Here is a 57,671-nt window from a genome sequence, read left to right on the forward strand (position 1 = left end):
TTCTGCAATGGCAGCAGCAATAGCAACGCTATCGTGACCATCAACGTCACTGATCACATGCCAACCGTAAGCTTCAAATCGTGCAGGAGTATCGTCAGTAAACCAACCTTCAACATGACCATCAATTGAAATACCGTTATCATCCCAAAAGGCGACAAGTTTTCCTAAACCTAAAGTACCTGCTAATGAACATACTTCATGCGAAATACCTTCCATTAAACAGCCATCACCTAAAAATACATAAGTATTATGGTCGACAATATTATGACCTTCACGGTTAAATTGTGCAGCCAATGTCTTTTCAGCAATCGCCATACCAACAGCATTCGACATACCCGCGCCTAATGGACCTGTTGTAGTTTCTACGCCCGGTGTGTAACCGTATTCAGGGTGACCAGGGGTTTTAGAGTGTAATTGGCGGAAATTTTTCAATTCGCTCATCGGCAAATCATAACCGGTCAGGTGCAACAATGAGTATATAAGCATTGAACCGTGGCCGTTAGATAAAACGAAGCGGTCACGATCAACCCATTGTGGATCGGTTGGATTATGTTTTAGAAAGTCACGCCATAAAACTTCAGCGATATCTGCCATCCCCATAGGGGCTCCAGGGTGTCCTGATTTAGCTTTTTGCACGGCATCCATGCTTAAAACTCGAATTGCATTGGCCAGTTGTTGACGCGACGGCATAATTGCTCCAATTATTGTAAAATTTGATGGGATATAAATTGCGCTTATTTTCACCTAGAGTACCCCCTGACTGCAAATTTTATTACCACTTTTCTGTTATTATTTTTAACTAAGTTATATTTATAGCTATTTAAGTGCAGGGTGAGCTGACTTCAGCCGCACTAAAATGGCTTGATATGATCACTTCTTGCTTGGTTTTTAATAAAATCAGTTGTTGGATCGCAATGAATATTCTCGCTTGAGATATTAATTTCAATTTTCTCATTCGCCTGTTAACAGTCTATATTTATGATCAAATAGGCCGCTGTTTCTTTAGATAACGCTTAGACGTTTAGCATAGGAATAGCTAAAACGCTTAATTATTGAGCTAATGGTTGAATGTTAAGAGAAGTTGCTTTAGTGTTAACTAGTTGTATTAATAATAATTAAAAAAAATACCACATAACACAGGATTAAAGAATGAACAGGTCGTCGTCACGCGGAATTAAGCTGACAACGGTAATATTAGCGGTATTAATATTAGCAGTTTCAGCGGTGTTGAGCAGTGGGTCAACATTAGACGACAAGGAAGTTACAATAGAGCAAACGAAATCTGAGCTGATCAATTAGCTCACTAAGTAATACTAGCCTCGCAGTTGCGGGGCTTTTTTATGTACAGGATGTACGGTATGCCGTGGTGACAGGACGTCAAAGAACGGCGGTACAGGATGTACGGTATGCCGTGGTAACGATAAATTAAAATATTTATCATGGATAAAGCTAGATGATTTGGCTATTAAAGCAATTACTGGCGTCCCCACCAGGACTCGAACCTGGAGCAGCGGCTTAGGAGGCCACAGTTTTATCCAGTTAAACTATGAGGACAAAGCGCAAGTAATTATATACCGGTTACTTCAGGATAAAATTATTATCGAGGAGTGAAACGGTGAGGTTATAGCCTGAGTATGCTACAACTATTTTATAAATTTGTATTCATAAAAATCAATATAATGAATGCTAACAGGGTTTTAATTAATAACCTGAGCATTCATTATGTTCTCTAACTTATGTTTTATAAATAAGCTCTTTAATATCTTACCGCTAAGTCATTTATTTGTATATTGTCTAATACATGCTGTTCTGCAGTAGTTGCATGGGCACTATCTTGGCTGACAGAAGTCACAATGACTTTATAAGGGCTAATGTTAAAACCTGCATAAGATCGTTTGTCATCACTGACAAAGTTATTGAAATGCAATAAAGAGAATTCATCACCTACTTGAACACCGTGCCTTTTACCTAAGTTAAAAGTAATTGTATTTCCTTGAACTTGCACAATTCTGCCTTGGGTCGGCTGGCACATCATGTTTTCGTCAATATCTCTGACCATATCGTCTAATGACAAATTAATCTTTTTGCCGTACTCACTTTGCCAAAAGTTATGGCTTGTTACGTCAATTTGTTTACGTTCATCGAACTCCCAAGGGGCAGAACTCTGATAGTGTTTATCTAAAATTCTTTCACCTGTAGTGCCGTCGTGAATATATAGTGAAATATTAAATTGTCGTTGGTAGATGTTTTTTTGCCAAAACTGCCAATCATTATTTTCATCATTAGCCATAGAAAGATCTTGAATTTCTGAAAATAAAACATATTGGCTGTCTGACATATTAGCTAATGACATAGCTAAGTTTTTTAGACTTTGTGTTTGTAAACTTTGGTTATATCGAGAGAATTCAGTCTTAGTTTGTAAGGCTAATTTAGTATCCAAATATATGCCTTGTTGCTGTATTTTATCAGCGAGTTTTTTGATCAATGTGCGATCAATGGCGTAGATGTTACCAATATTAGCTTGTTCGCGATGCAGTATATTACTACGTGTTAACAGCAGAGATTTTTTATAGTCAGCAGCGAAGCATTTTTTTTCTTGAGGGAAAATATCGGCACGAATGGTTACCGTAACAAAGTCGTCGTTGTAGTTTTCACTTATTAACTCTAATGAATTAACACTGCCACTTGCCCGAATACTAATTTCATCCTGGGTTAGTAAACCATTAACTACTTGTTGAATACTTGACACCGAGGCGCCGGCAACCAGTAAAGCTTTTTTCAATGCATTTTGCATCGCCTGAGCTTTGGCTGTTTTATTATCACCATTTATTATGCTTGCAACACCTTGCGATTCATACCATTGCCCAACACTAACGCTACTATATAAAGCAAAGCAAAGGCCAATTAAACTTAAGCGCATAAATATCTCTTTTAATATTAGGTCGATTTCTGTTTTTGAATATGCAGGTTTTATGCCTATTCATTTTTTCACATAATTAAATGATCATTTTCGCCGTTCAAAGCATCCAACTACTGTGTTATTTAATCATTATCGCTGCATGGATACAGATTTTAGATAATGTATAAGCATATTGTCTTGAACAACTATCGTTTATAATAAACGCTTTATATTTGACCGTTTTTCTTGCCTTTAAAGTAGGACACTTAGTTAGCCAAGCAGGTATTGCTAGTTGTTTGTTCGGTTTTAATCCTAAAATTCATTAAGCCGAGCTAAGGTGAAATGAAAATATTGGCGCGGATCATGCTTTATTATTTGTATTAATTTTATGATATTTGCATTAATTGAGGATAGCTCAATGAAAAATTGGCTTATAGCACTACTAATACCGGCACTTATGTCGTGTTCTGTTCAGACAAAGAATAATGACTTTTATGGTTCTTCTTACGTTGATAAACAAGAAATTGACAGCTTAGCGTTGCCTCGTCACGCGATAAACGACGTGGTTAAAGGCCTGGCATATCAAATGTTGGAAAGTAGTACGTTTGTTAATCCTAAAACACCCATCGCTGTGGCGTCATTTGTCGATTTAAAGAATTTAGAATCAACCAATTGGCTTGGTAATCAGCTTTCGGAGAGCTTTGTTCATGAAATGCAAAGACATGGCTTAGTCGTGATTGATTTTAAAACTACTGGACATATCCGTGTAACGGAAGATGGCGATTATGTTTTCAGTCGTGATTGGAAGGAATTGCCTGAACGTCAGATAATTGACTATGTAGTTACGGGCACTATGATGCAACAAGAGTCGGGTATTTTAGTTAATGCTCGAATGATTGGTATGCAATCACGAGTTGTCGTTGCTACAGCACAGTCATTTATTCCAGCTTGGGTTGTTGGCGATGACTTTAATAGCCATGAAAATGTTAAAATGAAAGATGGCATGATCTTGCGCGATAGCGCGATGTTAGTCGACGACGCACGTGCCATTGCAATACAGAAGTAATGAGTTTAAAAATATCGAAGGTGAATATGAATACTTTACGCAATAATATCGCAGTTTTTTTAAGTGCTATAGTTTTGAGCGCATGTTCTTCGGTGTTTGATAGACACGTTGAATGGCAAAATGTGAAGCCTGAACAATTTCCAGTATTAACAGCAATAGGTCAAGCACCTATAAGCTTGCAGAATTCAGCACATAAAACACAGCGTATGCTCATGGCGATAAAAGCTTCTAAAATTGCGGCTTATGCTGAGCTTGCTGAACAAGTATATGGTCAAAGTATTGATGGAAAAACCACAATGTCTAATTTAGTGGTCGATAACCAGCAGTTGAAGGCATCGGTACAGGGGATTATTCGTGGTGCAAAAGTGGTGAAAAGTTATCCGGTTGGTGACAGCTACACTACTGAGTTGAGTTTAGACTTTAAAGATGTTTATGAAATATATAACGCGGCTTCTAACCGCCAAGAAATAAAACATATCACGTATTATTAATCTTCTTTTTATGTACGGTATGCCGTGGTGACAGGACGTCAATGAGCGGCGGTACAGGATTAAGGTATGGTGCGATCACATGGATGTGAAGGAGCAGTGATAATAAAGTTAAAACAAAGGCTTAAGCTTTTATACCTAAACTACTGAGTCCGCCAGACGTTTTACCTTTACTATCATAGGTCATTGATGACCTGTTATGATTTTCTAATAACGAGGTTTTCATTCGCTCAACAGATAGCTGTGATTGATGAATGATCAGACCATTAATTTGGTTTTGTTTTTTACAGCGGATTAAACACGCTTCAATATCCGATAATTCTGTGCTGAAGTTACCGGCTAATTTTTCTTGTTTGAACTCAAAGCTTTGACCTATAGCATTGTCAATTTCTTGTATTGCTATAAGCAAATTATTTTTATCTGAGGTAATGCTAATAAGCGCAGCTGGATTTTGCTGCTGAAGTACTTCTTTCTCTGTGCCTAATAACGCTTCTAATTGCGTCAATTGTAATAACTGTTGAGAAATCAATTGTTGCGGTGTTATTTTTTCAGACACTTATATACTCCACTCTTACATTGAGTTGATTGAGTTAGTTAAGTTCAAATTCAAAATTAGCAATACTTGCGGCTAATTTTTCAGGATTGATTTTATAATCACCAGAGGCAATTGCACTTTTTAATTCAGCAATTTTTTTCTGGTTAAGCACTGGCGCATCTGCCGCCTTTTTCTGTAACTCGGTCATTTGTTTTGCTTGCGGGGTAATTGATACCGAATCACGAGGTGCTAATTTAGCTTGTTGCGAGGCATTTGCACTTTCGCTAACTTGCTGTTTGGTTTGAACTTGTTGTTCAACTTTTTGTTTTACTTGATTGGTATTATTCAAGTTATTGATATTAATAGCCATTATTGTATCCTACTTACAACAGTTATTGGTTTCTAACCTTTTATCGGCAAAACAGCAGAAAACTTAAGCAATTATTATAAATTAATTACCACTTGGTTAATAGCGTTAACTTGCCCTTGAATTACGCGGCCAGATTTCTTATTTCGAACTGATATTATTTCGCCTAAACTCCCGTCATCTAAAGCAATACCAAAAGATTTTATTTCAAAATTATCAGATTTAGCGATAATGTTTACGGGCTCACCTTTACAAACAAAACAGGTGTTTTTGTTGGTGATTGTACTGCCTTGAGATAAGTTTCTTTTTGTTCGAGCACCAGTCACTATGTTTGGGTCAGTAAGTACAGTCCCCCTTATTTGACTACTATCTTTAAATATAATTTCGATATTATCGTTATTGAGTAAGGTGCCTTTATTTATGCGCATTTGCGTTACTAAGACAGGAACAATTGTTTGAATTTTTACCGGAATAAATAACTGCCAAGATTCTTCGTCAGGACAAACAATTTTAACATTTACGTTTCTACCGTTATGGTTTTCAGGTATATTTGCCGTTAACGGTGATAGACAAGGATGTAATGTAATGCGAGGATCTATTTCCGCTACATCGACTTTTAACTTTCCCCGTTCAGGCAGACTGACGTTATTTTCGACATGGTTTTTGATGAAATTATAGAGATAATCACGATCAAATGTCATTGCAGAGCCATGATTAACTATGGCTAAGTAAATAAGGGTTATTCTTACTAATATCTTTAATTTTCTCATGATTTTTTATCTTACAGCTAGGGAAATAAAAATACTCGTCTAAACTTAATTCAGTTTAACTAAATACAATTTCACACGAATAACGTCAAAATATTTACGTTTTCGTTTAAATGATTGTCGTTTAAATAGGATACAATCAAGAATCGTGCCTTTGTTATATATATATTGGCATACCTAAGAGGTTTTTTATGACAGGTATATTAGACTCAGTGAATCAGCGCACCCAATTAGTTGGACAAAATAGATTGGAGTTGTTGTTGTTTAAACTTATTGGCAGGCAGCGCTTTGGTATTAACGTTTTTAAAGTACGTGAAGTGATGCCTTGTCCTAAGTTGACTGTATTACCCAAGCAAGATAAGTTCATTAAAGGTGTCGCTCATATTCGTGGCCAAACTATTTCTGTTATTGATTTAAGTAAAGCTACTGGTGGCCCTGATATTGTACAAACAGAAAGCAGCTTTGTCATCATTGCTGAGTATAATCGAAGCGTGCAGGGATTTCTTGTTGCCGGTGTTGAACGCATTGTAACACTGAGTTGGAAAGACATGATGCCACCACCAGAAGGTACTGGCAAATCAAGCTACCTCACAGCTGTTACAGAAATTGACAATGAAATGGTCTCAATTCTTGATGTTGAAAAAATTCTCAATGAAATTAGCCCAATTTCAACGGAATTAAGCGCAGGGATTGCCGACGCATCGGTTGGCGAAAAAATTGGCGAGCGAGTAATTATGATCGCGGATGACTCAACCGTAGCCCGCAATCAAGTTAAGCGTGCCCTTGAAGCCTTGGGTATAACTATGCTGTTGGCTAAAAACGGTCAAGATGCGCTTGACCAATTACAGACAATTGCTGACGGATGTCAACATAGTATTACCGAAAAGGTTGCATTGTTGATTTCTGATATTGAAATGCCAGAAATGGATGGCTATACGCTAACCGCAGAAATTAAGCACAATGAACGTATGAAGAATATGCCGGTTATTTTGCATACTTCACTCAGTGGTGTTTTCAATAATGCCATGGTAAAGAAAGTGGGAGCTGACGATTTTATTCCTAAATTTCATCCCGATGAGTTAGCTACTGCAGTCAAAAAGTGGTTGAAGCATGATGAAGTTTCTTAACTTTTTTTTGCAATATTTAAATAAGGTGGATTATAGCTAGTGTTAACTAAGCAACTCGATGATAAAAGTTATCATCAGTTTAGAATATTCCTAGAGCAGCAATGCGGTATTGTTTTAGGTGAAAGTAAACAGTATCTAGTGAAAAGTCGTTTGGCACCATTGATGGCGAAATTTGATATTGTGTCGTTGACTGATTTAATAACCCAAACGCTTAACCCCTTAAAGCGGCAACTGCGGGCGGCAGTTATTGACGCCATGACCACTAACGAAACGTTATGGTTTCGCGATGAATATCCCTTCGAGCTTTTGAAAAAACGTATACTGCCTGAATTTAAAGGCCAGCGAACACAGCTAAAAATTTGGTCAGCGGCAAGTTCATCCGGGCAAGAGCCTTATTCAATTGCCATGGCGATTTATGAATATCAACAAAGTAACCCAGGCGCATTTCCTGGGGGTGTTCAAATTATTGGCACTGATATCTCTAATACCATGTTAGAACATTGTAAAAACGCGCATTACGACAGTTTAGCATTATCAAGAGGCTTATCTCTCGAACGAAGAAAACAGTTCTTTGAAGTCAGTGATAACGGCATGCTAAAGGTGAAAGACTTTATTAAAAATATGGTCAGTTTTCGCCAACTTAACTTGTTAAATAGTTATAGTTTAATGGGAAGGTTTGATTTGGTTTTCTGTCGTAACGTATTGATTTACTTCTCTCCTGAGCTAAAATCAAAAATAATTTCTCAAATACACGGTACCCTAAATAAAGACCGTTATTTATTTCTTGGAGCCTCAGAATCACTTTCAGGTATCAGCCAAGATTTTAATATGATCCGTTGTAGTCCTGGTATTGTTTACCAAAAAAAATAGCCACTCTCTAAATCTCTGGCATAAATCTTGAATAAATACCTTCATTCATACGGAGGTATTTTTTTATGGCTATTAGTTTTGAAAAAGCATTTGGCATTTACCCACAAAGCCTACAGATTCGTGCACAACGTGCGGAGCTCATTGCCGGCAATATTGCCAATGCCGATACACCCGGCTACAAAGCCAAAGGAATGGACTTCAAAGCCGCATTAGAACAAGCATCCTCAAAGCAACAAACAGGAATGACTCGTACCAATGAAAAACATTTCGATGTTCGTATGGAGCTCAATAACGGCGTGGGTTTTCGCGTACCAGATCAAGCCGATACGGGTGACGGTAACAGTGTAGATGTACAAGTGGAACGAAACTTGTATCTAGAAAACTCTATGCAATATCAAGCAAGCCTACAATTTCTTAACGGAAGCATAAAAGGCTTGAGAAAAGCCATCACTGGAGGGCAATAAAAATGAGCCTATTTAATGTATTTTCTATATCTGGTTCGGGTATGAGCGCACAGTCTGTCCGCTTAAATACTACGGCTAGTAATATTGCAAACGCTGATAGTGTTAGCAGTAGTATCGATCAAACCTATCGTGCACGCCATCCAGTTTTTGCCGCTGAGATGCAAAAAGCTGCCGGTGGACAAAATGAGTCGGTTGGTGTTCAGGTACTGGGTGTTGTTGAAAGTAACAAACCGCTTAATATTGAATATGCCCCCGACCATCCAATGGCCGACGGTGAGGGCTATATTTACAAACCGAACGTAAATGTTATTGAAGAAATGACTAACATGATTTCTGCTTCTCGTTCATATCAAACCAATGTGCAAATAGCGGAGTCAGCAAAAAGTATGCTGACTAAAACGCTGACACTTGGTCAACGCTAAGGTTAAATAGGAATTAACATGGAAACTGTATCTGGCTCTAGCCCATTAGACAATATTCGCTGGCAACAGGAGAACAACACTCCTGAGGCTGAAGAGAATCGGGGAATGCTAACACAAGCAGATTTTTTCGCGTTGCTAACTCAAGAACTTTCGAATCAAGACCCGACTAAGCCGGTTGAAAACAATGAGATGATATCTCAAATGACCGCTTTCTCGACCACAGATGGCGTAACAAAGTTAAACGATCAATTTACCAGTTTTGCCGCTTCAATGTCGTCAAGTCAGGCCTTGCAAGCTTCATCACTTGTTGGTCGTAGTGTACTCGTTGAAGATAACGTTTTCGGTATGGAAGAAGGTCAATCGGTAAAAGGTAAGTTAGTGACTGACCAACCGGCAAGTAATGTCAATATTTACGTAGAAAACGTTGCCGGTGAAATTATTCAAACCGTACCAGTGGGTAATGTAGCCTCGGGTGAATTTACCTTCACTTGGGACGGACAAGGCTCCAATGGTGAACCAGCGCCTGAAGGTGCCTATCGTTTTCGTGTTGCCGGCTTAGTTGAAGGCAATGCATCAGAATTACAAGCGATGACTTATCGTAAAGTCGACAGCGTCACTTTGGCCGGTAGCGGTGGAAGTATTTTATTAAACCTTAATGGTGGCAGCACCATGAAACTTTCTGACGTAGTAGAAGTTTCTCAAGGTTAAGCAAACAGTTTTTTATATGAGGTGAAATTATGTCATTTAATGTAGCGTTGAGCGGATTAAACGCAGCTCAGAAAGATTTGGATGTAACATCCAACAACATAGCCAATGTCAACACCACCGGCTTTAAAGAATCACGTGCCGAATTCGTTGATGTTTATGCGGCTTCGCTTTTATCTTCCAGCAAAACTAAAGTCGGTGACGGTGTTTTGACGGCAGAAGTTGCACAACAATTTTCACAAGGTAGCATCAAGTTTACTAATAACTCGTTAGATTTGGCGATCACTGGCAATGGTTTTTTTGCCACGGTACCAGAGTTAAATAGCTTAGAAACCTCATATACCCGCGCCGGTCAGTTTAAACTGAACCAAGACAATTTTATTGTTAATTCTCAAGGTGGGCATTTGTTAGGTTTCCCCGTGAATGCCGACGGTACCTCAGCTTCAGTCAGTTTAAGTACGGCAGAGCCTATTCGTATACCAACGGCTTCAGGTGCTCCTCAAAAATCTTCAGAAGTTGATATAAGAATGAATTTACCCGCGGGTGATTCTTTTATATCTTCAGCGCCAGGTAATTTTGACCCTGAAGATCCATTAACATTTAATCATTCAACATCGGTAACCATATTTGATTCATTAGGCGATAGTCATATTATGACTTATTACTTCATTAAAGATGACCCGAGTGTTAACCCAAATGAGTGGATGCTTTTTGCCTCTGTTGATGGCAAGCCTATTGATCTTGAAGACCCGGCAGGTGGTGGAACTAACCCGGTTGGAGGTAATATCTCAGGTCCATTATCTACAGGCGGTGGTTTAACTGGTGCGAGATTAGTTTTCGACTCATCTGGTGACTTTCAATCTCAAATTCCGACGGCTGCTAATGGTGGCATTATTACTTCAGATTTTAGTAATCATTTACCTAATGGTGCAGATACTTCACAAACAATTCAAATTGATTTTAACTTAGATCCCTTAGGCCCGAATCCAAATGAGCCAACACAGTTTGCTTCTAACTTTGAAGTGACCTCTTTACAACAAGATGGTTTAGCTGTTGGTCGATTAACCGGTATCGATATTGGTACTGATGGTTTGGTAAGAGCCACATACAGTAATGGTACATCAGAACCATTATCTAGAATTGCTATGGTAAACTTTGCCAATGAACAAGGCTTAAAACAGGTGGGTAATACCGCTTGGAAAGAGAGTATAACTTCTGGTGAAGCGTTAGCAGGTGAGGGTGGCTCTGGTACTTTTGGTACGATCAACTCTTCAGCTTTAGAGCAATCTAACGTTAACTTAACGTCAGAGTTGATTGATTTAATCTCTGCTCAACGAAACTTCCAAGCGAACTCTCGTGCACTTGAAGTAGATAATCAGCTAAACCAAACTATTCTACAAATTCGTTAATTTAAATAGACGATAATTGTATAAAGTTTAAGGATTAATAAGTTAGTCCGAAAGTTTTAAAGCCAGATAATCAAATAGTGATATCTGGCTTTTTTATGTTCAGGAAGAACGGTATGCTGCGATCACATGGATGTGAAATAGCAGCGATGTTCAGGAAGAACGGTATGCTGCGATCACATGGATGTGAAATAGCAGCGATGTTCAGGAAGAACGGTATGCTGCGATCACATGGATGTGAAATAGCAGCGATGTTCAGGAAGAACGGTATGCTGCGATCACATGGCCGTTCCTAGCCATATTTAGGTTTCAAATTTTGTATCACATTTTAATATTTTTGACGGCATAAATGCCGACCTACAATGATCAATATCTAACCTTTATTTAGGTGTGTTATTTGTAGGTTGGGCTTTAGCCCATCATTCTCCAGCATTACTCTAATGACTGACATCCATGTATGTCGACGCTCCTAGCCATATTTAGGTTTCACATTTTAATATTTTTGACGGCATAAATGCCGACCTACAATGATCAATATCTAAGCTGTATTTAGGTGTGTTATTTGTAGGTTGGGCTTCAGGCCATCATTCTCCAGCATTACTCTAATGACTATCATCCATGTACGTCGAAGCTCCTAGCCATATTTAGGATTCACATTTTGTATCACATTTTAATATTTTTGACGGCATAAATGCCGACCTACAATGATCAATATCTAACCTTTATTTAGGTGTGTTATTTGTAGGTTGGGCTTTAGCCCATCATTCTCCAGCATTACTCTAATGACTGACATCCATGTATGTCGACGCTCCTAGCCATATTTAGGTTTCACATTTTAATATTTTTGACGGCATAAATGCCGACCTACAATGATCAATATCTAAGCTGTATTTAGGTGTGTTATTTGTAGGTTGGGCTTCAGGCCATCATTCTCCAGCATTACTCTAATGACTATCATCCATGTACGTCGAAGCTCCTAGCCATATTTAGGATTCACATTTTGTATCACATTTTAATATTTTTGACGGCATAAATGCCGACCTACAATGATCAATATCTAACCTTTATTTAGGTGTGTTATTTGTAGGTTGGGCTTTAGCCCATCATTCTCCAGCATTACTCTAATGACTGACATCCATGTATGTCGACGCTCCTAGCCATATTTAGGTTTCACATTTTTATACTTTTGACGGCATAAATGCCGACCTACAATGATCAGTATCTAACCTTTATTTAGGTGTGTTATTTGTAGGTTGGGCTCAGCCCATCATTCTCCAGCATCACTCTAATAACTGACATCCTGTACGTCGATGCTCCTAGCCATATTTAGGATTCAAATTTTGTATCACATTTTTATACTTTTGACGGCATAAATGCCGACCTACAATGATCAATATCTAACCTTTATTTAGGTGTGTTATTTGTAGGTTGGGCTTCAGCCCATCATTCTCCAGCATTACTCTAATGACTGACATCCATGTACGTCGACGCTCCTAGCCATATTTAGGTTTCAAATTTTGTATCACATTTTTATACATTTGACGGCATAAATGCCGACCTACAATGATCAATATCTAAGCTTTATTTAGGTGTGTTATTTGTAGGATGGGCTTCAGCCCATCATTCTCCAGCATCACTCTAATGACTGACACCCATGTACGTCGCCGCTCCTAGCCATATTTAGGTTTCAAATTTTGTATCACATTTTTATACATTTGACGGCATAAATGCCGACCTACAATGATCAATATCTAACCTGTATTTAGGTGTGTTATTTGTAGGTTGGGCTTTAGCCCATCATTCTGATTTAATAGTTTATTTATTCTTATAGCGTATTTTTTTGACTTAAATACGAGCAACAAAACCCCATTCAACTTATATGTAACATGCCCTTCTTAACTTTCTGGCACTTTATTTGCAACACATCAAATATGATTAATATTATGGGTGAATTTCATTATGGATAAGATGCTGTATATCGCCATGAGTGGCGCGAAGCAAAACATGCAAGCCTTATCAGTCACTGCTAATAACCTCGCTAACGCCAAAACTACAGGCTTTAAAGCTGATTTAGCCAATGCTAGAGCAATGCAAGCTTTCGGTGAAGGCTTACCGTCTCGGGTGTTTTCAATGACCGAACGTGCAGGCCAAAACTTTGACAGTGGTGCTTTATTAAGTACTGGACGTGATCTTGACCTCGCGATTCAAGGCGAAGGTTGGCTGACAGTGCAAACTGAAGATGGTAGTGAAGCTTATACCCGTAATGGTCAGTTGAAATTAAGCGATAATGGGGCACTTGAAACATCAAGAGGTGATCTCGTTATTGGCGACAGAGGACCCATTTTCTTACCATTACCCATTAGTAAACTTAATATTTCTGCTGACGGTACCATCATGGTTCAGCCTGAAGGTGCGCCGAGTAATGTTCAAGAAGAAGTGGGCAGAATTAAATTTGTTAACCCAGACAATCGCTTGCTAGAAAAAGGCAATGATGGCCTATTTCGTCGTAAAGACGGCAATAATGAGCCGGCTGATATTACGGTAAAAGTCGCGAGTGGCTCATTAGAATCAAGTAACGTAAACCCTATCAGTGAAATGACCGATATGATCGCGCTGCAGCGTCAATTTGAAATGCAGTTAAAAATGATGAAAACTGCCGAAGAAATTGATTCAAGTGCAGCTTCATTATTACGAGCGTTCTAAATAAATTTTTGAGGTGATGTATGAACCCAGCATTATGGATTAGTAAAACAGGCTTAGATGCGCAAACTAAAGAAATTGCGGTTATATCTAACAACTTGGCGAACGCCAGTACTATTGGTTTTAAAAAGAGCCGCGCGGTATTTGAAGACTTACTTTATCAAAATATTAACCAACCAGGTGGTCGTTCAGCGCAAGATACTGAAATGCCGTCAGGGTTAATGTTAGGTGCGGGTACCAAAGTGGTGGCAACACAAAAAATTCATACCCAAGGTGACATGCTTAATACTGATAATGCATTGGATCTGATGATTCAAGGCGAAGGTATGTTTGAAATTTTAATGCCTGACGGCTCGTCTGCTTATTCTCGCAACGGCCAATTTACCATGGACGAAGAAGGGAACGTAGTTACGCCGGGCGCAGGTTATTTATTACAACCGCAAGTCACCGTGCCTGAAGATGCATTAAGTATCATCGTTTCACAAGACGGTGAAGTTTCTGTCACTTTGCAAGGCCAAGCTGAACCAGCCGTGGTTGGACAAATTAATACCGTTAACTTTATTAACCCAACCGGTTTAGAGCCAATTGGGCAAAACTTATACGTTGAAACGTCAGTCAGTGGTGCGCCACAAGAAGGTGTTCCGGGTTTAGAAGGTTACGGCCTATTAGTGCAAGGTGCGCTAGAAACCTCCAATGTTAATACTACAGAAGAGTTAGTTAACCTGATTGAAAGTCAGCGAGTTTATGAAATGAACTCGAAAGTTATTTCAGCAGTTGACCAAATGCTTAGCTACATTAATCAGCAGCTATAGAATTGAGGAAAGGTTCATGAAAGGCAAAAAACAGTCATTTTTAAGCACCTTAGTTACGGTGAGCATAGTTACATTACTGTTTACTGGCTGTGCCAGTGTTGAACAGGCAAAAACAATGCCTAATGATCCTGACTTTGCACCTATTTTGCCGGAAATGGAAGATGTACCTTTAGTACCAACAGGCTCACTTTTTAACGTCAACTATGTCAATAACATCTATTCAGATTCTAAAGCGCATCGTGTTGGCGATATTATTTCAGTAATTTTAAGTGAAAGTACACAAGCCAATAAAAATGCAAAAACTGAGTTGAAGAAAGACAATGGCGCATCAATGAGTCCAATTACGGGTATTGGTGGCGCGGCGATAAACTTCAATAACAAGGCATTACAATTTGGTTATGACCAAACGTCAAATTTTAAAGGTGACTCAAAAGCGGATCAGAGCAATAGCTTAGCCGGCAATATTTCTGTTCATGTTTTAAGAGTGCTTCCCAATGGTAATTTGATGATCCGTGGCGAAAAGTGGATGTCATTAAATAATGGTGATGAATATATTCGCTTAACAGGCATAGTTCGCTCGCAAGACATCAGCTCAGATAACACGGTTACCTCCAGTAAAGTAGCTAACGCTCGTATTGAATATGCCGGAACGGGCACCTTCGCTGACGTGCAAGAGCAAGGCTGGTTGTCGAAGTTTTTCAATAGTTCATGGTGGCCTCTTTAGTAGGATAATATAATGAAAAAATATTTAGTTAGCTTCGCTTGTTTAATCTCCATGCTTTTTTTGCCAGAGGCGAGTGCCCAACGCATTAAAGATTTGGCTGACGTTGCTGGTGTGCGCAGTAACCAATTAATCGGTTATGGTTTGGTTGTAGGTTTGCCGGGTACAGGCGAGCAAAGCCCATTTACCGAGCAAAGCTTTAAAACCATGTTGAGTAACTTTGGTATTAAAATGCCAACGAACTTAAAGCCGAAAATCAAGAATGTTGCTGCCGTGGCTGTGCATGCTGAATTACCAGCATTTTCAAAACCAGGGCAAAAAATTGACGTCACGGTGTCATCAATGGGCAGTGCGCAAAGTTTACGTGGTGGTACGTTAATACAAACTATTTTAATGGGACTAGACGGCAATGCTTATGCGGTTGCACAAGGCAGTTTAATTGTCAGTGGCTTAGGTGCTGAAGGGTTAGATGGCTCAAAAGTTATTGCCAACACCCCAACGGTAGGTCGTATTGCCAATGGTGCCATGGTTGAGCGAGAAGTATTATCGCCTTTTACCTCTGGTGACCATATTACCTTCAATCTTCATAATGCTGACTTTACTACGGCCAAACGTCTTTCAGACACCATTAACAACTTGATTTCTGGTTCTGCACGCGCAATTGATGCCGCATCAGTGCAAGTTACAGCCCCTAGAGATGCCGCAGATCGTGTTAGCTTTTTGGCAACCTTAGAAAATTTAGAGTTTGAACCAGGCACACCATCAGCAAAAATCATTGTAAATTCGCGTACCGGTACCATCGTTATTGGTGCTGATGTTCGTCTGTTGCCAGCAGCGATAACGCATGGCGGTATCACTGTAACGATTAATGAAGTTGAAGCTGTTTCACAACCTAATGCATTCGCAGCGGGCGAAACGGTGGCGACGAATCAATCCATTATCGATGTGAACCAAGACGACTCACGTATGTTCGTATTTGACCCAGGCGTGACATTAGACGCCTTAGTGCGAGCTATCAACCAAGTTGGCGCAGGTCCTGGCGATGTTATGGCGATATTAGAAGCCTTAGATCAAGCGGGCGCATTACGTGGGAATTTGATCATTATTTAATGATCAATAGGGGCTAATACCGATGACAACTCGTATTGCAGATGCACAAAACTTTTTAGACGTTAATGGTTTAAACTCGATTCGCCAAGATGCGAAATCGGGTGATAAAGCAAGTAAAAAAGATGCCCTCGAACAAGCGGCTAAACAGTTTGAAGCTATTTTTATGCAAATGCTGATGAAAAGCATGCGTAAAGCGCAAGCCGTGTTAGAGGCAGACAGCCCGTTGAACTCTGAGTCAACCAAATTTTATCGTGACATGCATGATCAACAAATGTCGCTCGAGCTTTCTAATAATGGCGCTTTAGGTCTTGCACCGTTAATCGTTCGCCAACTTGGTGGCGACAGTGAAAACTTTACGCCTCATACAATATTACGCAGTGACGGTAACCTTGATAGCCGCGGCAGTGTACGTATTAGCGAACCTTCATTGGTAAACACGATAAGTTTAGTCAAAGACTCGTCAATGCAGCAGGATCCTAACAAAGATCGTCAAACAAATGGCTCAATTGCAGCCCAAGCGGCGAACATGCTGCAAACCCCTACATTTAAAGAACCCAAAGATTTTGTTAGTGCCTTAACCGCTGATGCTAAACGTGTACAAGAGAAAATTAATGTACCATTTGAAGTGGTTATAGCCCAAGCCGCACTAGAAACAGGCTGGGGGCAAAAAATAATTAAAACCGATTCAGGTGAAAGCTCGAATAATTTATTTAATATTAAAGCTGATAGCCGTTGGGCTGGCGAGAAAACACATAAAGAAACCTTAGAGTTTGAAGATGGCGCTATGGTGAAGAAACGTGAGCCTTTCAGGGTCTACGAGTCTATCGGTCAAAGTGTTAATGACTACGTGAATTTACTTACCCAAAGTGAGCGCTACCAAGGCGCATTAGAAAAATCTACAGATGTGGAGCAATTTTTGCATAACCTACAGAGTGCTGGTTATGCTACCGACCCAAATTACGCTAAAAAGATAATGGGGACACTTCGGACAGTAACTGGCTTATTAAATAAATAAGACTACCGATAATTTCGCTGTTGAAATTAAGGTTACTGTAGGAGTTTAGGTCATGTCGATTAATCTGTATCAAACTGGTGTAAGTGGTTTACTGTCCGCGCAGCAACAGTTAGCGACTACAGGACATAACATTGCTAACGTTAATACCGAAGGCTACACCCGTCAGCGTACAGAGCAGGGTTCAGCGGTTGGAAATTATAACGGTGGTAATTTTGTTGGCTCTGGTACTTATGTTCAAGACATAACACGCCTCTACGATCAATTTTCTTATAAAGAACAATTACTCAATAAAAGTAACTTGGGTAATGCTGATTCTATTAGTTTAGACCTTAACCAATTAAACGAAATAATGTCATTCTCCAGCGAAGCTATTGGTGGCGCTATTGATCGTTTTTATCAAGCAGTTAACGGCATAGCCGACAATCCAAATGACCTTGGCTTACGAAATATTGCCCTTAGCCAAGCTAACGTACTCGCAAAAGATTTTAACAGTTTAAATTATAATTTAGACCAACTTGAAAAGTCGACTAACGGTGAAATAGAGCAAATGGCGAGTAAAATTTCGCAAATCTCACTCGACTTAGCGAAAATCAATGAACAAATATTACAGAATAAAGATTTAAACCTCACCGGCCAACCGAATGATTTATTAGATAAACGTGATCAATTGGTTAATCAACTGGGTGAATATACCTCGGTTCATACCATTGAAGATACGCATGGCGTAATGACCGTGATGATCGGCAATGGCGCAACGCTGGTCGCCGGTATTACGCCTTTAACGGTGAGTGTGGAAGCGGGCGACCCTGATGCATTACAAACTAAATTACAGCTAAATAGCCGTAACGGTAAAGTCGCACTCGATGCATCTAAACTCGGCGGTGCTATTGCCGCTAAAATTGAATACCGTGATGAACATGTGGCAAAAGCGCGCAGCGAGCTTAATCTTTTAGCTATGGCCGTTTCAGAAACATTAAATCAATCACAAGCTAAAGGTTTGGATTTAAATGCTAAACAGGGTTTAGATATTTTTACTGATATCAATGCCACCAATCTACAAAATTCACGGGTTTTAGCATCGTCAAAAAATACAGGTACTGTGCAGGCTGGCATTAATATAACCGATGTTTCTTTAGTGCCAGCGAATGATTTTACCATTAAATATGATGGTACAGACTACATCATGACGAATGCTCAAAACGGTTCGACGACAACATTAGTTGCTTCGTCTCCTGGTGTTTATCCAACAGATTATGGTTTTGAGTTTAAGGTTAACTCAGGCACGCCAAGTACTGATGATCGCTTTACCCTGCGACCAACAGAAAATAGCGCAGCATTAATGAAGGTAACGCTAACTGATCCTAAATCGATAGCCGCTAGTTCGGCGATTGGGGTAGAAGCAGATGAAAATAATGTCAGTAATGGCTCTGTCAGTATTATAAATGTGGCTGATCCGGAAGTCGCTCGCTCATACACTGATGGCACCAATGCCAATATAGTTGTTGATGTTTATGAAACAGCACCGCCACCACTGCCTGCACCTCAAACACCGACAGGAATATTTGAATATCGAGTTTATGATGCTGCTAATCCACCACCTGCGCTAACTTTAGCCACTGGTACTTTCGCAGCAGGAGCCTCTGCGGTTATTGATATGCCGCCATCACCAGCTACGCCTGCATTTCAAATTGAAATAGCGGGTTTACCTGTTGGGCAAGGCACTTTAGCGCGCGAAAAATTTACTATCTCAGATGCTTTCGGCTCAGGTAACGCCACTAATGCCAATTTAATGGCCAGCACACAAGAGCAGCAAATTCTTGGCGGTGGTAAACAAACATTTAACCAAGCATTAGCTTCGGCAACAGCTGAAGTTGGCTCGAATGCAAGCACCGCTGAACTCGTTGCTGATACTGCGCAGGCATTATTTACTCAAGCCTATAACCGTAATCAATCTAATTCAGGGGTAAACCTTGATGAAGAAGCGGCGAACTTACTGAAATACCAGCAAGCTTACCAAGCGTCGTCACAGATAATTTCAGTGGCAAATACCATATTCGATACCTTATTAGCGGTCTCTAGATAGGAGTTATTATGCGCGTTTCAACAGCACAATTTTATATGCAAAGTAGCAAGCAGATGTCTAGCCAACAATCGAGTCTTAACGAGCAGGTTAGTCATATTTCCACAGGTAAACGCGTTGTTACCGCTAAAGATGATGCCGTAGCTTATGGCACACTAGCCGGTTATAAAAATGACCTGGCCAATATTGATAAATACCAACGTAATATTATCCAAGCAGAAAATCACAACAGTTTAATTGATACTTCGCTATCCAATGCTGAAGATATTATGAATGAATTAAGAGATTTAATGCTACAAGCCAACAATGGTGTGTATTCAGCAGATGACCTTGCATCAATCGGTCAGCAAGCGAGTCAGGCTTTACAACAAATCCTAGACATTGCTAACACTAAAGATGAATCAGGCAGTTATGCTTTTGCTGGTTATCAAATAGATGATGCACCATTTGTATTACAGGCTGATAATTCAGTGACCTATCGTGCCGATAATGGTGTTAGGGAGCTACAAATAGCAAAAAACGTTTCTATTGCGACTAATCAAAGTGGTGAAAAAGTTTTCGAAAAAGTGCCAAACGCTATTGGTGACTTTTCGGCTATTTATAATATCAATACCTCAGGTTTAGGTGTTGAAAGCGCCGTAGTCGCAGATCCAAGTAATTATGATAGATCAGCAAACCCTGCAGACTTTACGATTAACTTCACTACAGCCTCTGACTTAACGGTTACAGACGGTGCTGGCAATGTAACTAATATTACCGGCTACGCAGCAGGGCAAACCATTGCCTTTAATGGTATTGAGGTTAAATTAAGCGGCAATCCATTGCCGGGAGATAGCTTTACATTAACCCCGGAACAAAATATTGGTGTTTTTGACACGATAAAGTCAGCTATTGATTGGATTAATAACAAGGACAGTGGCGGTGATGACCCGCAAGTTCAGGTTGATTTTAATCAAATTCTTGAACAATTAAGCGATTCTATGAATCACCTCACGTCTCGCCGAGCAGAGTCAGGTATTAACTTACAGGTTATCGATCGTCAAAAAAGTAATCATTTAGATACTGAGTTGTATTTGGCGTCTGGACGTTCGTCAATTGAAGACCTTGATGTTGCAGCAGCTATATCGACCTTTGAACAATCTAAAGTAGCGCTACAAGCGGCGCAGCAGACCTTTACGCAAGTGCAGGGGTTGAATTTATTTAATTATATTAGATAACAGCAACAAGCTAATTACGTTTTATATTTAGTAATTTAAACAAATTGGTTAATTTTGGTACAGATGTTGCTTTTATCTAGTCAGGAAACAGAAAACTGGCGCTTTGAGGTGATAAACCTTTAATCGCACAAACTGGCTGTTAAGGCCAATGTAGCCCAATTGCATTGCATAAGTTGTTTTAGTAATGAATTCGCAAATATGAATACGGGCTGAAACAAATAGTGTTGGAAGTTTGAATACATAAAGCAAACCACCTAACGCATAACAATGTTAAATATAATTTAATTACTAGGAGTCTATCATGGCCTTATCAGTAGTAACTAACATGGCATCATTGAATGCTCAACGTAACTTGACTAAATCTGGTGAAGGGTTAGCAACTTCAATGCAACGTTTATCATCAGGTATGCGTATAAATAGTGCCAAAGATGACGCAGCAGGTTTGCAAATTTCAAATCGCTTAACCTCTCAAATTAATGGTTTAGGTGTCGCTCAACGTAATGCCAACGACGGTATTTCAATGGCGCAAACTGCCGAAGGCGCGATGCAAGAGTCTACAAATATATTGCAACGTATGCGTGACCTAGCATTGCAATCGGCTAACGGTTCTAATAGTGATGAAGACCGTGCTGCATTGCAAAAAGAAGTCGCCGCCTTACAAACAGAGCTAACGCGTATTTCTGAGACAACTTCTTTTGGTGGGCAAAAGCTACTAGATGGTAATTTTGGTACTAAAGCCTTCCAAGTAGGTGCAAATGCTAATGAAACTATCTCGCTTTCGCTAAATAATATATCTTCAGACGCTATTGGCGAACATGCGGTAAGTGGTGGTGGTAGCGTTTTTGATAATGTTGTAAATGCAGGATTAGCATTTTCAGCTTCAACAGCAGCCTCTAATGCGGTAGTTTTATCAGGACCACTAAGCAATAGCACGGTGGATCTATCGTTAAAAAATGCGCAAGAAACGGCTGAGTTAATCAATACCGCAGCTACAGGTATAAAAGCAGAAACCAGTGTTAGCGCAACAATAGCGTCGTTTAGCTCAGCAGATACGGGTACATTAACGGTTGGAACTAAGACTTTTGATTTAGCCCAATACAGTGGTAGTTCTTCTGAATTAGCTGCCGATTTAGGTAAGTCTGGTATTAATGCCACGTATAACTCAACGTCTAATTCAATTGTTATTAATGAAACAGGTGTAGCGGGGGTTATGATTGTTGGTGGTGGTACTAATACAGCCACATTAAATGGTGCGACTGCTCAGGGTGCTGGTGCTGTTGTAGATGCACAAATAAATCTAACCGCCAGTGACAGCTTTAGTGTTGGAGCATCTGGTGAAGTTGTCACAGCAGGTAACTCTACATTAGATAAAGTGTCGGATGTAAACTTAAAAACACAATCAGGGGCACAAGATTCCATTACTGTTATTGATGCCGCACTTGCCGCAATTGATGAAAGTCGCGCGGGTTTAGGTGCGATACAAAACCGCTTTAGTCATACCATTAGTAACTTAGCTAACATTCAGGAAAATGTATCAGCATCACGAAGTCGAATTCAAGACACAGATTTTGCTGTAGAAACTGCACACATGACGAAGAATCAAATATTGCAACAAGCAGGGACCTCAATTTTAGCCCAAGCTAACCAAGTGCCACAGGCAGCATTGAGCCTACTGGGTGGCTAGTAAAGCGAACTCGTATGTTTAGATATCAACCATCACTTGTAGTGATGGTTTTTTTTGTCTGCATTTTGAGAGCTTTTATATTTCCTCCTATCTCTACATCTATCTCTAAAGTAATCGTCTATTAATACCTAGTTATACCCAAAATATATTAATTATTTTAAATTAAACGTGTTTTTAAGCTTATAAAATCAAGTGGAAGGCGTTTATTTTTCTTAATTATTAGTGAGTTAGTTTTTTTATATAAAAACATTAAAGTTATCTTATGGGCTGCCGTTAAAGTAATTAGCACGGAGCCTAATCAATAAAATTAATGCTCCGAAGTTTAAAATTAACCACATATTATTTTGTACTTAGGAGTTTCATCATGGCTTTATCAGTAATAACAAATACATCATCATTAAATGCTCAACGTAACTTGAATAAATCAAGTGAAAATTTAGCTACTTCAATGCAACGTTTATCATCAGGTATGCGTATTAATAGCGCAAAAGATGATGCAGCGGGTCTACAAATTGCAAACCGTTTAACATCACAAATTAATGGTTTAGGTGTTGCACAACGTAATGCTAACGACGGCATTTCAATGGCACAAACTGCTGAAGGTGCAATGCAAGAATCAACCAACATACTACAACGTATGCGTGAATTAGCATTACAATCAGCTAACGGCTCTAACTCAAGTGAAGATAGAGGCGCGATACAAAAAGAAGTATCAGCTTTACAAGAAGAGCTAACTCGTATCGCCGATACTACGGCTTTTGGTGGTCAACAATTGCTTAATGGTGATTTCGGTACTCGTTCTTTCCAAGTAGGTTCAAATGCAAATGAAACTATTTCGCTTTCTCTTGGTGATATATCATCAGACGCTATTGGTCAAGATTCTTTAATTGATGCTGGTACAATATATGGCATTGGTGCAACAGCCGGAACAGGGTTTAATGGAGCTACAGGTGCTGGCGCTGTTAATATATCAGGTAATCTTGGTACCTCAGGTGCACAAGATCTTTCAGGCAGTGCAGATGCTCAAGCCCTAACTAACGCTATCAATGGTTTCACTACGGGCGTTAAGGCGGAAACAACAGTAACGGCAGCGCTAACCGCATTTACTTCAGCTGACACAGGTACCTTGACTGTCGGTACTGACACTTATGACTTAGCTGATTACAATGGTAGTTTAACTTCGTTGGCATCAGACTTAGGCAAGTCTGGCTATGATGCAACGGTTGATTCAGGTACTGGTACACTTACACTCAATGCATCAGGTGTTGCAGGTATTCATATTGTTGGTGGTGCTACTAACACTCTTGCGCTAGATGGCACCGCTGCACAAGCTGGTGGTATAGTTAAAGATTCATCAATAAACCTTACGTCTAGCGGTAGTTTTAGTGTTGCTGGTGGCGGAACTTTTTCTACAGCAACTAACTCGTCTTTAAGCAAGGTGTCAGATGTTGATTTGTCAACACAAGGCAGTTCACAAAGTGCGATAGCGGTAATCGATGCTGCACTTGCCTCTATTGATGGTGACCGTGCTGATTTAGGTGCCGTGCAAAACCGTTTTAGTCATACTTTGAGTAACTTATCTAACATCTCAGAAAACGTTTCTGCATCACGTAGCCGTATACAAGATACTGATTTTGCAGTTGAAACAGCCGTGATGACTAAGAACCAAATATTACAACAAGCAGGTACGTCAATTTTGGCACAATCTAACCAATTGCCACAAGCCGCATTAAGCTTACTAGGTTAGGCCAAAACTGACACTAACATAGCATATATGTTAGTTGCATAAGTTAAGGAAGGTGCCTATATGTCTCCTTCCTTTTTGTGTTTTCATAGTTAATGAGTTTATACCACCTTAAATTAGCGTTAAAAAATTGACATTAGATAAGGTGATAAGGAGTCAAAGATGAATGTACCTAATAGTGTCAATATATCTGCTAATTCAATCAAGCCAACAAGCGTTGAGTTAGCAAATGACAAAGCTAAACAAGCAACTTTAAATGAACAAAGTATTGAAAAACTAGCAAAAAATGCGTTAGAAAAAAAAGAGAATCTCGCTGTAGAAAATAAAGCAAATGTCGAAGAAGCGAGTAAAGCTATTGCAATGACACCCGATCAGTTAGAGAAAGTGGCGCAGCAATTGCAAGATTTTATGGGTGAAATGAATCGAAGCTTAGAGTTTTTAGTTGATAAAGACTCTGGTCGCGATGTTATTAAAGTGCTTGATAAAGGCACAGGTGAGTTAGTTAAACAGTATCCGTCAGAAGAAGTGTTAACCATGATTTCTAAGTTATCGAATGTCACGGGTAGCCTGATAGACACAGAAATATAACCGCGTTTAAAACTTAAGTTAATGAGTGTTAGTTATTCGGTTATACTGCTAACGAGAAATTACCACAACAAGTATTGGTGAAATTATGGTTGATATTGCATTTACAGGTATAGGCTCTGGACTTCAGATTTCTGAAATCGTTGATGCGATTGTTGGCGCTGAACGTGCGCCGTTTGAAAGTCGCTTAAATAGTCGACAAGCAGCAATAACAACCGATATTTCTGCTGTCGGCGCCTTAAAAGGTGCGCTGGAAAGTGTTGCTGAATCAATAGAAGCTTTAAGCAGTGCCGATAAGTACCAACAACGAAACATTAGTGGAACAGATGATTTTGTTTCATTAACCAGCACGAAAAGTGCAGAAGTTGGTAGTTACTCTGTTGAAGTAAATCAAACCGCTAGTGCCCATAAACTCGTTTCAGATGCCTTTGACAGTAGCGAGGCTGCTGGTGAGGGTACAATGACGTTATCGTCAGGCAGTGAAAGTTTTGATATCAATGTATCAAGTACTGCCACACTGAGTGATATTCGTGATTCAATTAATGACAGCCAAGATAACACAACGATGACGGCGACCATTATCACTGATGATAACGGTCAACACTTAGTATTAACGAGTAAAGAAACCGGCCTTGAAAATGCAATAAAGGTTACGGTTGAAGAAGCCGTCGAGGTAGGTGATCTTTTTGGCCCCGACAATACAGACAAAGTTGGACTATCACGTTTAGCTTATGATGCCGATACCGCATCACCGACCTATGCGCCAAATTTAACACAAGTGCGTGAAGCACAAGATGCAAAAATCACAATTGACGGCACGTTAGTGATCACCAATAGCACTAATGAATTTGAAAATGCTATTGATGGTATTACCATTACAGCAAAAAAAGTGCATGATGTTGATGACGATATAAGCACCGCAAGTGTTACTGAAAATAATAGTAATATTAAGTCTGGAATATCGGGATTTGTGAAAAGTTATAACGAATTGGTCGATCTTGTTACGCAACTTGGACAGTCTAGTGAAAGTGGCGTTGGCCCACTGGCTGGCGATTCATTGTTACGTGGTGTGATGGGGAAAATTCGCCAAGAAATGACCAGTTCATTTTCAAGTACAGCTAATAACAGCTTAACCTTGAATCAATTAGGTGTTCGTGCAGACCGCTATGGTAAATTAGAACTCGATGTTGAAGATTTAGACGAGCAAATAGCACTGAGTGTTGATGGCATACAAAACTTTTTCGTCGGTAGTGATGATGAACCTGGTTTTGCCGCATCATTCCAAACCTTAACTGAGTATTATACCAAGTCAGGCGGTTTGATTGAGGGACGAATTGATAGCAAAAATGATCAATTATCCAAACTTGATGACGAACGCCTAGCTTTTAGTCGGCGCATAGACTCTTTAGAAGCTCGCTTGTTTTCACAATATAACGCCATGGATTTATTAGTATCTAACTTGAATTCTACTAGTAGTTATTTACAGCAACAGCTTGATAATATGCCAGGTGTGGTTAGAGACTCTAGCTAATTATCGATAGAGTATTACTTTAAGTAATTTAAAAATTATTTTCTAAACAGCAAAAAGTCGTTTTAACTGTAAAGTTTATACGGCTTTTTTTATGGCTACGTTTTATGGCGACGTAATAATAATTGATATTCAGCTCTGCTTATTTAATCTTAGTATTTAACAGAAAAAAGCAAACAATTGGAAGATGGTCAGTGTTAAGTGTTATTAACCGTAGGGTTTGTTGAATAACTTACAGTTTTTGGTAAAGATTAATAGCTTTTCTATTTTTCTTTAATGTTAAGATTTTAGACTTTGCTGAATTTTGAGTACGGTTTACTTTTTCGACAAGTTGGTTGTCGAGTGCCGATATAGCTAGGAGCTTTGTATGATGTATTTGCAATTCTTCGCTGCTGAAGCCTTCAAATAGTTGGTGAATTTTATCTTCTCTAATCACCATTAATTTTAGCAGCTTGGTTGTGTTGGCTGAGCTTTTATCATCTTGCTCGGCTGACTCAGCTACCTGCCTTTCACGTTCTGTATTTAACGCATCTAAAAGCTTTAACAACATTTCAGATACGTCGATCACATTGTCTATAATTTCAATAGCGCTTAAGGCCACTAGAAGCTGACCTTGTCTTGACTTTCAAGCGGAATATCACTCCAGCCTGACTTGATAGGAATTAATACTTGTGCGACTTCGTTGAGTTTATCAATATCATTACTTGCGCTGGCTGCTAGTAATTCTTGTGAGCAAAAAGCATAGATAGACGCTAAGTTATTGGATATTTCACCACCTTGCTCAAAATCAAGTGATGCTTCTAAAACACCAATAATAGCGATAGCATTTGATAACTCAGTACCTTTTTTGGCGTAATTTTTTTGTGTAATCGCGCCTTTTGCTGTGGCAATGTTATCAAGCAACTTTTGAAATAACATCGCAACCAACTGATAAGGTGAAGCTTCTTGAGCTGCACTCTTGTTAACTTGTTGATATTTTTTTAATGACGCGTGAGTCATAGATATCTCCAGTTTTAATACAATAACGTTATTATACTAAAATACACTAAATTTAAAAATTGAGTGCTATAAATTACATTAAAGGTTTGTTATTGATTGTAACAGCAAACCCTTCACTTTTAGCTTTTTTGTAGGCTGCGGCCAACACTTCGTGCTCAATATGGCTTGGGTCTTCAACAACGCCATTATTGATAACTTCAATATTATCCCAACCACGAGTGACTAAGTAGTCTTCTATTTGTGCAAGCTGATCTTCAAGCGGCATATTTAATGAGAACATATTGAACTCGTATCTGTCACCTTTATTAAAACTGTTGCTGTTGCTCATTAGCTCAGCAGTACCGTTGATAATTAACATGGGATCTTCCTATTAAAATTTAATTTAGCTTTAATGCAAGCATAGTGGATATTGGTAAGCTTATTTCATGCCACTTTTGAACTAACTGTAATAATTATCAGTATTTTGCTGAAATATAAAGAATTATCTACCTGTCTAAATACCAACTTTACTCAGATATATATTATTTAAAGCGCATTGCTAAATTTTTGACATAGATTAAAGCGTTAACAATTGGCTTGTTGGTGTGATATTTCTCGTGGGTAAGCCATTTTTCTATGCTTCTTATATATCGGCAGGTTTTATTATTGCTTTAACTGACAATAAAATGACATGGGAGCGTCAATTTATTGTTGATTAATCGCAACAGCAAGTTAATAATAGAGAAAAGGTATAATAATAAATGATTTGTCATTGCGATTCGCAGTTAAGTAGCAGTTAAGTAGCAATAACGCAGTAATGACAAAGCAATAACAGAAAATACAGTGACAAAAATGCAAGGGCATAATATGCAAGGGCAAAAACATATTCTAGTCGTCGATAACGACGCTGCAAGACGCCATCAAATAGAAACCGTTTTAGCCTTTGTGGGTGAACATTTTCATGTTTTTCCGGAAGATGAAATTGATAAACATTTAACTGCCATCCCTAATATTCTTAATATTATTTTATGCGGTGACATTTCCCCAAAGTTACAAAATGTTATTAAATCAAACCCAAAATACCCATTTATCTATCACGACGTTATTGATAAAAAGCAGCTTAATGGTTACGTCAATGTTATTGGTGAATTAACTACACCGCTAAATTATGCGCAATTAACAGAGCTAGTGCATCATAGTCATCAATATCACAATAACCTGCCGTCAAAACGTAGCGCAAGTAGTCCTAGTTCATTATTTCGCTCTTTAGTGGGTACGAGCGAGCCTATGCAGCAAGTACGGTTTTTAATTGAACAAGTTGCTTGTACCTCGGCTAATGTACTTATATTAGGTGAATCAGGTACTGGTAAAGAAGTTGTTGCACGAAATATTCATGATCTATCCGACAGAAGCAAAGGGCCCTTTGTACCAGTTAACTGTGGTGCTATTCCTGCTGAGTTGCTAGAAAGTGAATTGTTTGGTCACGAAAAAGGCGCTTTTACTGGTGCTATTTCTACACGAAAAGGCCGCTTTGAAATGGCGGAAGGTGGCACGCTATTTCTTGATGAAATTGGTGATATGCCACAACCCATGCAAGTAAAATTATTACGTGTATTACAAGAGCGAACATTTGAACGTGTGGGCGGTGCTAAAAGCTTAAAAGCTGATGTACGCATTGTTGCGGCAACGCATCAGCACTTAGAAGATATGATTAAAACTAACCATTTTCGTGAAGATCTTTATTATCGATTAAATGTTTTTCCTATTGAAACTCCTTCACTTAGAGAGCGAAAAGAAGATATTCCGCTCTTGCTGAAAGAGCTTATTTCAAGATTTTCAGCCGAACAAGGACAATCGGTACGCTTTACTGATAAGGCCATTGAGTCGCTTAAAGAACACCCTTGGGCTGGTAATGTGCGAGAACTGTCTAATTTAATTGAGCGCATGATTATTATGTATGGTGAACAAGTGGTTAATGTTGGGCAACTACCATTGAAGTACCGCCACCTAGACGTAGATGACTATCAACCGGAATATCCTGAAGAACTGCAAGAGCGTGAAGCGATTAACGAACTTTTCTCTGGTTTTGATTATGACGACGAAGACGATGATACAGACGAAACAAATACTGAAGATACGACCGCAGTAAATGGAAAAACAGTCGATGTCCTTCCAAACGACGGCTTGAACTTAAAAGAGTATTTAGCTGAGCTAGAAATTTCATTGATCAAGCAAGCATTAGATAAAAATGAATGGGTTGTTGCACGTTCTGCTGAGCTTTTAGATATGCGCCGAACCACGTTAGTGGAAAAAATGCGTAAATATAATCTCCAAAAAGTAAGCTAATAAGCTCAAGGGTACAAACTATAATATAATCGTCCAGCTCACGACTGACGGACTGAAGTCCGACCTACAAAATAGTTGCCAATACTGTATGTCACCCGTCAGCCCTATGTAGGTTGAACTTTAGTCCATCAGGCAAAATATAATTTAATATTATTAGTATAAATATTGATTTAAAAGATAATATTTCACTGTAGGTATTGGTTAACGCCTAATATTAATCGTTAGCTACACGGTTGACGGACTGAAGTCCGACCTACAAAATACTTGCCAATACTGTATGTCACCCGCCAGCCCTATGTAGGTTGAACTTTAGTCCATCAGGCAAAATATAATTTAATATTATTAGTATAAATATTGATTTAAAAGATAATATTTCACTGTAGGTATTGGTTAACGCCTAATATTAATCGTTAGCTACACGGTTGACGGATTGAAGTCCGACCTACAAAATAGTTGCCAATACAGTATGTCACCCGCCAGCCCTATGTAGGTTGGACTTTAGTCCATCAAGGCACATGACAACATTAACCCACCTAAAACGACGGCATAAATGCCGACCTACAAAACATACATCAAATTCTACTGTGGAGCTTGCTGGTTTTGTAGGTTGGGCTTTAGCCTGAGAGATCCCCACAAGTTTCTCAATATAAACTTTCATGAATCAGTGCCTTCATTGCACTGATTATCATCTTATCCGATATATAATACCGCTTATGTTGTAGGATCCTTAGCGCTAAATACCCATAAGATAGCACACGCTTAGTTTTCACCGAGTTTGCTTGGAATTGCCGATGATAGCCTGCTGATTCCGCTGCCTTGCCTACACAATATAGATAAAATTGAACCATCATACTTAACAGTAAAATAACCTGCAGCCTTTCTACTGAACGGCTTAAACTACGAGACAAGCCTAAGCCATAGTATTCATTTTTACAGTCTCTAAAGGATTCTTCAATGGCCATTCTTCGTTTATACATATTCACTAAATGCTGCGGTTTAAATGTATTTCTAGGTAAATTAGATACTAAGAACCAAGGCTCTTTAGCTGACTTTGAACTCTTTATATTGGTTTTACATTTTGTGGTTACGCCCTTTCGATTAAGCTTATGGCGATACATCTTTCGTCCTTTGAATAAGACACCACGACAAACAAATTGATGAGCCTTTGATAAGATTACGCCTTTGAGCTCACTTGCTATAGAGAGCGCAAGATGGTGACATTTGCTCACATAATGCCAATCGCTTTCACCTTGACGTTGGCATTTTACAGTGCCTCTTGTCCTTGCAAGCCAGTACCATTGCTGAGCCTCGATCGCTTTAAACCACGGGATTTTAAAGCCCGCATCCGTGCATATAATAGGCTGAATATCTTCAGGTAATATCTTTTTTAAATTAGCAATGAAGTTCAAGTGTACTTGGTGGTTCGTGTGTTTACTTTCAGGATGAACTTCCTCATAGATCGTAACTGCACGTCCTCCAATAGAAATGGCGGCTCTGAGCATGACGAAGTTATAGTTGTAGACGGTGGACCAGTCCACATGAATAAGTGGGTGGGGTGTCGTAATAAACAGCCGTGCAATGTCCTGGTAAAATGACTGCCTATTCTGATATAAAGGCTGACTCCCAAGCAGTCTATCGATACGTTTTATCGCGTGTTTTTCTGATTTACCCTGCAAGCTAGCAGCGTGTCTTCCCATCGAGGTTAAGGTCAATGCCGCACCATTGATGAGACTATCAGCAGCAGTAAAAAGAGATTTTGTAATTCTAGGATCTAAAGTGTTTGAATCAAAGGTGAATAAGTCTGATAATGAAGGCATAGCGCTTGTATTTGGTATATTTGTTTTTTGTGGTGATTAACATTTTACCAGATATCAAGCGCTTACTTCTTAAACTTGTGGGGATTCCTCAGGCTTTAGCCCATCAAGTTAAATGAAATTTAACCGTATCAATATAAAAATTACATTTCAGTGGCTATTAACCTACCGCATTAAGTGCTGATTAAGTGCTGATTAAGTAGTCGCGCGACTAATGCCGATCTACAGTGTTCTCAACACGACACTTAAATCATGTTGAGAACAATAAACCTCCCTTTTTTAATAAAATGACAGCAACACGTAAATTCGCATTTTGTTAAGCTTATTTTTGTTTTATTTTGCTTCAGCCATTTTATTGACGACGAACTATTAGTCGAAATAATTAACTTTAACTACTGAATAATATAGCTTTAATTGGTTGGCATAATTCATGCTTTGCTTGAGTGTACTTCTTTACTCGGGTGAAATTATTATGGCACTTGCCTATTCGACATCGACCAACTCTTCTTCAGCCAACCCTGTGCTGAATCGTGTATTAACTTCTTTTGATGAGGTTAATTTAAAACGCGATCAACCAAATCGATTAGAAAGCGAAAATTACGCGGGTGAATTGGCGTTTTTACGCCAACAAAATAAACAACTGCAGCATGTTATTGATGTCATGCCAACTGGGATGATCATGCTCGATGGCAACGGTATTGTGGTGAAAATGAATGACACCGCACAACACTTGCTTGATGAACCTATTTTAGGTCAGCCATGGTTTGATGTGATCAAACGTTCATTTAAACCCAGAGCAGATGACTGGCATGAGGTTTCTTTAAAAGATGGCCGTCGTGTCAAACTAGAAATTACTACGTTAGGTGGTCAGCCAGGACAGTTGATCATGATCACTGACTTAACTGAAACTCGACTTTTACAAGATAAGTTAGGCCAATTACAGCGACTATCGTCTTTAGGACGTATGGTGTCTAAATTAGCGCATCAAATTCGTACACCATTGTCTGCTGCGATGTTATATGGCGCAAATCTTCGTAACAAAAAGCTTAACGACGATGCGCGAATAAATTTCCAAGATAAATTAATGCTACGTTTGCATGACCTTGAGCAACAAGTTAACGACATGCTGTTATTTGCAAAAAGTGGCAATAAAGCGGTGGTTGAATCCGTGAATGTTAATCAGCTTATTGAACAAGCAAAACAAGCGATTGAACCGCAAGTTAATCAAGCGGGTGCAAACGTTAATTTATACTTTTGCGAGCAAGACTGTGAAATCTTGGGCAATGTAAGTGCGTTAACTGGCGCAATTCATAACTTAATCCACAATAGTTTATCGGTGATTAAAGCCGATGCTGTTATTGATATTAGTGCCTATTGCCAAAGTAACTATGCCTATATTAGTGTCCGTGACAATGGCCCAGGCATAAGTGCAGAGCTAGCCGATAAAATATTCGAACCTTTTTATACATCAAGAAGTCAAGGCACAGGTCTTGGCCTAGCGGTAGTTAAATCAGTCACTAATGCCCACCAAGGTGAAGTTAGCTTGATAAGCCAACCAGGTGAAGGGGCACATTTTTGCATAAAAATACCGCTTCTGGTGGGAGAGAATTCGAACACAGAAATTACTGAAAATGACGCATCTTTGTCTAAGGAGCTTAGCAATGAGCACAAGTAAAATTATGGTTGTTGAAGACGATGCAGGACTTAGAGAAGCACTCGTTGATACTTTACTGTTAGCTGGCTATCAATGTTTAGCAGTAGACTCAGGCGAAGACGCGCTGATAAAACTCAAATCGCATGCTGTCGACTTAGTGGTTAGCGATGTACAAATGGGTGGTATGTCTGGACTATCGTTGTTAAAAAGTATTCGTAGTAATTATCCAAAACTACCGGTATTGATCATGACAGCGTACGGCACCATTGATGACGCTGTACAAGCTATGCGCGACGGTGCCTGTAATTATATGGCGAAACCTTTTGCGCCAGAAGTGTTATTAAATATGGTGAGTCAGTATGTTCCACTACAAGCAAATGACGGTTGTGATCCCGTCGTGGCAGACGCTCAAAGTCTTGAGTTACTTAAACTAGCCAAAAAAGTGGCCAATACTGAAGCTTCTGTGATGGTTTTAGGGCCAAGTGGCTCAGGTAAAGAAGTGCTAGCTCAATATATTCACAATTACTCGCCACGAAGCCAAGCGCCTTTTGTCGCTATTAATTGTGCAGCTATTCCTGAAAATATGCTTGAAGCAACTTTATTTGGTTATGAAAAAGGTGCCTTTACGGGCGCAATTCAAGCCAGCCCAGGTAAGTTTGAACAAGCACAAGGCGGTACCATTTTACTTGATGAAATTACCGAAATGGATTTAGGTTTACAAGCAAAAATTCTGCGGGTGCTACAAGAACGAGAAGTAGAACGCATCGGTGGACGTAAAACGATTAACTTAGATGTTAGGGTCATTGCTACTAGTAACCGCGATCTAAAAGATGCTGTACAAGAAGGCATTTTTAGAGAAGATTTATACTATCGTCTCAATGTATTCCCATTAACGTGGTTGCCACTTAATGAACGTCGAGATGATATTCTGCCACTGGCTACACATCTAATTTCGCGCATTTGTCAAAAAGATGGCAATGTTATTCCTGAATTCACCGTTGCTGCGCGCAGTAAATTATTGGCTTACGACTGGCCTGGTAATGTGCGTGAATTAGATAACGTTATTCAGCGAGCGTTAATTCTACAAAGCGATCGTTGTATCGATGCGAATGATTTATTAATTGATAATTTCGAAACGCCTCAGGTAAAAAGTGAGTCAGTTGACTCAGCCAAAGCTGACAAACTAGGCAGTGAACTTAAATTGCAAGAACATCAAATAATATTAGATACCTTGCATGCTTGTCGAGGCAGTCGCAAAGATGTGGCTGAGCGTCTAGGGATCAGTCCACGCACCTTACGTTATAAAATTGCTCGAATGCGAGATAGTGGTATACAAATTCCAATTTAAATCATTGAAAATTGATTTAAACTATAAAAAACGACGTTATTCACGTCGTTTTTTTTGTTTGTACTTTGTTGCTTTCTATTTGATTTTATGTGATTTATTTTATATTTTAAACTGAAAGTATGGCGGCGTTTATTAATATTTATTAGCTTGGCACTATGCTTGCTTTAACCATAGGTAATAGTAAGTAACAAGAAATTGACGCAAGCGAGATAGCCATGGATATTAAAACTAATTCTTTATACGCCCAAATGCAAAGCATGTCGATGGAAGCTATGGGGAATCGACTTCCTATAGGTGAAGAAAATGGCATGGGCACGCCTCCAGTCAGTAAAGCGGGTGGTGACTTTGGTAGCTTGTTAAAAGATGCAATAAATAATGTTAATGAACTACAACAAGATGTTGGTGCAAAACGTACAGCGTTTGAAATGGGTGATCGCAGTGTTACCTTGGCCGATACTATGATTGCAGGCTCTAAAGCTGGTATTGCTTTTGATGCAACCGTTCAGATTAGAAATAAGTTTGTTGAAGCTTACAAAGAAATTATGAGTATGCCGGTTTAGGTTCTCAGTTGATAAGAATAAAGCGATATTTACGCGGAGATAAATAAGTGGCCGATACAACAGACAATACAAATTTAATGTTAGCCGATGGAAACAACGATTTAGTCGCTGGCGACGGAGCAGATGATGCCGTTGGTGAACAGAAGTCGGGTTTAGCGGGAGCCATGGGTAATGTTGATTTTCTGCGTCAAATGACGATAGTTATTGCGCTAGCTATTTGTTTTGCAATTGCCATTTTTGTCATCATGTTAGCTAACCAGCCAGAGTATCGTTTTTTAACCAAATTGCCGACCGAGCAACTGATTAAAACTATGGACTTTCTTGACAGTAATAAAGTGGAATACCGTCAAGAAAACAACACTATATCTGTTGAAAGTGATGAATACCAAAACGTTAAATTAATGCTTGCTCGTGAAGGCTTAACTGATGCTCCTTCGCAAGGTAGCGAAATTCTTATGCAAGACATGGGTTTTGGTGTCAGTCAACGTTTGGAAAGTGAGCGCTTAAAGCATTCCCGAGAGCAACAACTCGCTCGTACGATTGAAGAACTAAAATCTATTTCACGCGCTCGTGTATTATTAGCTATTCCACGTGAAAACGTTTTTGCTAAACGTGAGAAAAACCCATCGGCAACTGTCGTGCTAACCTTGCAGCGTGGTCGTTTATTGTCTGAAGAAGAAGTTGACGCCGTTGTTGATATTGTCGCATCAGCGGTACAAAGTCTTAATCCCAATCGTGTAACGGTGACCGATCAAAACGGCCGATTATTAAATTCTGGCTCACAAGATTCAGTTTCTTCACGTTCACGTAAAGAATTTGAAATTGAACAAAAGCGCGAAGCTGAATATATGAATAAAATCGATTCGATTTTAATTCCAGTCGTCGGACTAGGTAACTTTACCGCACAAGTTGACGTCGCGATGGATTTTACTAATACCGAAGAAACTCAACGCCGATATAATTCAGATTTACCCGCTTTGCGCAGCGAGATGAAAGTTGAAGATAATACCATTGGCGGATTACTGGGTGGCATTCCAGGCGCGTTAACTAATCAACCACCGCTTGATAGCAATATTCCAGAAGATGCGACCGGTAATGCTCAACAACGCAGTATGCCGGGCCGAAAACATACAGAGTCAACGCGTAACTATGAGCTCGACGAAGCCATTAGTTATACAAAGCAACAAACTGGCGTTATTCATCGTATTAGTGTTTCGGTTGCCTTGGATTACCTACCCGGTGTTAATGCTGAAGGCGAACCTATGCCAACACCACGCTCTGTGCAAGAAATGGCTAATATTCGCCGTTTATTGCAAGGCAGTATTGGCTTTAATTTACAACGAGGTGACTCATTAGACGTCGTTACTTTACCGTTTTCTCGTGCAGAAGTGATAGCAGTGGAAGCCGTACCCTTATGGAAAGATCCTACCATTTATAAATATGCCAAATTGATTGGCGCGGTGATCTTAATTTCTATACTGTTTTTTGCTGTAGTACGTCCGATGTTAAAACGCTTAATTCATCCGGAACAAACCCCGAGTGACTACGGTGACAAGTCGCTTGATAGTCATATTGATTTGGGTGATGAGACCATGGATATGCTAACATCAGAATTTGATGCTGGCGCAGTTGGCTTCGCACCAGACGGTAGTTTACAATTACCTGATTTACACCGCGATGAAGATGTATTAAAAGCCGTACGTGCATTAGTGGCAAATGAGCCAGAATTATCATCGCAAGTAGTTAAAAGTTGGTTGAACGAAGATGAGTGATGAAAATCAAGAACTAGCAGCACAACAGCCGTCTGGATTTGACGTCAATAAACTTGATGGTGGTGAAAAAGCTGCGATCTTATTGTTGAGTCTTTCAGAAGAAGATGCGGCACAAATACTAAAACACTTAGAGCCTAAGCAAGTGCAAAAAGTGGGTATGATCATGGCCGGTATGGAAGATTTTACTCAACAAAAAATCACGGCTGTGCATAAGTTGTTTATCAACGAAATTCAAAATTTCTCTACTATTGGCTTCCAAAGTGAAGAGTTTGTGCGTAAAGCATTAACCGCAGCATTAGGCGAAGATAAAGCCGGTAACCTCATCGACCAAATTGTTATGGGCGGTGGTGCTAAGGGACTTGATTCCTTGAAATGGATGGACTCCAAGCAGGTAGCGAACATTATTCGTAATGAGCATCCTCAAATACAGACCATTGTTTTATCTTATTTAGACCCTGAACAGTCGGCAGAGATAATGACACAGTTCGCTGATAAAGTTCGCTTAGATCTTATGATGCGTATCGCCAATTTAGAAGAAGTTCAGCCGGCGGCATTACAAGAATTAAACGAGATTATGGAGAAACAGTTTGCGGGTCAAGCAGGTGCACAAGCAGCGAAAATGGGCGGCTTGAAAGCAGCAGCAGATATCATGAACTACTTAGACACAAATGTTGAAGGTATGTTGATGGATTCAATTCGCGAACATGACGAAGAAATGAGTCAACAAATACAAGACTTAATGTTTGTCTTTGAAAATCTTGCCGACGTTGACGACAGAGGTATTCAAGCCATCTTAAGAGAAGTTCAGCAAGACGCGCTAATGAAAGCGATAAAAGGTGCTGACGAAGCCTTAAGAGAAAAAATTATGGCTAATATGTCTAAACGTGCAGCAGAAATGTTAGCCGATGACCTTGAAGCGATGGGACCCGTTCGCATCAGTGAAGTTGAAGCCGCACAGAAAGAAATTTTGGCTGTTGCTCGTCGCTTATCTGACTCAGGTGAAATTATGCTTGGCGGTGGTGGTGGTGGCGATGAATTCTTATAATCAAAAGTTAGCGAGTTTTAAATAATGGCACCGCATTCTGAGCCAGACAGCGAAACGACAGCATCAATAAAAAATGAAAAAGTTGATACTTGGTCAGTGCCCAATGTACAACCAGATACTGCTCAAGACGATGGTAAAACCAATGCGTTAGGAAAATCACGTAATTGGCGTTATGAACCGCCGGAGGAAACTGAAGTTTCTGAGCCTGTACCATTAACAGCGCAAGATATTGAAGAAATTCGTCAAGCAGCATTTGATGAAGGCTTTACTCAAGGTAAAGAGGAAGGGTTTGCTAAAGGTTTTGAAGAAGGTAAAGCCAGTGGCCATCAAGAAGGGCTTACCTCAGGACATGAAGAAGGTGTGACACAAGGACTAGCTGAAGGTAAAGAAACCAGCGAGCAACAAATTGCGGCTATGCAAACGCTGTTAGAGCAATTACATCAGCCTTTGCTTAATGTGGAAAAGAATGTAGAAGCGCAATTATTACAGCTTGTGGTGCAATTAACCCAAGCGGTAACCAAGCATGAAGCGAAAACTAACCCAGATATTTTATTATCGGCGATTGCCGAAGGGATTAAAGCATTACCGGGACAAGAGCCTCAAACACAAATTTTATTGAATCCACAAGACATTAAGTTAGTAGAACAACAATTTGGTGCGACACATATTCAAGAACAAGGCTGGCGTTTACTTGCAGCTCCGCAATTAAGCCCTGGTAGTTGTCAAATTGAAAACAGCACTTCCAATATTGATTTGAGCGTTAAATCGCGCTTAAACGAAGTGTTGGAATCGTTTTTACAAGAAGCTTTACATCAATAAGCGTTACTCTAATAAGCGTTACTTTAATTTTTAGGTCGGCATTTATGCCGTCAAGTTAACCAACTGAAATCCAACTAACACTTTACCCTTTACGCGCAACATAGGCATAATAAACATAATACCAAAGCCCATTTAGCCGTAAATTAATTAAAAAGCGCAAAACATCTATGGTTGATATAAATCGCATAACCGAACGTTTAAAAGACTGTGAAAAGCTTATTCACCCGCATAGTGTGTCTGTTGCAGGGCGTTTAGTTCGAGTGGTTGGTTTAACGTTAGAAGCGGTGGGTGTTAAAGCGCCAGTTGGTAGCCAATGTTTGGTTGAAACATCACAGGGCGATCTTATTGCAGAAATTGTAGGTTTCTCACAAGACATTACCTTTTTAATGCCAGAGCAGAGCTTGCAAGGTGTATTGCCTGGCGCCCGTGTCGTTCCATTATCTACGAAAGCACGATTACCCTTATCTATGGATTTGCTCGGCCGAGTTATTGACGGCGTCGGTAAGCCACTCGATGGTAAAGGCCCAATAAAAGCCTCTGATAACTATCAATATAACAGTAAACCCATTAACCCATTGTCAAGGCGCGCTATTACAGAACCACTCGATGTTGGCGTTCGGTCAATTAATAGTTTTCTTACCGTTGGCGTAGGGCAACGAATGGGCTTATTTGCCGGTTCAGGTGTCGGTAAAAGTGTGCTTTTAGGTATGATGACAAGGGGCACAACCGCCGATGTTATCGTCGTGGGGTTAATTGGCGAGCGTGGGCGAGAAGTTAAAGAGTTTATTGAAGAAATTTTAGGTGAAGAAGGTCGAGCACGCTCTGTTGTAATCGCAGCACCTGCCGACAACTCGCCATTAATGCGCCTTAAAGGCTGTGAAACCGCAGTGCAAATCAGTGAATACTTTCGCGACCAAGGCTTAAATGTTTTACTGTTGATAGATTCCCTTACACGATATGCACAGGCGCAACGTGAAATTGCCTTAGCGGTAGGTGAGCCTCCCGCAACTAAAGGCTATCCGCCTTCAGTTTTTTCTAAATTACCTCAGCTTGTAGAACGTGCAGGTAATGGCGGCGATGGTCAAGGTTCAATTAGTGCATTTTTTACCGTATTAACCGAAGGTGATGACTTGCAAGACCCCATTGCAGATGCTGCTCGTGCCATTCTAGATGGTCATATTGTCTTGTCTCGAAAATTAGCTGATGCGGGGCATTATCCTGCGGTAGATATTGAAGGCTCTATCAGTCGTGTTATGCCAATGGTAACCAGCGAAGAGCATCAGCAGCTTGCTAGGCAATTGCGTCAAGTTTATGCCTTATATCAAGAGAACAAAGATTTAATATCCATTGGTGCTTATAGCAGAGGTACTGATCCAAGAATAGATCAAGCGATTGACCTACAACCGGTTATTCAATTTTTCTTACAACAAAAAATGCTCGAAATTATCCCATACGATCAAAGCTTAACCCAGTTGCAGGAAGTATTAGCAGCAGCACAAGCACACGCTCAACAAAATCAGCCAGCACAATGATCACACTGCATAAATATCAAACAGCACAAATATTAATAAGGAATTAAAGCCATGAAACAGTTGAACACCTTATATAAATTTGAGCTCGATAAAGAGCAAAAAGCGTCGCAAGCATTACAAGCGGCGGAATTTGACTATCAGCAAAATAAAGACCGTTTTAAAAATGTCAGTGACTATCGCCTGGAATATATGCGCCGGTTAAATCAGCGTTCATTAGAAGGCATTGATAGCGCAACATATAGCCATTTCCATGCTTTTATCGCGAAACTAGATAACGCTGCCCAGCAAGTTAAAATTGCGGTTCACCAAGCTAAAGCTCTAGTTGAAACCCGTAAAAAACAGTGGTTAGAGCAAAGACGAAAAATACAAGCGGTAGAATTGTTAAGGGATAAAAAACTTGCCGCTCTACAACTAACAGCCAACAAACAAGAACAAAAAATGTTTGATGAAATAGCCACTCAACAATTTCTTCGACGCCAACGTTAAACTCCCCCTATCAGTCGCGAATAGTATTCAATAGCGGCTAATTTTTTTCAGTAAATCACTCCCGTATAAACAAGTTTTGGAATGAATTTTGCTTAATTAACAATATAAATAATGTATTAAATTGCGCTTAAGTCCATATTTAAGAAAGGTTTGTTATGTCTCAAGTAAATTTTTTGTCTGCTGATGTTGGCCAAACCCCTGATAAACAGGGTGCTAAAGGTGATGCATCAATAAAAAATCAAGCGAAAACCCAGTCGTTTTCTGATGCTATGGAGCAACATTATCCAAGTAAAACCGTTGCTGAATCGGATAATAAAAATAAACAAGGCGGCAATCTTACGTCTAAAGCGGCAGACCAGCAGCAACAATCTATAAGTAAAGACGGTGCATTAAAACAGGTTAAGGAAAATCAAGCCGATGACGCTCATACTTTACCTTTACCGGCCAATGATGAGTCTTTATCCGCTAAAAACGAAAATAGTCAAAATTCATCTATGCCTTTTCCTATTGATAATGAGTCACCATTAGCAACAGATAAAACGGTTAACGATGATGTAGATACACTGCCCTTGCCAATAGATGATAAATCTTTAGTCACCTCACCAAAAGAGAGTGATGGATTTATTGTACCTATAACGGTAGCTGCAAATGGTGAACAACTAATTACTAGCAACAAGTCAAAAGATTCAGAACATACGCTTCCTGTTCCTCTTCCTGTGTCACCATCAGAAGCAAAAATCAGAGTGATTGAAAAAGCTGGAGGAGCCTTTAATGGCGACCCTAAAGCACCCAATAATCAGTCAAATTTATATATCGGCTCTCAAACTCAAACGGTGAATAACACCGTGAGTAATGTCGAAAAAGATGATGCTGTTGATTTATTAAAAATGTTGCAAGGATCACAGCAGTTATTGACAAAATCTGCAGTAGAAAATACCCGTATTGAACAGCAGGGTAAACATACAGCGCCAGTCGATGAGGCATTATTGGCCAACAATAAAAATGTAGCGCTATCAGAACAGCCTAAAAAGTTGACTGCAGAGCAAAACGACCTAGTAAAAAGCATGAAAGGTGAGCAAGTACAAGTGTTAGCTAAAGCTAATGTCTCTCAACAAGCTCAACTACTTGCAGGCAGTCAAACTGCCGCTGCGAATACCGCGGGTAATTTAGTCGAAAAGGTCGCAAACAATACAGTTAAAAGTTCTACCGAGAGTGTGACTGAGACTATTGTTACATCGAATGCTAAGCAGATAACATCAAGTGCAGAAAATGCAAACACTTTAGCGAGCAAGCAAGGGATAGTTAACGACGTCGACTTAATTGCAGAGCAAGCCCGCACTCAAGCCTTAGCCCAAGAAGCCACTAGCGCTATAAATAAAAATCAAGATGCAACGCTAGTCACTAGGCAAGAAACTAGGCAAGAAACTAGCAATCGAGAATTGCAAAGTAGTACCGCGGACAAAGATAGCGTATTAGATTCAGTACAGGCTAAAAAAGTAGCCGCACCAGAATTAATCGCAGAGCAAAATACGGCTCATAAAGGTATCATCGCTAGCGAAAGCCATGAAGCGAAAGTGCAAACAGCGGAGTTAAAACAAGCAAATGTGGCTGATTTTAAACGTGCTATTGATAACGAGCCAGCTCAAACGCGCACGATTAATCAGAGTACGGCAGCTGTAATCAGCGCGTCAACTGCAGAGTCTAAAGTTGATGTTAATCAAAAACCTGCGGAAAATGAAGCGGTTGATAAACTCGCCAGTGTTAAGGGTGATGAAAAGTTATCTAAAGCTGAGAGCGATAAACTAGCGCCACAAGTTGACAAAATCACCTCAGCTTTCAATCAAACTCTAGATGCTATGGCAACTAAACCTATGGCAAGTTCTGCAGAATTAGCTGCACAGCAAGCGCAAAATTTTGAAAGTACAATAAACCATTTAACGACGACTACCGTACAAACACAAAAATCTATCACGGCGATGAATACGGAAACAATTGCCATTTACCGTAAAGACTTTGCCGATGCAGTCAAAGATAAAGTGATGGTGATGATCAATCAAAAAATCCAACAAGTGGACATTCAGCTTGATCCACCAGAGATGGGTAATATTCATGTGCGAGTGAATCTACAGAATGAACAAGCAGCCGTGCAGTTTGTTGTGCAAAACCAGCAAGCAAAAGAGGCTTTAGAGCAAAACATGGGTAAACTTCGCGATATGTTGGCTGAAAGTGGCGTCGATGTTGGAGACGCAAATATCGAACAGCGCCAAGCGAAAGAGCAAAATGGAAATGACTTTGAACAACATGACAATAATGGCAAAAACGGCGAATCGACTGAAGATAATGTCAGTGCAAATGACAACTCAATGCACAATGTGGTTAAAGCTTCATCAACAGGTGTCGATTACTATGCTTAATTCATTAATACACTCACAATACTTGATAAACTCTTTGGATTAGCAGCTATTCAACGATATAGTTTAACAAGTGCTTTAAAAAATCTGCAAAGGTAGGGAACATGGCTGACGAAAAAGAACTTGAGCTGGATAATTCAGGAAAGAAAAAGAAGCTGATTATTATTATCGCTATTGTGGTGATATTAGCTGCTGCAGGCGGCGGTGCTGCATTTTTTATGCTCGGTGGTGAAGATGAAACATCACAATTAAGTGCTGATAGCGAGTTAAGTGCTGATTCGGAAGGACAAACTGCAGGATCATCAGCTGAAAGTGCAGAGATTGGCTCGGCTTTATATGTCCCAATGCCAAGACCTTTTCGCTTCAATGTTCCAGGCAACGCACGTGACCGCTTTGTTGAAATTCGAGTGCAACTACTGGTGCGAGGTTCAGATAATGAAGAAGCAGCCAAAAAGCATGTACCTTTAATTGAAAGTGCATTACTGGGGGTGTTTTCGCGTTCAAACGCTGATGACTTAGCCACCAGTGCTGGAAAAACATCATTAAAGCAAACGGCTTTAGTGGAAGTACAAAAAATAATGACCGAAGTCGAGAGCAGTGAAATTATCGAGAAGGTATTATTTACTGGCTTTGTTATGCAGTAAAACGCTGGCAGTAAGCCCCAAAGCAGAAAATACGTTAAGTAATTAATTCAATAGATATAGTTTGTAAACAGTGTAACTACATTAACAAGATAAAGAGACTATCGAGTGAGTGATTTATTATCTCAAGAGGAAATTGATGCACTTTTACATGGTGTAGATGATGTTGAAGAAGAAGATATTGAAGAGGACTATTCCCAAGTAGAGGGAGGAACGTCTGATTACGATTTTTCTTCACAAGATCGCATTGTGCGTGGCCGTATGCCAACGCTGGAAATGGTCAACGAACGGTTTGCTCGCCACATGCGTATTAGTTTATTTAATATGATGCGACGCTCGGCAGAGGTTTCTATTAACGGTATCCAAATGATTAAGTTTGGAGAATACGTGCATACTTTATTTGTGCCTACCAGTTTAAATATGGTGCGTTTTCGCCCTTTAAAAGGTACCGCATTAATCACCATGGAAGCGCGACTCGTTTTTATCTTAGTCGATAACTTTTTTGGTGGTGATGGTCGGTATCATGCGAAAATAGAGGGCCGTGAATTTACCCCTACAGAACGTCGTATCGTGCAGATGTTGCTAAAAATTATCTTTGAAGATTACAAAGAAGCATGGTCTCCGGTGATGGATGTTTCATTTGAATATCTTGACTCAGAAGTTAACCCTTCGATGGCAAACATTGTTAGCCCAACAGAAGTGGTGGTCATTAGCTCTTTCCATATCGAACTAGATGGAGGTGGTGGCGACTTTCATGTTGCATTACCGTACGCAATGTTAGAGCCTATTCGTGAATTGCTCGATGCCGGTGTACAAAGTGATAAAGAAGATACCGATATGCGCTGGTCGAAGGCTTTGCGTGATGAAATTATGGATGTTCCAGTTGAATTATCGACTAAATTCATAGAAGTAAAACTGTCATTACAAAAAATTATGGATTTTAAAGCGGGTGATATTATTCCTATTGAAATGCCAGACCATATCACCGTGTTAGTGGAAAACTTGCCGTCATTTAGGGCCAAACTTGGTCGAAGTCGTGATAATTTAGCGCTGAAAATAGAATCAAAAATTAAACGTCCAGAGTCAGTAAAATCTGAACTGACCATCTTAACTAAGGGTGGTAAACGCTTAGACAATGACTCTGAACTGCACTTATTAGAAGATGACCTTTAATAGTATTTATAAAGCAAAGTTTTTAAAGCAGAGTTTATAAAACAAAATTTATTAAATGTGGTGTAAAAATCGCATAGCAACATAATAGGCAATAATAAATGAATAGCGTGGTTATTTTGACGTTACTCGAAGAAAATTAAGGAAAAAACAACATGAGCACAGAAAACGAAGACGATTTAAGTCAATGGGATGAAGCCATGGATGAACAAGCCGCGTCTGAAGCTGCTGAAACTGTCGAATTAGAAGATTTACAAGAAGATAGTGATTCCATCTCAGGTGAAGAAAAGCATAAGCTAGATGCTATTTTAGACATACCCGTTACTATTTCTATGGAAGTAGGACGTAGTCATATCAGTATTCGTAATTTGTTACAGCTTAATCAAGGCTCGGTTGTTGAACTGGACCGTGTTGCCGGAGAAGCCCTTGATGTGTTGGTTAACGGAACCTTGATCGCTCACGGTGAAGTAGTCGTCGTTAACGATAAATTTGGTATTCGTTTAACGGATGTTATCAGCCAAGTTGAACGAATTAAAAAGTTAAAATAGCCACTTATGAAAAAAATATGGTCAGTAGGCTTTATTTGGTTAGCCTTTTTCGCATGTAGTTATGCTGAAGAAGTGGTTAGTGATGTTACTTCAGGGGGGATTATTGCGAAAGCAATTGCACCTGTAGAAGAAACGATTATCCCTGTTGAAGAAGCGGTTACACCTTTAGAAACAACGGTTATTCCTGTTGAAGAAGCAGATTTACCTGTTGAAGTGGGTAAGCATGTTACTGCCAACATGGATGCCATGAGCATGATCTTGTCATTGCTGATGGTACTTGCGGTCATTGTTATCAGTGCAGTGATATTAAAGCGCTTTCAAGGTGTGCGTCATAGTATTAATGGTTTGAAAATAGTCACGAGTTTACATCTTGGTGCTAAAGAAAAGTTAGTGGTAGTTCAAGCGGGTGAAAAGCAACTTTTACTTGGTGTTACCGCGCAACAAATTACCTTGTTAGAAACGCTCGACGAACCTTTGATAAGTGCAAAAGAAAACAGTGTCGACTTCGCTCAATCGTTAGCTAAATTACTCAAACAAAAAGCTATAAAAACTTATGATAAACAAAAATAAAAAATCATTATTATCGTTAAACAAAATCGTAACTTTGCTGTTTACGATTTTGTCGTTTTTACTGATTAGCAATACGAGTTTTGCCGCTGATGATCTTTCACTCTCAGCGTTAACCTTGACCACTAATCCTGATGGCTCACAAGAATACTCAGTTACCTTACAAATATTAATTTTTATGACCGCGCTGAGCTTTATACCAGCAGCGGTTATAATGATGACCTCTTTCACCCGCATTGTCGTGGTAATGGCGATTCTACGACAAGCGTTTGGTTTACAACAAACACCGTCGAACCAAGTTATTATCGGCATTACCTTGTTCATGACGTTATTTATTATGACGCCAGTTTATAACGAAATTAATGAACGCGCGATTCAGCCTTATCTACAAGAGCAACTAACGTCGGTTGAGGCAATTAATAAAGCTAAAGTGCCTTTACGCGCCTTTATGCTAGAGCAAACTCGTATTAAAGACCTAGATACGTTGGCGCAAATGGCCGGTATTGACCAAGTGGATCAACCCACTGATTTACCGATGACAGTCATTATTCCAGCCTTTGTTATTAGTGAATTAAAAACGGCATTTCAAATCGGATTTATGCTATTTATTCCATTTTTGATTATAGATTTAGTGGTGGCGAGTATATTAATGGCTATGGGGATGATGATGTTATCACCGATGATAGTCTCGTTACCGTTTAAGTTAATGTTGTTTGTGCTGATCGACGGTTGGAATTTAGTGATAGGCACATTGGCCACGAGTTATGGTATGGGAGCTACGTAATGGGTCCTGAGGTATTTGTTGATATTTTGCGAGATGCGTTGCTTCTGGTCATTATACTGGTAAGTGCCGTTATTGTACCCAGCTTAATTGTTGGTTTGATTGTGGCGGTATTCCAAGCGGCAACATCGATAAATGAACAAACGTTAAGTTTTTTACCCCGTTTAATTGTTACTTTGCTCTCCTTAATTATGGGCGGTCATTGGTTGGTGCAAAAATTAATGGATTATTCCATTCGCCTGATTGGTAGTATTCCTAGCGTGGTAAGTTAACCATGGAGTTTACTGAGTCAGTTATTAATCAAAGCATGGCTGACTTCTTGCTGCCACTTGCGCGTATTTCAGCCATGGTAATGTCAATGATAGGCCTAGGTGCAAAAGCCATTCCTGGGCGAGTAAAACTGTTTTTTTGTTTAGCGATAACTGTGGCCGTTATGCCAGCGCTACCACCCGCTCGTGTTGATAATCTGTTTTCATTAGCGACAGCGTTGCTGATTGGCGAGCAAATGATTATTGGCATTATGCTCGGTTTTGTCACGGTAATGGTAGTCAATACTTTTACCTTAGCGGGGCAAATTATCGCTATGCAAACCGGTTTAGGTTTCGCATCATTGGTTGACCCTGCTAGTGGAACCAGCGTGCCAGCGGTAGGTCAATTCTTTCTAATTTTATCGTCATTGTTGTTTTGGGCGATGGATGGTCATTTAGCTTATTTGCAGTTTGTTGTCGCCAGTTTTGACACCATTCCTATTCCCGCTCCTGAATTTTCCAGTATCAAGTTTAAAGAGATTGCCGAGTGGGGAGGCTGGATGTTTGCTACCGCATTATCACTCGCTATTGCGCCTTTAACGGCGATGCTATTGATTAACTTTTCATTCGGCATCATGACGCGAGCAGCACCGCAATTAAATATTTTTGCTATCGGCTTTCCCATTACCATGTGTGCCGGACTGTTAATTATGTGGTTAACCATGGGCAATTTTTATAGTCACTTTGTAATGCAATGGCAACGCGCCTTAGATTTTAGTTGTTATCTTATTGATTGCGGAGCAGCACCCTAATGGCAGAGTCTGACAGTGGTGAAAAAACCGAAGAACCGACGGCAAAAAAACTTTCTGACGCGAGAAAAAAAGGCCAAATTGCGCGCTCGAAAGACTTAGGCACTATGTTTGTTTTAGTCGGTGCAGCCCTCGCTATAATGCTGCTGGGGAGTTCCTTAGTTGAAGGTTTATCTACAATGATGACCCGTCTTTTTAGCTTAAATCGTAGAGAAACCATGGATGTGCATGCTCTATATCAAGTGGCTAGCGATGGGGTAAGCGCGATAATGGTGCCATTTCTTTGGATACACATTATCATCGTTTTTGCCGCATTAATTGGCAATATGATACTGGGTGGTATCAGTTTTTCTTGGCAAGCTATGGCACCAAAAGCCAGCAAACTTTCGCCGATGGCAGGTTTTAAACGTATGTTTGGCGTGCAGGCTTATGTTGAACTAATAAAGTCGATTCTAAAGTTTTTTGTGGTTTTTATTTCAGCTTATTTGTTATTGAGCAGCTTGTTCGGTCAAATTGTGAATTTAAGTACTGAAAATATCCCGAATAACTTTTCTCATGCGGTGTCACTACTGATGTGGATGTTTTTGGCGTTAGCACTTTCCATTGGTATTATTGTGGTTATTGATGCGCCATATCAAGTGTGGAATCATAATCGTCAATTGAAAATGAGCAAGCAAGAAATCAAAGACGAAATGAAAAACTCAGAAGGTAGCCCCGAAACCAAAGGTCGCGTAAGAAGGGCACAATATGAGATGTCACAACGGCGCATGATGCAAGACGTGCCTCAATCTGACGTAGTGATCACCAACCCGACACATTACTCCGTGGCGCTTAAATATGATGCCGAAGTCGGCGGAGCTCCAGTATTGGTGGCTAAAGGTATCGATGAAATGGCTTTACACATTCGCACCATCGCCAAAGAGCACAATATTGAGATTGTAGCATCACCCGCATTAGCGAGATCTCTCTATTACACTGCAGAGCCCAATGAAGAAATTCCAGAACAATTGTTCGCCGCTGTAGCGCAAATTCTGGCCTTTATTTTTCAGCTTAATGCTCACAAAAAAGGTAAAGCGCGACGACCTAAAGCCGTAGCCAAAAACCTACCTATCCCGGATGAATTTCGATATTAACGAATTTTAGTTTTTAGATTTTAGTTTTAAGCTGTCAGCTATCAATTAAAGAGAGTTAGAAGCTTCTAACTGATAGCTATCCCCTTCTTAAATCTTAATAGCTGCAACATAAAAGTAGGGTCAGATACACTTTAATTAGGTTGCTAATAGCCAGTGTTCATTAACACTGCCCCCATTGGGCTAAGCGGTTGCAATTTAATGTGTATCTGACCCTACTTATTTTGACCCTACTTATTTTAAGCTGACAGCTATTCCCTTTTCAAATCTTAATCGCTGCAACATAAAAGTAGGGTCAGATACACTTTAATTAGGTTGCTAATAGCCAGTGCTCATTAACACTGACCCCATTGGGCTAAGCGGTTGCAATTTAATGTGTATCTGACCCTACTTATTACAATTTAATGTGTATCTGACCCTACTTATTACAATTTAATGTGTATCTGACCCTACTTATTACACTAGCAGTTCGCTCAACTGCTGGATGTGAATTTTTTTGGTTTACTGACAGCTTAAAACTGACAGCTTCTAACTGATTTTTTTCTAATTGGTCTGATTATTGCTTTTCAAAAGATATGTCAAAAAATTATCCCTAAGAGCTCATGCAGTTAGCCGCAACTTTTAATAATTTAAAAAAACAAAAACTTAACCTACTTTCAGGTCTAGGCACACCATTCCTCGTGATGGCGGCGCTGGGTATGGTTATTTTACCTATGCCAGCATTATTGCTAGATATTCTCTTTTCTTTCAATATTGCGCTGTCACTGGTGGTTTTATTAATCACGGTTTATACCTTAAAACCACTGGAATTTGGTTCTTTCCCGGCGGTACTGTTAATTGCGACTATTTTGCGCTTAGCGCTTAATGTTGCCAGTACGCGTGTGGTCTTACTGGAGGGGCATGAAGGTCCCGATGCGGCAGGGAAAGTTATTGAAGCTTTTGGCTCGGTTGTTATTGGTGGCAATTATGCGGTTGGTTTAGTAGTTTTTTCTATTCTAATTATTATCAATTTCGTTGTAGTTACCAAAGGTGCAGGACGTATTGCTGAAGTCACCGCGCGCTTTACCTTAGATGCTATGCCAGGCAAGCAAATGGCTATCGATGCGGATTTAAATGCCGGTTTTATCACGGCAGATGAAGCGCGTGAACGCCGAGTTGAAGTCACCAGTGAAGCCGATTTTTATGGCTCAATGGATGGTGCGAGTAAATTTGTTAAAGGCGATGCTATTGCCGGGATTTTAATTCTCTTTATCAATATTGTCGGCGGTTTAATTATTGGTATGGTCCAGCATGATCTTTCGTTTGATAGTGCGGTAGAAATTTATACGCTATTAACTATCGGCGATGGTTTAGTAGCACAAATTCCAGGACTATTGCTGTCAGTAGGAACGGCAATCGTCGTTACTCGTCAAAACACTTCTCAAGACATGGGCGAGCAAGTAAGTAGTCAACTTGGGCAAGGTAAATCACTTTATATTGCTTCAGGCGTTATGTTCGTTATGGGTATAGTGCCAGGTATGCCACACGTTGCCTTTTTAACGTTTGCGGTATTAATTGGCGGCGTTGCCTTTTTTAGCAGCAAATACAAGGTGGCTAAAGCTGCGCAGCTTGTCGAAGATAGTCAAGTGGCCGAAGCGCAAAATATACAACAAGAAGCTGATGTTAAAGATCTTGGCTGGGACGATGTAAACCATGTGGATATTATCGGTCTTGAAATAGGCTATCGTTTAATTCCCTTGGTGGATAAAGCCCAAGGTGGCGAATTGCTTAATCGTATTAAAGGTGTCAGGAAAAAGCTTTCACAAGAGTTTGGTTTTTTAGTACCTGCGGTACATATTCGCGACAATTTAGATTTAGACCCTAACAGTTATCGTATCTCGCTAATGGGCGTAACTGTTGGAGAAGCAGAAATTCGCCATGATAATGAGTTAGCTATTAATCCAGGTCAAGTCTTTGGCAAGCTCGACGGCATTGCGACAAAAGATCCAGCTTTTGGCTTAGATGCTGTATGGATAAAACAAGATCAACGAGAGCATGCACAATCACTGGGTTACACTGTTGTTGATGCAGCCACCGTACTAGCTACACATTTAAGTCAAATTTTAACTAATAATACCGCACAATTATTAGGCCATGAAGAAGTTCAAAACCTACTTGATATGCTAGAAAAAAGTTATCCGAAACTTATTGAAGGTTTGATCCCTGACGTATTGTCATTAGGGACTATCGTTAAGGTTTTACAAAATTTAATGAATGAAGGCGTGGCAGTTCGAGATATGCGCAGTATTATTCAAACATTAGTTGAGTATGGTCCTAAGAGCCAAGACCCTGAAGTTCTGACGGCTGCTGTGCGCATAACCTTACGAAAATTCATTGTTCAAGAGTTGGTTGGGCCAACGGTTGAAGTACCTGTCATAACTTTGTCACCAGAGTTGGAACAAATGTTGCACCAGTCTATGCAAATGGCTGGAGACGATGGCGCAGGTATCGAACCAGGTTTAGCAGAACGACTACAAAAATCTTTGACCGAAGGTGCACAACAGCAAGAAATGGCTGGCGATACACCTATTTTATTAACGTCAGGCATTTTACGTTCAGTACTCGCTAAATTTGTGAAATATACCATCCCGGGGTTACGTGTTATTTCTTATCAAGAAATTCCGGATGACAAACAAATTAAAATTGTCAGTGCTATCGGCCAGTAAACAAATATTTCAACGTAGTTGTACTGAATTATAAGGGTTGGCGATGAAAATTAGACGTTATGTAGCAAAAGATATGAGAAGCGCACTCGCTCAAATTAAAGATGAATTGGGTGTCGACGCGGTAATTATGTCTAATAAAAAGATTGCTGAAGGTGTCGAATTAATGGCGGCGGTTGATTATAACCAAAGTGTAAAGCCTGCCAAGGCTCCTGCTCAGCATAATCATAACCATGAGTTGAGCTCTGCGGAAAATGCACAGCCAGCTAACCCAGTCGATATAGCCGAAGATACCGTGGCGATTAGCAGTGCACCTAAGCCAGTTGAACAAGCTGCAAACGTACCCGCAGACAGTTTAGCCGCCTTACTTAGCCGACAAGTACAGCAAAATGGCTATGATAAAGCACCTGCAACCCGTGCATTTAATAGTCAAATAGAAAACTCATCGACAAAAGTTAACCCGCGAGCTAATGCTAAGCAGGGTGGTGTACCACAAGATATTGAGCAACAATTTAAAAATTTCACCACGCGTTTAGAGCAAACTACGGAATTGGAAACGCCTGAGGGCGCTGTTAATCAGCAACCTAGTGGCGCTCAAAATGAATCAAATAATATAAACTTCCATGACGCGATTGATCAATCAATGGCGGCTTCTGAGAAAATGAGCTCTCATGGCGAACGTCAAATAAATAGCAGTGAATTTGACCGCATGCAAAAAGAAATGTCTTCAATTCGCCAGCTGTTAGAACATCAAATGTCGGGCTTAATGTGGCAAGATATGGCACAGAAAGATCCAATGCGCGCAGTCTTAGTTAATAAGTTAATGGCCATGGGCCTTAATGAACAAATTGCCGATCAAATTGCTGGTTACGTTCCGGCTAGTACCAATGAACAAGATGCATGGCAGCAAGCAAAACACATAATAGCGCAACAATTAAACACGACTAACAATGACATTATTCAACGTGGTGGTGTTGTTTCTCTAGTGGGCCCAACAGGTGTTGGTAAAACCACGACTATTGCGAAGTTAGCCGCTCGATTTTCACAAATTCACGGCGCTGACCAAGTGGTATTAATTTCAACTGATAGCTATCGAATTGCTGGCTTTGAGCAACTTGCCACTTACGGTCGCATTATTGGTTGCCAAGTTAAGCTTGCTAACGACGGCAATGAGTTAGATAGCCTATTACAGCAGTTTGCACAAAAGAAATTAATTTTGATAGACACTGCTGGCATGGGGCAAAGAGATATGCGCCTAACAGAGCATTTGACTACCTTAATCTCGAATGCTCGTGTTAGAATTCGCAATTACTTAGTGTTAGCAGCCAATACGCAACAGCGTGTAATGCAAGAAAATGTTGAGCGTTTTAAGCGAATTCCATTGGCAGGCTGTATTTATACGAAATTAGATGAAAGCTTGAGTGTTGGTGAAATTATAACCACGTCACTACAAAATGGTTTAGCTATTGGCTATCTTACTGATGGACAAAGGGTTCCGGAAGATATTAAGGTTGCAAATGCTGAGAAATTGGTTACGCTTGCAGATAGAATGGCAATTAAGTCTCAAAGCTCAGGAACTGTTTCCTGGCGGACACCTGTATCAGCCGTAGCAGTATAGTCACTTTACAATAGGCAGAGCAGTTATATCCATTGAATATTTATTTCAATTGGTATTATATAGAGAAGTTACTTAGATGATAGATCAAGCGAGCGGCTTAAGAAAAATGCAAGATCCCCAACTTATAAAAGTCATAGCAGTTTCTGGCGGTAAAGGTGGCGTTGGTAAAACCAATGTCTCGTTAAATACCGCAATTTCCTTAGCTAAATTAGGTAAGAGCGTTTTAGTGCTTGATGCCGACTTAGGATTAGCGAATGTTGATGTCATGCTAGGATTGCGCGTACAACGTAACTTGTCTCATGTGTTATCCGGCGAATGTGAACTTGATGATATTATTATCCAAGGTCCCGCGGGTATTAATATTATTCCGGCCACGTCGGGCACACAATCGATGGTAGATTTAACCCCATCGGAGCATGCTGGGCTGATTCGTGCTTTTAGTGATATGCAAACTAAATTCGATATTTTAATTGTTGATACAGCCGCTGGTATCTCCGATATGGTCTTAAGTTTTTGCCGAGCATCACAAGATGTTTTATTAGTTGTGTGCGATGAACCCACCTCAATTACCGACTGTTATGCCTTAATGAAACTGCTCAGCAGAGATCACGGCTTATTCAAGTTTAAAGTTGTGGCAAATATGGTGCGCAGCCCGAAAGAGGGCCAAAACTTATTCGCTAAACTCTCTAAAGTTACCGATAGATTTTTAGATGTTACTTTAGAGCTTGTCGCGGTTATCCCTTATGATGAAAATATTCGTAAATCGGTTAGAAAACAACAAGCAATTGTCGAAGCATATCCAGATTCACCAGCTTCAATCGGCTTTAAATCGCTTGCCAAAAATATTATTAGCTGGCCAATGCCGAAGCAAGCGTCAGGGCATTTAGAATTTTTTATTGAGCAATTGCTAGAACATTAACCAACAAATAAGTGAGCTATAGTGGTAAAAGTACATACTTATAGTGTTGATAAATCGGTTCTGTTGGAGCAACACACTGTGCTTGTGAAGCGCATTGCTTATCATTTACTTGCCCGATTACCTGCCAGTGTTATCGTTGATGATCTTATTCAATCTGGCATGATAGGTTTACTTGAAGCGTCCAATAATTTTGATAATAGCAAAGGTGCTAGTTTTGAAACTTTTGCTGGCATTCGTATTCGTGGCGCCATGCTTGATGAAATTCGTCGTGGTGACTGGGTTCCCCGCTCAGTCCATAAAAATAGTCGCATGATCAGCGAAGCCATAAAGAACTTAGAAGCTGAACATGGGCGCGATGTTAGCGATGTTGAAGTGGCAGAAAAACTTGATATCACCATAAATGAATATCATCAGATACTAAATGAAGTCAGTTCAGGAAAAATACTTGGCATTGATGATCTAGGTGTCAGCAAAGATGTTATTGAAGTCGCCCACAGCCATCATCAAGATGAACCTTATGCTAATATTGAACATAGTTTCTTTAAAAAATCACTGGCAGAATGTATTTCCTCTTTACCAGAGCGAGAAGCTTTAGTACTGTCATTGTATTACGATGAAGAGCTTAACCTTAGAGAAATAGGTCAAGTACTTGATGTGAGCGAATCTCGGGTAAGCCAAATACACAGTCAAGCGATGCATCGATTAAAAGCTCGTATGCAATCTTGGCAAAGTTAAGTAGAATAATAATATCGTAGAATTTTAAATGTTCTCACCGGAGGGTGTCTTGGATAAAAATATGAAAGTACTTGTTGTTGACGATTTCTCAACAATGAGACGAATAATCAAAAACTTGTTACGTGACTTAGGCTTTACCAATATTTCAGAAGCAGATGATGGTAATACGGCATTGCCGATGCTTAAAGATGGTAATTTTGACTTTGTTGTTACTGATTGGAATATGCCGGGTATGCAAGGCATTGATTTACTTAAAGCGATTAGAGCTGATAGTAATTTATCTCATATTCCGGTCTTGATGGTAACGGCTGAAGCGAAGAAAGAACAAATTATCATGGCGGCACAAGCTGGCGTTAATGGCTATATCGTAAAACCATTTACTGCTGCAACATTAAACACTAAGCTTGATAAAATTTTCGAACGACTTGGTTAGTCATCAATTTTTATTTCGCAAGGCCGTCATATGAGTAAAAATACCAGTGTCCATGTTTCATTAGAGCAAGCTAAATTGTTGGTCGAATATATTGAAAATGATCAACAAGATAAAGCTGATGAGTTAATCGCAGAAATTCAAAGTCCGATTAATTCTGAGCTGTTTGCAGAAATAGGCAAGTTAACCCGTCAATTGCATGACTCTTTGAATAATTTTCAAATTGACTCACGTTTGAGTGACTTAGCTAATGCTGAAATCCCAGATGCAAAAGAAAGGTTAAATTTTGTTATTAGCCGCACGGAAGAAGCAGCGAATAAAACTATGGATGCGGTTGAAGCTATTTTTCCGGTTGTTGATCAAATTCAACAACAAATAAGTAGCGTGAAACCACTGTGGCAGAAACTAATGCACAATGAGCTTAATATCAGTGAGTTCAAGGCTTTATGTATAGATATCGACGGGCTACTGAAAACAACCGAAAAAGATTCAAATAAAATTCACCGCTTAATGACCGACGTTTTGATGGCGCAAGACTTTCAAGACCTTACCGGTCAAGTCATTCGCAAGGTCATTGATTTAGTGCGCGAGGTTGAAGTCAGCTTAATAAGCATGTTGACTGCGTTTGGCATTTCATCGGAACAAAATAAACCGAATCACCTACCCAAAGTGGGTGAGAACTTAGTCGAAGGCCCAATCATGAACAGCCAAACTCGAAACGATGTTGTTTCGAATCAAGGCGACGTTGACGATTTATTATCAAGTTTAGGTTTTTAATAGGAGTTACTAAATGTCATTTGAACAAGATGAGGAAATTCTTCAGGATTTTTTAATCGAAGCTGGAGAAATACTTGAGTCCTTGTCTGAGCAATTAGTTGAGCTTGAAAATGACCCGAATAATGCCGAATTGCTTAACGCCATTTTTAGGGGGTTTCATACGGTAAAAGGTGGTGCTGGTTTCTTATCACTTGCTGAATTAGTGGATGCTTGCCATGGCGCAGAAAATGTTTTCGATACCTTAAGGAATCAGCAAAGATCAGTCACCCCATCGTTAATGGATGTCATTCTCCAATCACTTGACACGATTAACGAAATGTTCACGCAAGTGCAAAATAAAGAGCCACTCACAAGCGCCTCACCTAGCTTGTTAGCCGAACTTCATCGCTTATCTCAGCCTGAAGGCCAAGAAGCTCCGAATGTTGAAACGCCTATTGCAACTCCTGAGGCCAGCGCACAGCTAGCTAATAGTAGTTCAAGTGACGAAATGTCAGAAGATGAATTTGAACGCTTATTAGATGAGCTTCATGGTGGTGGTGCTCCAACGTCAAGTGCTACTGATTCCGCACCGCCGAGCACATCAAACAGTCATGATATTTCAGACGATGAATTTGAATCATTACTTGATGAACTTCATGGTCAAGGTGCTTTTTCTCCTACTGTAAGCGCAACAAATGCGAAACCTGCAAACTCAACGTCACCCGATGAAATTAATGATGATGATTTTGAGGCCTTACTTGATGAACTGCACGGCAAAGGGAAAAGTCCTCAAGCACAAACACCAGCAGCTGAAAAACCCACAGCGAAAGTTGAACCGGTTGCGAAAGCGGCAAGTGCACCTGCACCTAAAGCACCAGAAATTAAGCCTGCAGCAAAACAAGCAGCGGTAGATGACAAAAAACCGGCACCAGCAAAGGCTGCCCAAAATGAAACAACCGTTAGGGTTGACACCAAACGCTTAGATCAAATCATGAATATGGTCGGTGAGTTAGTTTTAGTGCGTAATCGCTTAACTAGTTTAGGTATGACCAAAGAAGATGAAGAATTAACCAAAGCGGTATCAAATTTAGATGCTGTAACCACTGATTTGCAAGGCGCGGTAATGAAAACGCGTATGCAACCTATTAAGAAAGTGTTCGGTCGCTTCCCTCGTGTAGTACGTGATTTAGCCCGAAGTCTTAATAAAGAAATAAAGCTTATTCTAGAAGGCGAAGAAACCGATTTAGATAAAAACTTGGTTGAAGCTTTAGCCGACCCTTTAGTGCATCTTGTGCGTAACTCGGTTGACCATGGTATTGAAGACCCTGACAAACGAGAAGCCTCTGGTAAGCCCCGAGAAGGTGTTGTTGTTTTATCAGCATCACAAGAAGGCGATCACATTCTCCTCACTATTCGTGATGACGGCGCCGGTATGAATGCCGAAAAACTCAAAGAAATTGCCATAGAACGCGGTGTTTTAGATGCAGACGCCGCTGCACGTATGTCTGACAAAGAAGCGTTTAGCCTTATCTTTGCACCG

The 57,671-nt window shown here is 39.8% G+C and carries 53 protein-coding genes and 1 tRNA gene (2 of these 54 cut by a window edge); 44 read left to right on the forward strand and 10 right to left on the reverse strand.

The genetic code is table 11. The annotated features are described in order from the left end of the window. From tkt to B5D82_RS01445, 3 genes are all read right to left on the reverse strand, one after another. Positions 1-690, reverse strand: partial view of a transketolase gene (gene tkt / locus B5D82_RS01435; protein ID WP_081148637.1) — the beginning only. The gene continues 1,296 nt to the left of window position 1, outside the view; only the first 690 of its 1,986 coding nucleotides appear in the window; its start codon is at positions 688-690; its stop codon lies beyond the left edge, outside the window. Between the two features lie 788 nt (positions 691-1,478). Next, positions 1,479-1,554 (reverse strand) — tRNA-Arg (locus tag B5D82_RS01440). Positions 1,555-1,756: 202 nt separating this feature from the next. Continuing rightward, the gene (locus B5D82_RS01445; protein ID WP_081148639.1) at positions 1,757-2,920 is read right to left on the reverse strand and encodes a flagella assembly protein FlgT; all 1,164 of its coding nucleotides are present in this window, start codon (positions 2,918-2,920) and stop codon (positions 1,757-1,759) included. 397 nt (positions 2,921-3,317) lie between these two features. On the opposite strand from B5D82_RS01445, the gene B5D82_RS01450 reads away from it, so the two are divergent. Together B5D82_RS01450 and B5D82_RS01455 are read left to right on the forward strand one after the other, a co-directional pair. After that, the gene (locus B5D82_RS01450) at positions 3,318-3,965 is read left to right on the forward strand and encodes a FlgO family outer membrane protein (RefSeq protein ID WP_081148640.1); all 648 of its coding nucleotides are present in this window, start codon (positions 3,318-3,320) and stop codon (positions 3,963-3,965) included. A gap of 26 nt (positions 3,966-3,991) precedes the next feature. Next, a complete protein-coding gene (locus B5D82_RS01455; RefSeq protein WP_081148642.1) occupies positions 3,992-4,456 on the forward strand; it encodes an LPP20 family lipoprotein in 465 nt (154 codons plus the stop codon). Between the two features lie 121 nt (positions 4,457-4,577). Here the strand turns inward: B5D82_RS01455 and flgN are convergent, their stop codons facing one another. The 3 genes from flgN to flgA all read right to left on the reverse strand — a co-directional run bounded on the left by flgN (position 4,578) and on the right by flgA (position 6,125). Beyond that, the gene (gene flgN, locus B5D82_RS01460; protein WP_081148643.1) at positions 4,578-5,009 is read right to left on the reverse strand and encodes a flagellar export chaperone FlgN; all 432 of its coding nucleotides are present in this window, start codon (positions 5,007-5,009) and stop codon (positions 4,578-4,580) included. A gap of 34 nt (positions 5,010-5,043) precedes the next feature. Further along, positions 5,044-5,358, reverse strand: a complete 315-nt coding sequence (flgM, locus tag B5D82_RS01465) for a flagellar biosynthesis anti-sigma factor FlgM (protein ID WP_081148645.1) — start codon at positions 5,356-5,358, stop codon at positions 5,044-5,046. A 74-nt stretch (positions 5,359-5,432) separates the two neighbouring features. Next, entirely contained in the window at positions 5,433-6,125 is a 693-nt protein-coding gene (gene flgA, locus B5D82_RS01470) for a flagellar basal body P-ring formation chaperone FlgA (protein ID WP_081148646.1), read from the reverse strand. Between the two features lie 188 nt (positions 6,126-6,313). On the opposite strand from flgA, the gene B5D82_RS01475 reads away from it, so the two are divergent. The 17 genes from B5D82_RS01475 (at position 6,314) to fliD (ending at position 26,315) form a co-directional block, all read left to right on the forward strand. After that, the gene (locus B5D82_RS01475; RefSeq protein WP_081148648.1) at positions 6,314-7,249 is read left to right on the forward strand and encodes a chemotaxis protein; all 936 of its coding nucleotides are present in this window, start codon (positions 6,314-6,316) and stop codon (positions 7,247-7,249) included. 39 nt (positions 7,250-7,288) lie between these two features. Continuing rightward, positions 7,289-8,119: a CheR family methyltransferase gene (locus B5D82_RS01480; protein ID WP_081148649.1), complete on the forward strand. Its 831-nt coding sequence runs from the start codon at positions 7,289-7,291 to the stop codon at positions 8,117-8,119. A gap of 65 nt (positions 8,120-8,184) precedes the next feature. Continuing rightward, positions 8,185-8,583: a flagellar basal body rod protein FlgB gene (gene flgB, locus B5D82_RS01485; RefSeq protein ID WP_081148651.1), complete on the forward strand. Its 399-nt coding sequence runs from the start codon at positions 8,185-8,187 to the stop codon at positions 8,581-8,583. Positions 8,584-8,585: 2 nt separating this feature from the next. Further along, on the forward strand, positions 8,586-9,005 hold the full coding sequence (flgC, locus tag B5D82_RS01490) for a flagellar basal body rod protein FlgC (RefSeq protein ID WP_081148653.1): 420 nt from the start codon (positions 8,586-8,588) through the stop codon (positions 9,003-9,005). An 18-nt stretch (positions 9,006-9,023) separates the two neighbouring features. Then, complete coding sequence (locus B5D82_RS01495; RefSeq protein WP_081148654.1) at positions 9,024-9,713, forward strand: flagellar hook assembly protein FlgD; 690 nt, start codon at positions 9,024-9,026, stop codon at positions 9,711-9,713. Positions 9,714-9,742: 29 nt separating this feature from the next. After that, positions 9,743-11,119 (forward strand): flagellar hook protein FlgE, encoded by a 1,377-nt coding sequence (gene flgE, locus B5D82_RS01500; RefSeq protein WP_081148656.1) that lies wholly within the window; start codon positions 9,743-9,745, stop codon positions 11,117-11,119. Between the two features lie 1,956 nt (positions 11,120-13,075). After that, positions 13,076-13,819 carry a flagellar basal-body rod protein FlgF gene (gene flgF / locus B5D82_RS01505; protein WP_081148658.1) on the forward strand — a complete coding sequence of 248 codons (744 nt, stop codon included), beginning with the start codon at positions 13,076-13,078 and terminating at the stop codon, positions 13,817-13,819. A gap of 20 nt (positions 13,820-13,839) precedes the next feature. Next, positions 13,840-14,628: a flagellar basal-body rod protein FlgG gene (gene flgG / locus B5D82_RS01510; RefSeq protein WP_081148659.1), complete on the forward strand. Its 789-nt coding sequence runs from the start codon at positions 13,840-13,842 to the stop codon at positions 14,626-14,628. A 16-nt stretch (positions 14,629-14,644) separates the two neighbouring features. Next, positions 14,645-15,352: a flagellar basal body L-ring protein FlgH gene (flgH, locus tag B5D82_RS01515; protein ID WP_081148661.1), complete on the forward strand. Its 708-nt coding sequence runs from the start codon at positions 14,645-14,647 to the stop codon at positions 15,350-15,352. 12 nt (positions 15,353-15,364) lie between these two features. Then, positions 15,365-16,459: a flagellar basal body P-ring protein FlgI gene (locus B5D82_RS01520; RefSeq protein WP_081148663.1), complete on the forward strand. Its 1,095-nt coding sequence runs from the start codon at positions 15,365-15,367 to the stop codon at positions 16,457-16,459. 22 nt (positions 16,460-16,481) lie between these two features. Further along, positions 16,482-17,474, forward strand: coding sequence for a flagellar assembly peptidoglycan hydrolase FlgJ (flgJ, locus tag B5D82_RS01525; RefSeq protein WP_081148664.1), 993 nt, complete (start codon positions 16,482-16,484; stop codon positions 17,472-17,474). 52 nt (positions 17,475-17,526) lie between these two features. Continuing rightward, positions 17,527-19,557, forward strand: coding sequence for a flagellar hook-associated protein FlgK (flgK, locus tag B5D82_RS01530; protein ID WP_081148666.1), 2,031 nt, complete (start codon positions 17,527-17,529; stop codon positions 19,555-19,557). 8 nt (positions 19,558-19,565) lie between these two features. After that, positions 19,566-20,771 carry a flagellar hook-associated protein FlgL gene (gene flgL / locus B5D82_RS01535; protein ID WP_081148668.1) on the forward strand — a complete coding sequence of 402 codons (1,206 nt, stop codon included), beginning with the start codon at positions 19,566-19,568 and terminating at the stop codon, positions 20,769-20,771. 301 nt (positions 20,772-21,072) lie between these two features. Further along, entirely contained in the window at positions 21,073-22,455 is a 1,383-nt protein-coding gene (locus B5D82_RS20220) for a flagellin (protein WP_081148669.1), read from the forward strand. 364 nt (positions 22,456-22,819) lie between these two features. Continuing rightward, positions 22,820-24,202, forward strand: a complete 1,383-nt coding sequence (locus B5D82_RS01545) for a flagellin (protein ID WP_081148671.1) — start codon at positions 22,820-22,822, stop codon at positions 24,200-24,202. Positions 24,203-24,361: 159 nt separating this feature from the next. Then, the gene (locus tag B5D82_RS01550; RefSeq protein ID WP_081148672.1) at positions 24,362-24,787 is read left to right on the forward strand and encodes a flagellar protein FlaG; all 426 of its coding nucleotides are present in this window, start codon (positions 24,362-24,364) and stop codon (positions 24,785-24,787) included. An 85-nt stretch (positions 24,788-24,872) separates the two neighbouring features. After that, positions 24,873-26,315, forward strand: a complete 1,443-nt coding sequence (fliD, locus tag B5D82_RS01555) for a flagellar filament capping protein FliD (RefSeq protein ID WP_081148674.1) — start codon at positions 24,873-24,875, stop codon at positions 26,313-26,315. A gap of 229 nt (positions 26,316-26,544) precedes the next feature. Here the strand turns inward: fliD and B5D82_RS01560 are convergent, their stop codons facing one another. The 3 genes from B5D82_RS01560 to B5D82_RS01570 all read right to left on the reverse strand — a co-directional run bounded on the left by B5D82_RS01560 (position 26,545) and on the right by B5D82_RS01570 (position 27,669). Next, entirely contained in the window at positions 26,545-26,913 is a 369-nt protein-coding gene (locus B5D82_RS01560; protein ID WP_081148675.1) for a hypothetical protein, read from the reverse strand. Then, positions 26,913-27,311 carry a flagellar export chaperone FliS gene (fliS, locus tag B5D82_RS01565; protein ID WP_081148678.1) on the reverse strand — a complete coding sequence of 133 codons (399 nt, stop codon included), beginning with the start codon at positions 27,309-27,311 and terminating at the stop codon, positions 26,913-26,915. The genes B5D82_RS01560 and fliS overlap by 1 nt, the downstream gene beginning before the upstream one ends. Positions 27,312-27,384: 73 nt before the next feature. After that, positions 27,385-27,669 carry a hypothetical protein gene (locus tag B5D82_RS01570; protein ID WP_081148680.1) on the reverse strand — a complete coding sequence of 95 codons (285 nt, stop codon included), beginning with the start codon at positions 27,667-27,669 and terminating at the stop codon, positions 27,385-27,387. Between the two features lie 473 nt (positions 27,670-28,142). On the opposite strand from B5D82_RS01570, the gene B5D82_RS01575 reads away from it, so the two are divergent. Then, the gene (locus B5D82_RS01575; protein WP_281255945.1) at positions 28,143-29,636 is read left to right on the forward strand and encodes a sigma-54 interaction domain-containing protein; all 1,494 of its coding nucleotides are present in this window, start codon (positions 28,143-28,145) and stop codon (positions 29,634-29,636) included. Positions 29,637-30,277: 641 nt separating this feature from the next. Here B5D82_RS01575 and B5D82_RS01585 read toward each other — a convergent pair. Continuing rightward, a complete protein-coding gene (locus tag B5D82_RS01585) occupies positions 30,278-31,453 on the reverse strand; it encodes an IS4 family transposase (RefSeq protein ID WP_081148330.1) in 1,176 nt (391 codons plus the stop codon). 469 nt (positions 31,454-31,922) lie between these two features. Between B5D82_RS01585 and B5D82_RS01590 the strand changes: the two genes are divergently transcribed. The 24 genes from B5D82_RS01590 to B5D82_RS01705 all read left to right on the forward strand — a co-directional run. Further along, positions 31,923-33,125 (forward strand): sensor histidine kinase, encoded by a 1,203-nt coding sequence (locus B5D82_RS01590; protein ID WP_081154236.1) that lies wholly within the window; start codon positions 31,923-31,925, stop codon positions 33,123-33,125. Beyond that, the gene (locus tag B5D82_RS01595) at positions 33,112-34,452 is read left to right on the forward strand and encodes a sigma-54-dependent transcriptional regulator (protein WP_081148683.1); all 1,341 of its coding nucleotides are present in this window, start codon (positions 33,112-33,114) and stop codon (positions 34,450-34,452) included. The genes B5D82_RS01590 and B5D82_RS01595 overlap by 14 nt, the downstream gene beginning before the upstream one ends. 215 nt (positions 34,453-34,667) lie before the next feature. Next, positions 34,668-35,012, forward strand: coding sequence for a flagellar hook-basal body complex protein FliE (fliE, locus tag B5D82_RS01600; protein WP_081148684.1), 345 nt, complete (start codon positions 34,668-34,670; stop codon positions 35,010-35,012). Between the two features lie 47 nt (positions 35,013-35,059). Then, positions 35,060-36,784, forward strand: a complete 1,725-nt coding sequence (fliF, locus tag B5D82_RS01605; protein ID WP_081148685.1) for a flagellar basal-body MS-ring/collar protein FliF — start codon at positions 35,060-35,062, stop codon at positions 36,782-36,784. Further along, the gene (fliG, locus tag B5D82_RS01610; protein WP_081148687.1) at positions 36,777-37,829 is read left to right on the forward strand and encodes a flagellar motor switch protein FliG; all 1,053 of its coding nucleotides are present in this window, start codon (positions 36,777-36,779) and stop codon (positions 37,827-37,829) included. Before fliF ends, fliG begins: the two co-directional genes overlap by 8 nt. A 24-nt stretch (positions 37,830-37,853) precedes the next feature. After that, positions 37,854-38,648: a flagellar assembly protein FliH gene (gene fliH / locus B5D82_RS01615; protein WP_081148689.1), complete on the forward strand. Its 795-nt coding sequence runs from the start codon at positions 37,854-37,856 to the stop codon at positions 38,646-38,648. A gap of 167 nt (positions 38,649-38,815) precedes the next feature. Then, entirely contained in the window at positions 38,816-40,180 is a 1,365-nt protein-coding gene (fliI, locus tag B5D82_RS01620) for a flagellar protein export ATPase FliI (protein WP_081148691.1), read from the forward strand. A 51-nt stretch (positions 40,181-40,231) separates the two neighbouring features. Further along, a complete protein-coding gene (gene fliJ, locus B5D82_RS01625; protein ID WP_081148693.1) occupies positions 40,232-40,666 on the forward strand; it encodes a flagellar export protein FliJ in 435 nt (144 codons plus the stop codon). Positions 40,667-40,821: 155 nt separating this feature from the next. Further along, positions 40,822-43,080, forward strand: a complete 2,259-nt coding sequence (locus B5D82_RS01630; protein WP_081148695.1) for a flagellar hook-length control protein FliK — start codon at positions 40,822-40,824, stop codon at positions 43,078-43,080. Between the two features lie 101 nt (positions 43,081-43,181). Then, complete coding sequence (gene fliL, locus B5D82_RS01635; protein ID WP_081148697.1) at positions 43,182-43,721, forward strand: flagellar basal body-associated protein FliL; 540 nt, start codon at positions 43,182-43,184, stop codon at positions 43,719-43,721. 105 nt (positions 43,722-43,826) lie between these two features. Then, the gene (fliM, locus tag B5D82_RS01640) at positions 43,827-44,891 is read left to right on the forward strand and encodes a flagellar motor switch protein FliM (protein ID WP_081148699.1); all 1,065 of its coding nucleotides are present in this window, start codon (positions 43,827-43,829) and stop codon (positions 44,889-44,891) included. Between the two features lie 152 nt (positions 44,892-45,043). Then, on the forward strand, positions 45,044-45,436 hold the full coding sequence (gene fliN, locus B5D82_RS01645; protein WP_081148701.1) for a flagellar motor switch protein FliN: 393 nt from the start codon (positions 45,044-45,046) through the stop codon (positions 45,434-45,436). 6 nt (positions 45,437-45,442) lie between these two features. Then, a complete protein-coding gene (gene fliO / locus B5D82_RS01650; protein WP_081148703.1) occupies positions 45,443-46,006 on the forward strand; it encodes a flagellar biosynthetic protein FliO in 564 nt (187 codons plus the stop codon). Further along, complete coding sequence (fliP, locus tag B5D82_RS01655) at positions 45,990-46,787, forward strand: flagellar type III secretion system pore protein FliP (protein WP_081148704.1); 798 nt, start codon at positions 45,990-45,992, stop codon at positions 46,785-46,787. Before fliO ends, fliP begins: the two co-directional genes overlap by 17 nt. Continuing rightward, on the forward strand, positions 46,787-47,056 hold the full coding sequence (fliQ, locus tag B5D82_RS01660; RefSeq protein ID WP_081148706.1) for a flagellar biosynthesis protein FliQ: 270 nt from the start codon (positions 46,787-46,789) through the stop codon (positions 47,054-47,056). The genes fliP and fliQ overlap by 1 nt, the downstream gene beginning before the upstream one ends. 2 nt (positions 47,057-47,058) lie before the next feature. After that, complete coding sequence (gene fliR / locus B5D82_RS01665) at positions 47,059-47,844, forward strand: flagellar biosynthetic protein FliR (protein ID WP_081148707.1); 786 nt, start codon at positions 47,059-47,061, stop codon at positions 47,842-47,844. Continuing rightward, positions 47,844-48,974: a flagellar biosynthesis protein FlhB gene (flhB, locus tag B5D82_RS01670; protein ID WP_081148708.1), complete on the forward strand. Its 1,131-nt coding sequence runs from the start codon at positions 47,844-47,846 to the stop codon at positions 48,972-48,974. Before fliR ends, flhB begins: the two co-directional genes overlap by 1 nt. Positions 48,975-49,573: 599 nt before the next feature. Then, positions 49,574-51,676 (forward strand): flagellar biosynthesis protein FlhA, encoded by a 2,103-nt coding sequence (gene flhA / locus B5D82_RS01675; RefSeq protein ID WP_081148711.1) that lies wholly within the window; start codon positions 49,574-49,576, stop codon positions 51,674-51,676. Between the two features lie 43 nt (positions 51,677-51,719). Continuing rightward, positions 51,720-53,291, forward strand: coding sequence for a flagellar biosynthesis GTPase FlhF (flhF, locus tag B5D82_RS01680; RefSeq protein ID WP_081148713.1), 1,572 nt, complete (start codon positions 51,720-51,722; stop codon positions 53,289-53,291). A 76-nt stretch (positions 53,292-53,367) separates the two neighbouring features. Then, complete coding sequence (locus B5D82_RS01685; RefSeq protein WP_081148714.1) at positions 53,368-54,210, forward strand: MinD/ParA family protein; 843 nt, start codon at positions 53,368-53,370, stop codon at positions 54,208-54,210. A 21-nt stretch (positions 54,211-54,231) separates the two neighbouring features. Next, positions 54,232-54,945, forward strand: a complete 714-nt coding sequence (locus tag B5D82_RS01690; RefSeq protein ID WP_081148716.1) for an RNA polymerase sigma factor FliA — start codon at positions 54,232-54,234, stop codon at positions 54,943-54,945. A 49-nt stretch (positions 54,946-54,994) separates the two neighbouring features. Next, entirely contained in the window at positions 54,995-55,378 is a 384-nt protein-coding gene (cheY, locus tag B5D82_RS01695; protein ID WP_081148717.1) for a chemotaxis response regulator CheY, read from the forward strand. A 30-nt stretch (positions 55,379-55,408) separates the two neighbouring features. Beyond that, positions 55,409-56,152, forward strand: a complete 744-nt coding sequence (locus tag B5D82_RS01700; protein ID WP_081148719.1) for a protein phosphatase CheZ — start codon at positions 55,409-55,411, stop codon at positions 56,150-56,152. A gap of 13 nt (positions 56,153-56,165) precedes the next feature. After that, positions 56,166-57,671 carry the 5' portion of a chemotaxis protein CheA gene (locus B5D82_RS01705; RefSeq protein WP_081148720.1) on the forward strand. The gene runs 597 nt beyond the window's last position, so the window shows 1,506 of its 2,103 coding nt (coding positions 1-1,506); the start codon lies at positions 56,166-56,168; the stop codon falls past the right edge of the window.

The organism is Cognaticolwellia beringensis, from assembly GCF_002076895.1.
In the GTDB taxonomy this organism is placed as follows: Bacteria; Pseudomonadota; Gammaproteobacteria; order Enterobacterales; family Alteromonadaceae; genus Cognaticolwellia; species Cognaticolwellia beringensis.

Coding starts and splice junctions, on each gene's coding strand:
- B5D82_RS01445 (WP_081148639.1), bottom strand. CDS start 2,920: ATGCGCTTAAGTTTAATTGGCCTTTGCTTTGCTTTATATAGTAGCGTT.
- B5D82_RS01450 (WP_081148640.1), top strand. CDS start 3,318: ATGAAAAATTGGCTTATAGCACTACTAATACCGGCACTTATGTCGTGT.
- B5D82_RS01455 (WP_081148642.1), top strand. CDS start 3,992: ATGAATACTTTACGCAATAATATCGCAGTTTTTTTAAGTGCTATAGTT.
- flgM (WP_081148645.1), bottom strand. CDS start 5,358: ATGGCTATTAATATCAATAACTTGAATAATACCAATCAAGTAAAACAA.
- flgA (WP_081148646.1), bottom strand. CDS start 6,125: ATGAGAAAATTAAAGATATTAGTAAGAATAACCCTTATTTACTTAGCC.
- B5D82_RS01475 (WP_081148648.1), top strand. CDS start 6,314: ATGACAGGTATATTAGACTCAGTGAATCAGCGCACCCAATTAGTTGGA.
- flgB (WP_081148651.1), top strand. CDS start 8,185: ATGGCTATTAGTTTTGAAAAAGCATTTGGCATTTACCCACAAAGCCTA.
- flgC (WP_081148653.1), top strand. CDS start 8,586: ATGAGCCTATTTAATGTATTTTCTATATCTGGTTCGGGTATGAGCGCA.
- B5D82_RS01495 (WP_081148654.1), top strand. CDS start 9,024: ATGGAAACTGTATCTGGCTCTAGCCCATTAGACAATATTCGCTGGCAA.
- flgE (WP_081148656.1), top strand. CDS start 9,743: ATGTCATTTAATGTAGCGTTGAGCGGATTAAACGCAGCTCAGAAAGAT.
- flgF (WP_081148658.1), top strand. CDS start 13,076: ATGGATAAGATGCTGTATATCGCCATGAGTGGCGCGAAGCAAAACATG.
- flgG (WP_081148659.1), top strand. CDS start 13,840: ATGAACCCAGCATTATGGATTAGTAAAACAGGCTTAGATGCGCAAACT.
- flgH (WP_081148661.1), top strand. CDS start 14,645: ATGAAAGGCAAAAAACAGTCATTTTTAAGCACCTTAGTTACGGTGAGC.
- B5D82_RS01520 (WP_081148663.1), top strand. CDS start 15,365: ATGAAAAAATATTTAGTTAGCTTCGCTTGTTTAATCTCCATGCTTTTT.
- flgJ (WP_081148664.1), top strand. CDS start 16,482: ATGACAACTCGTATTGCAGATGCACAAAACTTTTTAGACGTTAATGGT.
- flgK (WP_081148666.1), top strand. CDS start 17,527: ATGTCGATTAATCTGTATCAAACTGGTGTAAGTGGTTTACTGTCCGCG.
- flgL (WP_081148668.1), top strand. CDS start 19,566: ATGCGCGTTTCAACAGCACAATTTTATATGCAAAGTAGCAAGCAGATG.
- B5D82_RS20220 (WP_081148669.1), top strand. CDS start 21,073: ATGGCCTTATCAGTAGTAACTAACATGGCATCATTGAATGCTCAACGT.
- B5D82_RS01545 (WP_081148671.1), top strand. CDS start 22,820: ATGGCTTTATCAGTAATAACAAATACATCATCATTAAATGCTCAACGT.
- B5D82_RS01550 (WP_081148672.1), top strand. CDS start 24,362: ATGAATGTACCTAATAGTGTCAATATATCTGCTAATTCAATCAAGCCA.
- fliD (WP_081148674.1), top strand. CDS start 24,873: ATGGTTGATATTGCATTTACAGGTATAGGCTCTGGACTTCAGATTTCT.
- fliS (WP_081148678.1), bottom strand. CDS start 27,311: ATGACTCACGCGTCATTAAAAAAATATCAACAAGTTAACAAGAGTGCA.
- B5D82_RS01570 (WP_081148680.1), bottom strand. CDS start 27,669: ATGTTAATTATCAACGGTACTGCTGAGCTAATGAGCAACAGCAACAGT.
- B5D82_RS01575 (WP_281255945.1), top strand. CDS start 28,143: ATGCAAGGGCATAATATGCAAGGGCAAAAACATATTCTAGTCGTCGAT.
- B5D82_RS01585 (WP_081148330.1), bottom strand. CDS start 31,453: ATGCCTTCATTATCAGACTTATTCACCTTTGATTCAAACACTTTAGAT.
- B5D82_RS01590 (WP_081154236.1), top strand. CDS start 31,923: ATGGCACTTGCCTATTCGACATCGACCAACTCTTCTTCAGCCAACCCT.
- B5D82_RS01595 (WP_081148683.1), top strand. CDS start 33,112: ATGAGCACAAGTAAAATTATGGTTGTTGAAGACGATGCAGGACTTAGA.
- fliE (WP_081148684.1), top strand. CDS start 34,668: ATGGATATTAAAACTAATTCTTTATACGCCCAAATGCAAAGCATGTCG.
- fliG (WP_081148687.1), top strand. CDS start 36,777: ATGAGTGATGAAAATCAAGAACTAGCAGCACAACAGCCGTCTGGATTT.
- fliH (WP_081148689.1), top strand. CDS start 37,854: ATGGCACCGCATTCTGAGCCAGACAGCGAAACGACAGCATCAATAAAA.
- fliI (WP_081148691.1), top strand. CDS start 38,816: ATGGTTGATATAAATCGCATAACCGAACGTTTAAAAGACTGTGAAAAG.
- fliJ (WP_081148693.1), top strand. CDS start 40,232: ATGAAACAGTTGAACACCTTATATAAATTTGAGCTCGATAAAGAGCAA.
- B5D82_RS01630 (WP_081148695.1), top strand. CDS start 40,822: ATGTCTCAAGTAAATTTTTTGTCTGCTGATGTTGGCCAAACCCCTGAT.
- fliL (WP_081148697.1), top strand. CDS start 43,182: ATGGCTGACGAAAAAGAACTTGAGCTGGATAATTCAGGAAAGAAAAAG.
- fliN (WP_081148701.1), top strand. CDS start 45,044: ATGAGCACAGAAAACGAAGACGATTTAAGTCAATGGGATGAAGCCATG.
- fliO (WP_081148703.1), top strand. CDS start 45,443: ATGAAAAAAATATGGTCAGTAGGCTTTATTTGGTTAGCCTTTTTCGCA.
- fliP (WP_081148704.1), top strand. CDS start 45,990: ATGATAAACAAAAATAAAAAATCATTATTATCGTTAAACAAAATCGTA.
- fliQ (WP_081148706.1), top strand. CDS start 46,787: ATGGGTCCTGAGGTATTTGTTGATATTTTGCGAGATGCGTTGCTTCTG.
- fliR (WP_081148707.1), top strand. CDS start 47,059: ATGGAGTTTACTGAGTCAGTTATTAATCAAAGCATGGCTGACTTCTTG.
- flhB (WP_081148708.1), top strand. CDS start 47,844: ATGGCAGAGTCTGACAGTGGTGAAAAAACCGAAGAACCGACGGCAAAA.
- flhA (WP_081148711.1), top strand. CDS start 49,574: ATGCAGTTAGCCGCAACTTTTAATAATTTAAAAAAACAAAAACTTAAC.
- flhF (WP_081148713.1), top strand. CDS start 51,720: ATGAAAATTAGACGTTATGTAGCAAAAGATATGAGAAGCGCACTCGCT.
- B5D82_RS01685 (WP_081148714.1), top strand. CDS start 53,368: ATGATAGATCAAGCGAGCGGCTTAAGAAAAATGCAAGATCCCCAACTT.
- B5D82_RS01700 (WP_081148719.1), top strand. CDS start 55,409: ATGAGTAAAAATACCAGTGTCCATGTTTCATTAGAGCAAGCTAAATTG.